This window comes from Bordetella genomosp. 1 (assembly GCF_002261335.1).
In the GTDB taxonomy this organism is placed as follows: domain Bacteria; phylum Pseudomonadota; class Gammaproteobacteria; order Burkholderiales; family Burkholderiaceae_B; genus Bordetella.
Window position 1 is genome coordinate 837,861 of record NZ_NEVL01000001.1, and the last position, 56,932, is coordinate 894,792.

Annotated in this window: 48 protein-coding genes, 1 tRNA gene and 1 other RNA gene; 36 read left to right on the forward strand and 14 right to left on the reverse strand. The window is 68.1% G+C overall.

Annotated elements, in window-relative coordinates:
- Positions 1-262: 262 nt before the first annotated feature.
- The gene (locus CEG14_RS03865) at positions 263-745 is read right to left on the reverse strand and encodes an SMI1/KNR4 family protein (protein WP_179280528.1); all 483 of its coding nucleotides are present in this window, start codon (positions 743-745) and stop codon (positions 263-265) included.
- A gap of 336 nt (positions 746-1,081) precedes the next feature.
- Between CEG14_RS03865 and CEG14_RS03870 the strand changes: the two genes are divergently transcribed.
- Positions 1,082-1,486, forward strand: coding sequence for a DUF4870 family protein (locus CEG14_RS03870; protein ID WP_094825013.1), 405 nt, complete (start codon positions 1,082-1,084; stop codon positions 1,484-1,486).
- A 963-nt stretch (positions 1,487-2,449) separates the two neighbouring features.
- On the opposite strand, the gene CEG14_RS03875 is transcribed toward CEG14_RS03870, so the two are convergent.
- Positions 2,450-2,728 (reverse strand): SWIB/MDM2 domain-containing protein, encoded by a 279-nt coding sequence (locus CEG14_RS03875; RefSeq protein WP_094825014.1) that lies wholly within the window; start codon positions 2,726-2,728, stop codon positions 2,450-2,452.
- 150 nt (positions 2,729-2,878) lie between these two features.
- On the opposite strand from CEG14_RS03875, the gene CEG14_RS03880 reads away from it, so the two are divergent.
- Positions 2,879-4,072, forward strand: a complete 1,194-nt coding sequence (locus tag CEG14_RS03880) for a M20 aminoacylase family protein (RefSeq protein ID WP_094825015.1) — start codon at positions 2,879-2,881, stop codon at positions 4,070-4,072.
- 14 nt (positions 4,073-4,086) lie between these two features.
- On the forward strand, positions 4,087-5,151 hold the full coding sequence (gene pyrC / locus CEG14_RS03885; RefSeq protein ID WP_094825016.1) for a dihydroorotase: 1,065 nt from the start codon (positions 4,087-4,089) through the stop codon (positions 5,149-5,151).
- A 94-nt stretch (positions 5,152-5,245) separates the two neighbouring features.
- Here pyrC and CEG14_RS03890 read toward each other — a convergent pair whose 3' ends face one another.
- Positions 5,246-7,054 carry an ATP-binding cassette domain-containing protein gene (locus tag CEG14_RS03890; protein ID WP_094825275.1) on the reverse strand — a complete coding sequence of 603 codons (1,809 nt, stop codon included), beginning with the start codon at positions 7,052-7,054 and terminating at the stop codon, positions 5,246-5,248.
- A 91-nt stretch (positions 7,055-7,145) separates the two neighbouring features.
- Between CEG14_RS03890 and rnpB the strand changes: the two genes are divergently transcribed.
- The 16 genes from rnpB to lpxC all read left to right on the forward strand — a co-directional run bounded on the left by rnpB (position 7,146) and on the right by lpxC (position 26,150).
- Positions 7,146-7,556, forward strand: an RNA gene (gene rnpB / locus CEG14_RS03895) — RNase P RNA component class A.
- Between the two features lie 306 nt (positions 7,557-7,862).
- The gene (gene mraZ / locus CEG14_RS03900; protein WP_176461362.1) at positions 7,863-8,291 is read left to right on the forward strand and encodes a division/cell wall cluster transcriptional repressor MraZ; all 429 of its coding nucleotides are present in this window, start codon (positions 7,863-7,865) and stop codon (positions 8,289-8,291) included.
- 7 nt (positions 8,292-8,298) lie between these two features.
- Complete coding sequence (gene rsmH / locus CEG14_RS03905) at positions 8,299-9,375, forward strand: 16S rRNA (cytosine(1402)-N(4))-methyltransferase RsmH (RefSeq protein ID WP_094825018.1); 1,077 nt, start codon at positions 8,299-8,301, stop codon at positions 9,373-9,375.
- Positions 9,375-9,662: a cell division protein FtsL gene (gene ftsL, locus CEG14_RS03910; RefSeq protein ID WP_094825019.1), complete on the forward strand. Its 288-nt coding sequence runs from the start codon at positions 9,375-9,377 to the stop codon at positions 9,660-9,662. Before rsmH ends, ftsL begins: the two co-directional genes overlap by 1 nt.
- Positions 9,659-11,392, forward strand: coding sequence for a peptidoglycan D,D-transpeptidase FtsI family protein (locus CEG14_RS03915; protein ID WP_094825020.1), 1,734 nt, complete (start codon positions 9,659-9,661; stop codon positions 11,390-11,392). Before ftsL ends, CEG14_RS03915 begins: the two co-directional genes overlap by 4 nt.
- Positions 11,389-14,235, forward strand: a complete 2,847-nt coding sequence (gene murF / locus CEG14_RS03920) for a bifunctional UDP-N-acetylmuramoyl-L-alanyl-D-glutamate--2,6-diaminopimelate ligase MurE/UDP-N-acetylmuramoyl-tripeptide--D-alanyl-D-alanine ligase MurF (RefSeq protein WP_094825021.1) — start codon at positions 11,389-11,391, stop codon at positions 14,233-14,235. Before CEG14_RS03915 ends, murF begins: the two co-directional genes overlap by 4 nt.
- Positions 14,225-15,394: a phospho-N-acetylmuramoyl-pentapeptide-transferase gene (mraY, locus tag CEG14_RS03925; protein WP_094825022.1), complete on the forward strand. Its 1,170-nt coding sequence runs from the start codon at positions 14,225-14,227 to the stop codon at positions 15,392-15,394. Before murF ends, mraY begins: the two co-directional genes overlap by 11 nt.
- Positions 15,395-15,401: 7 nt before the next feature.
- Positions 15,402-16,934, forward strand: a complete 1,533-nt coding sequence (gene murD / locus CEG14_RS03930; RefSeq protein ID WP_094825023.1) for a UDP-N-acetylmuramoyl-L-alanine--D-glutamate ligase — start codon at positions 15,402-15,404, stop codon at positions 16,932-16,934.
- Complete coding sequence (ftsW, locus tag CEG14_RS03935) at positions 16,931-18,124, forward strand: putative lipid II flippase FtsW (RefSeq protein WP_094825024.1); 1,194 nt, start codon at positions 16,931-16,933, stop codon at positions 18,122-18,124. The genes murD and ftsW overlap by 4 nt, the downstream gene beginning before the upstream one ends.
- The gene (murG, locus tag CEG14_RS03940; protein ID WP_094825025.1) at positions 18,121-19,194 is read left to right on the forward strand and encodes an undecaprenyldiphospho-muramoylpentapeptide beta-N-acetylglucosaminyltransferase; all 1,074 of its coding nucleotides are present in this window, start codon (positions 18,121-18,123) and stop codon (positions 19,192-19,194) included. The genes ftsW and murG overlap by 4 nt, the downstream gene beginning before the upstream one ends.
- Complete coding sequence (gene murC / locus CEG14_RS03945; RefSeq protein ID WP_094825026.1) at positions 19,191-20,597, forward strand: UDP-N-acetylmuramate--L-alanine ligase; 1,407 nt, start codon at positions 19,191-19,193, stop codon at positions 20,595-20,597. The genes murG and murC overlap by 4 nt, the downstream gene beginning before the upstream one ends.
- Positions 20,594-21,544 (forward strand): D-alanine--D-alanine ligase, encoded by a 951-nt coding sequence (locus tag CEG14_RS03950; protein ID WP_094825027.1) that lies wholly within the window; start codon positions 20,594-20,596, stop codon positions 21,542-21,544. Before murC ends, CEG14_RS03950 begins: the two co-directional genes overlap by 4 nt.
- A 12-nt stretch (positions 21,545-21,556) precedes the next feature.
- The gene (locus CEG14_RS03955) at positions 21,557-22,378 is read left to right on the forward strand and encodes a cell division protein FtsQ/DivIB (protein ID WP_094825028.1); all 822 of its coding nucleotides are present in this window, start codon (positions 21,557-21,559) and stop codon (positions 22,376-22,378) included.
- 4 nt (positions 22,379-22,382) lie between these two features.
- Positions 22,383-23,609, forward strand: coding sequence for a cell division protein FtsA (ftsA, locus tag CEG14_RS03960; RefSeq protein WP_094825029.1), 1,227 nt, complete (start codon positions 22,383-22,385; stop codon positions 23,607-23,609).
- A 192-nt stretch (positions 23,610-23,801) separates the two neighbouring features.
- On the forward strand, positions 23,802-24,986 hold the full coding sequence (gene ftsZ, locus CEG14_RS03965) for a cell division protein FtsZ (protein WP_094825030.1): 1,185 nt from the start codon (positions 23,802-23,804) through the stop codon (positions 24,984-24,986).
- A 240-nt stretch (positions 24,987-25,226) separates the two neighbouring features.
- Positions 25,227-26,150, forward strand: a complete 924-nt coding sequence (gene lpxC / locus CEG14_RS03970; RefSeq protein WP_094825031.1) for a UDP-3-O-acyl-N-acetylglucosamine deacetylase — start codon at positions 25,227-25,229, stop codon at positions 26,148-26,150.
- Positions 26,151-26,345: 195 nt separating this feature from the next.
- Here lpxC and CEG14_RS03975 read toward each other — a convergent pair whose 3' ends face one another.
- Positions 26,346-26,753: a DciA family protein gene (locus tag CEG14_RS03975; RefSeq protein ID WP_255032118.1), complete on the reverse strand. Its 408-nt coding sequence runs from the start codon at positions 26,751-26,753 to the stop codon at positions 26,346-26,348.
- Between the two features lie 123 nt (positions 26,754-26,876).
- Here CEG14_RS03975 and CEG14_RS03980 point away from each other — a divergent pair, with 123 nt between their 5' ends.
- The 3 genes from CEG14_RS03980 (at position 26,877) to CEG14_RS03990 (ending at position 31,544) form a co-directional block, all read left to right on the forward strand.
- The gene (locus CEG14_RS03980; protein ID WP_094825032.1) at positions 26,877-27,872 is read left to right on the forward strand and encodes a M23 family metallopeptidase; all 996 of its coding nucleotides are present in this window, start codon (positions 26,877-26,879) and stop codon (positions 27,870-27,872) included.
- 202 nt (positions 27,873-28,074) lie between these two features.
- Positions 28,075-30,810, forward strand: a complete 2,736-nt coding sequence (gene secA, locus CEG14_RS03985; protein WP_094825033.1) for a preprotein translocase subunit SecA — start codon at positions 28,075-28,077, stop codon at positions 30,808-30,810.
- Positions 30,811-30,824: 14 nt separating this feature from the next.
- Positions 30,825-31,544, forward strand: a complete 720-nt coding sequence (locus CEG14_RS03990; RefSeq protein WP_094825034.1) for a VOC family protein — start codon at positions 30,825-30,827, stop codon at positions 31,542-31,544.
- A gap of 66 nt (positions 31,545-31,610) precedes the next feature.
- Here CEG14_RS03990 and CEG14_RS03995 read toward each other — a convergent pair whose 3' ends face one another.
- Positions 31,611-32,129 carry a DUF1993 domain-containing protein gene (locus tag CEG14_RS03995; protein ID WP_094825035.1) on the reverse strand — a complete coding sequence of 173 codons (519 nt, stop codon included), beginning with the start codon at positions 32,127-32,129 and terminating at the stop codon, positions 31,611-31,613.
- Positions 32,130-32,369: 240 nt separating this feature from the next.
- On the opposite strand from CEG14_RS03995, the gene CEG14_RS04000 reads away from it, so the two are divergent.
- Positions 32,370-33,101: a GntR family transcriptional regulator gene (locus CEG14_RS04000; RefSeq protein WP_094825036.1), complete on the forward strand. Its 732-nt coding sequence runs from the start codon at positions 32,370-32,372 to the stop codon at positions 33,099-33,101.
- The gene (locus CEG14_RS04005; RefSeq protein ID WP_179280529.1) at positions 33,098-34,081 is read left to right on the forward strand and encodes a tripartite tricarboxylate transporter substrate binding protein; all 984 of its coding nucleotides are present in this window, start codon (positions 33,098-33,100) and stop codon (positions 34,079-34,081) included. The genes CEG14_RS04000 and CEG14_RS04005 overlap by 4 nt, the downstream gene beginning before the upstream one ends.
- A 67-nt stretch (positions 34,082-34,148) precedes the next feature.
- On the opposite strand, the gene CEG14_RS04010 is transcribed toward CEG14_RS04005, so the two are convergent.
- Entirely contained in the window at positions 34,149-34,685 is a 537-nt protein-coding gene (locus CEG14_RS04010) for a cysteine dioxygenase family protein (RefSeq protein ID WP_094825277.1), read from the reverse strand.
- A 136-nt stretch (positions 34,686-34,821) separates the two neighbouring features.
- On the opposite strand from CEG14_RS04010, the gene CEG14_RS04015 reads away from it, so the two are divergent.
- From CEG14_RS04015 to CEG14_RS04025, 3 genes are all read left to right on the forward strand, one after another.
- Entirely contained in the window at positions 34,822-35,601 is a 780-nt protein-coding gene (locus tag CEG14_RS04015) for an SDR family oxidoreductase (RefSeq protein ID WP_094825038.1), read from the forward strand.
- Between the two features lie 151 nt (positions 35,602-35,752).
- Positions 35,753-36,211: an Lrp/AsnC family transcriptional regulator gene (locus CEG14_RS04020; protein ID WP_094825039.1), complete on the forward strand. Its 459-nt coding sequence runs from the start codon at positions 35,753-35,755 to the stop codon at positions 36,209-36,211.
- A 190-nt stretch (positions 36,212-36,401) separates the two neighbouring features.
- Complete coding sequence (locus CEG14_RS04025; protein ID WP_094825040.1) at positions 36,402-37,061, forward strand: gamma-glutamylcyclotransferase; 660 nt, start codon at positions 36,402-36,404, stop codon at positions 37,059-37,061.
- Between the two features lie 37 nt (positions 37,062-37,098).
- On the opposite strand, the gene pagP (CEG14_RS04030) is transcribed toward CEG14_RS04025, so the two are convergent.
- The 5 genes from pagP (CEG14_RS04030) to CEG14_RS04050 form a co-directional block, all read right to left on the reverse strand.
- On the reverse strand, positions 37,099-37,644 hold the full coding sequence (gene pagP, locus CEG14_RS04030) for a lipid IV(A) palmitoyltransferase PagP (RefSeq protein WP_255032120.1): 546 nt from the start codon (positions 37,642-37,644) through the stop codon (positions 37,099-37,101).
- Positions 37,645-37,934: 290 nt separating this feature from the next.
- Complete coding sequence (gene pagP, locus CEG14_RS04035) at positions 37,935-38,528, reverse strand: lipid IV(A) palmitoyltransferase PagP (protein WP_256985571.1); 594 nt, start codon at positions 38,526-38,528, stop codon at positions 37,935-37,937.
- 565 nt (positions 38,529-39,093) lie between these two features.
- The gene (gene mgtE / locus CEG14_RS04040) at positions 39,094-40,566 is read right to left on the reverse strand and encodes a magnesium transporter (protein WP_094825042.1); all 1,473 of its coding nucleotides are present in this window, start codon (positions 40,564-40,566) and stop codon (positions 39,094-39,096) included.
- 9 nt (positions 40,567-40,575) lie between these two features.
- Complete coding sequence (locus CEG14_RS04045; protein WP_094825043.1) at positions 40,576-40,983, reverse strand: acyl-CoA thioesterase; 408 nt, start codon at positions 40,981-40,983, stop codon at positions 40,576-40,578.
- Positions 40,984-41,067: 84 nt separating this feature from the next.
- Positions 41,068-42,123 carry a YeiH family protein gene (locus CEG14_RS04050; protein WP_094825044.1) on the reverse strand — a complete coding sequence of 352 codons (1,056 nt, stop codon included), beginning with the start codon at positions 42,121-42,123 and terminating at the stop codon, positions 41,068-41,070.
- Between the two features lie 109 nt (positions 42,124-42,232).
- On the opposite strand from CEG14_RS04050, the gene CEG14_RS04055 reads away from it, so the two are divergent.
- Positions 42,233-43,120 carry a LysR family transcriptional regulator gene (locus CEG14_RS04055; protein WP_094825045.1) on the forward strand — a complete coding sequence of 296 codons (888 nt, stop codon included), beginning with the start codon at positions 42,233-42,235 and terminating at the stop codon, positions 43,118-43,120.
- A gap of 40 nt (positions 43,121-43,160) precedes the next feature.
- Here the strand turns inward: CEG14_RS04055 and CEG14_RS04060 are convergent, their stop codons facing one another.
- The gene (locus CEG14_RS04060) at positions 43,161-43,955 is read right to left on the reverse strand and encodes an AraC family transcriptional regulator (protein ID WP_256985572.1); all 795 of its coding nucleotides are present in this window, start codon (positions 43,953-43,955) and stop codon (positions 43,161-43,163) included.
- Positions 43,956-44,058: 103 nt separating this feature from the next.
- Here CEG14_RS04060 and CEG14_RS04065 point away from each other — a divergent pair, with 103 nt between their 5' ends.
- Positions 44,059-45,282, forward strand: coding sequence for an MFS transporter (locus CEG14_RS04065; RefSeq protein ID WP_256985573.1), 1,224 nt, complete (start codon positions 44,059-44,061; stop codon positions 45,280-45,282).
- A gap of 58 nt (positions 45,283-45,340) precedes the next feature.
- Here CEG14_RS04065 and CEG14_RS04070 read toward each other — a convergent pair whose 3' ends face one another.
- Complete coding sequence (locus CEG14_RS04070) at positions 45,341-46,537, reverse strand: M20 aminoacylase family protein (RefSeq protein ID WP_094825046.1); 1,197 nt, start codon at positions 46,535-46,537, stop codon at positions 45,341-45,343.
- Between the two features lie 77 nt (positions 46,538-46,614).
- Between CEG14_RS04070 and CEG14_RS04075 the strand changes: the two genes are divergently transcribed.
- The gene (locus CEG14_RS04075) at positions 46,615-48,333 is read left to right on the forward strand and encodes an AMP-binding protein (RefSeq protein ID WP_094825047.1); all 1,719 of its coding nucleotides are present in this window, start codon (positions 46,615-46,617) and stop codon (positions 48,331-48,333) included.
- 64 nt (positions 48,334-48,397) lie between these two features.
- Here CEG14_RS04075 and CEG14_RS04080 read toward each other — a convergent pair whose 3' ends face one another.
- Positions 48,398-49,261 (reverse strand): inositol monophosphatase family protein, encoded by an 864-nt coding sequence (locus CEG14_RS04080; RefSeq protein ID WP_094825048.1) that lies wholly within the window; start codon positions 49,259-49,261, stop codon positions 48,398-48,400.
- A gap of 169 nt (positions 49,262-49,430) precedes the next feature.
- Here CEG14_RS04080 and mnmC point away from each other — a divergent pair, with 169 nt between their 5' ends.
- From mnmC to CEG14_RS04110, 6 genes are all read left to right on the forward strand, one after another.
- A complete protein-coding gene (gene mnmC / locus CEG14_RS04085; protein WP_094825049.1) occupies positions 49,431-51,287 on the forward strand; it encodes an FAD-dependent 5-carboxymethylaminomethyl-2-thiouridine(34) oxidoreductase MnmC in 1,857 nt (618 codons plus the stop codon).
- Between the two features lie 294 nt (positions 51,288-51,581).
- Positions 51,582-53,807: a glycoside hydrolase family 31 protein gene (locus tag CEG14_RS04090; RefSeq protein ID WP_094825050.1), complete on the forward strand. Its 2,226-nt coding sequence runs from the start codon at positions 51,582-51,584 to the stop codon at positions 53,805-53,807.
- A gap of 200 nt (positions 53,808-54,007) precedes the next feature.
- A complete protein-coding gene (locus CEG14_RS04095) occupies positions 54,008-55,096 on the forward strand; it encodes a methionine ABC transporter ATP-binding protein (protein ID WP_094825051.1) in 1,089 nt (362 codons plus the stop codon).
- Positions 55,053-55,706, forward strand: a complete 654-nt coding sequence (locus CEG14_RS04100; protein WP_094825052.1) for a methionine ABC transporter permease — start codon at positions 55,053-55,055, stop codon at positions 55,704-55,706. Before CEG14_RS04095 ends, CEG14_RS04100 begins: the two co-directional genes overlap by 44 nt.
- Before the next feature lie 63 nt (positions 55,707-55,769).
- Entirely contained in the window at positions 55,770-56,567 is a 798-nt protein-coding gene (locus tag CEG14_RS04105; protein ID WP_094825053.1) for a MetQ/NlpA family ABC transporter substrate-binding protein, read from the forward strand.
- 196 nt (positions 56,568-56,763) lie between these two features.
- Positions 56,764-56,839, forward strand: a tRNA-Lys gene (locus CEG14_RS04110).
- Positions 56,840-56,932: the final 93 nt, after the last annotated feature.

Consider the following 56,932-nt stretch of genomic DNA (forward strand, 5'->3'; position numbering starts at 1 on the left):
GCAAAGCGGCGTGCTGCCAGGCGCTGATGCGCGCAGCCGCGTCGATGTCGATGTCGATGCCCATGCCGATGCCCATCCCCATGCCGATGCCGATGCCGATGCCGATGCCCATCCCGAGACCGCTGGGCTTGGCCGAGGGGCTTCGGCTTCCCGTACGGGCCTGGGCGCAGCACCCTCGTGGACGGCTGTGCTTTGTAGAGCAACAGCGCATGAAAAAACACCCCGCAGGCTGCGCCTGCGGGGTGTTTTGCTTTTCAGGCGCTCAGAGACCCGCGTCGTCGAAGTAGGGCTCGAGGAACGACGCGTAGTAGTCGGCGAAGCCCGGCGCGAGCAGCTCGAGATGGCCGCTGCTGGGATAGAACAACACCACCGGGTTTTCGCCGCGTTCGACACGCGAGGTGTCGAGGCAGACGGGCTCGTTGTCGTCATCGTCGCGCTGGATTACGAGCAGGTGGGCCGGCAGGGCGTGCGTGCACCAGGCCTCCCGGTAGTAGAGCGAGTCGGCGCAGGCGCCCGCAAGCGGATCTTCGGCCTCGATCGACGAGATGCGCAGCGCGTCCAGCCCGCCGCCGCCGCGCAGCAGAACGAAGTCTCGATAGCTGCCGCGGATCTCGATGTTCAGGGCCTTCTCGACGGCGGCGATGGCGGCGTCCGTCGACGGGCCGTCCCATTCGACTTCCAGCGAATCGTCGACGGCCGGCAGCCGGTCGACCTTGGCGAGCAATGCAGTGAGGGATGTGTTCATGATCTCGGCGGGCCCCGCGTTGGCGGGCCTCGGGCGTGTTTGGCGTGTCTGCACTCTAGCAAACGACGACATGGCAGCGTGTCGAGTGCTGGCACACCCGGGATGAACTGACGCCATCGCGCTGCTTTGCGTGCTGGCCGGATCGCCGGCGGCACGACTCGCGGTGCACGCCGGAGCAGCGGACGGTGCGCGTGTGGCACACGCCGGATCGGCGGAGGGAGCAGGAGCCGAAACGCGTGCGGATGCTTCCTGCAAGCCCTCGTACCCAATTAACAACGCCCATCGGTCCGGCATTTCAGGGGCTCGGGCGACGTTGTTATTGTGCGGTAAGATTGGCTGAACTTATTCGATGGAGCAGTTATCGTGAGCGATTCCCAGATCCCCCCGCCGGGTCAGACCGGTTCTACCGGCCCGGACCTGCGTACGCTGACCCATATCGCCTATGGCCTGTTTGCCCTGGGCTTTCTGACCAGTGGTGTCCTGTGGGTTGCAACGCTGGCGTCGGTCGTGCTGATGTATGTGAAGCGCTCGGACACCGCGGGCACGATGTACGCCCAGCATTTCGATTGGCTGCTCCGCACGTTCTGGTGGTCGCTGCTGTGGCTGGCCATCGCGGCCATCGCCACGCTGATTGCGATCGGCTGGCTCGGCGTGGTCATCGCGCTCGCGTGGGTGGCCTATCGCGTCATTCGCGGCTGGCTGGCGCTGTACTCCGGCGCCGCCCCGTCGAGCTACCACTGAGCCGACGGCCCCGCCTGGTGCGTGATGCGTGCAAGAGCCGGCTGCGGGCCGGCTCTTTGCATTTGGCGCGCAGAAAGGAGAGCGGGGCGCGGATCATCCCGCCCGGCTCGCCGTCAGGCGACCTCCGGCACCGATCTCGACGGCGGGCACCCCCTGCCGCCCGCACGCGTCTCTGGTCGCAACGGCGCATGCCGACGTGCCCCGATGATGTAGGTCCGGATCGAGATTCACTGGGGAAACCGTGCTGTTCGTAACGGCGACACTGTCCTGCGAGACGGCGGCGACCTGCAGGTTCCGGCTCGCGGCGGAACAGTTCGAGCGCCAAACGTCTCGAGAAATAATAAAGGGGACGCTAGTCTTTGCGGCTGGCGCGGGCCGCCGCCGCTTGCGCACCAGCGACCTCACTGGACGACGGAACACGCGTGCGCGGCTCCCCGAGCGCCAAACGTCGGTCAGCCGTGCTGGCGAGCGCACAGGGGCGGGACGATGCGCGAGCGCGTGCGACGTTCACTCGGGTACCCAATAGGCACTCAAGACGCGCAGGCGTGCTTGAGAGACGGTCAGCGAAGGGTGGGGCGGGCGTGTGCCTGCTGAGATCGCTCATGCCGCCTGTGCGGCTGTCCTGAACCCGTTGCGGGCGCAACCTGATGCGCGAGCCTGCCGGGCATGAGACGGGCATGAGGCGGGCACCACGGGGGATCGGGTCGTGGAGCAGGTGTTCGGCGCGCGGGAGCGCGCGTCGAACGGTCGCGCAGCGCCATACCGCCACGAGGCATCGTCCGGTCGGGGTACCGGTCGGCCTGGGTGTTGCAGGGGGTGCGGTGGGGAAGCTGCGCGGGACCGGCCTTGATGGCCGTCCGGTGCGAAGACGCGCGGATGAGGCACGCGTTTCGCGCTACGCCGCCAGGACAGGAGCGGCGTGGATGTCGGGAAAGGGACGTACGTTGTACGCCCTATCCTCGATCACTTCAGATGCGCGTTGACCAGCTTGGTCAGTTCGAACATCGTGACCTGATCTTTGCCAAAGATCGGGCGCAGCTTGGCATCAGCGTTGATGTTGCGCTTGTTGCTGGCGTCTTGCAGGTTGTGCGCTTTGATGTAATCCCAGATCTTCTTGGTGACCTCGGTGCGCGGCACGGCTTCCGAACCGATGACAGCCGCCAGCTCGGCGCTGGGGGTCAGGGGCTTCATAAACGCGGCATTCGGTTTACGCGTGGTCGCGGTTTTGGAGGGTGTGGCCATAATGCGGCGCTCCTTCTCTGGCTTGTTGGAAAAATATGTCCTGCGGGCCGCAGCATAACGTGTCTCTACAGTAAAGACAAAGGCATTTATCCTCTGTAGCAACTAAAATCAGCCATCGATCTCCGCCTATTGCACCCAGTGTAACCGCCCATGTACGCACGCTCAGCACTTGAATCCATACGGCTTTTTCATGACGAATTGACGGCATTGCGCCGCGATCTGCACGCCCACCCCGAGTTGGGGTTCGAAGAGGTCCGCACCTCCGGCATCGTCGCGGGCCAGCTCGAGGCGCTCGGCATCGAGGTGCACCGCGGGGTCGGCAAGACCGGCGTCGTGGGCGTGATCCGCGGCCGCGGCACCAGCAGCGGCCGCATGATCGGCCTGCGTGCGGACATGGATGCGCTGCCCATGTCGGAAGACAATGATTTCGGACACAAGTCGACCAAGCCCGGCCTCATGCATGGTTGCGGCCACGACGGCCACACGGCCGTGCTGATCGGCGCGGCGCGCTACCTCGCGCAGACGCGCAACTTCGACGGCACGGCCGTCCTGATCTTCCAGCCCGCGGAAGAGGGGCGGGGCGGCGCCAAGGCCATGCTCGATGACGGCCTGTTCGACACCTATCCCTGCGATGCAGTCTACGCGCTGCACAACTGGCCCGGGCTGCGGCCGGGCACGATCGGCGTGAACCCGGGCCCGATGATGGCGGCCGCGGACCGCTTCGAGATCACCATCCAGGGCCGCGGCGGCCACGGCGCGCATCCGTATCAAACCATCGACCCCGTGACGATCGCCGGGCAGCTCATCACCGCGTTGCAGACCATCGTGTCGCGCAACGTGAACCCGCTCGATTCCGCCGTGGTGTCGATCGGCTCGATGCAGGCCGGCCACCCCGGCGCGATGAGCGTGATCCCGCGCGAGGCCAAGCTGGTGGGCACCGTGCGCACGTTCCGCAAGTCGGTGCAGGAGATGGTCGAGACCCGCATGCGTGAGCTCTCGACCTCGATCGCGCAGGCCTTCGGCGCCACCGCCGAGCTCAATTACGAGCGCATCTACCCTGCCACGCTGAATACGCCGCAGCACGCCATGCTGGTGGCCGACATCGCCACCGAGATGATCGGCAAGGAAAACGTGGTGCGCGACCTGACCCCGTCGATGGGCTCGGAAGATTTCTCGTTCATGCTGCAGCAGCGTCCGGGTGCATACTTCCGTCTCGGGCAGGGCGGCGCCGAATCGGGCTGCGTGCTGCACAATTCCCACTTTGATTTCAACGATGCCGTGATCCCGCTGGGCAGCGCGATGTTCTGCGCCCTGGCCGAACGCGGCATGCCGCTGGCCGAATGACGGGCCGTACATCCATGTCCACTTTGAATATGACTCAACTCACCATTACACGGCCCGACGACTGGCACCTGCACCTGCGCGATGGCGCCGCGCTCGAAGCCGTGGTCGGCGATACCGCGCGGCAGTTCGCGCGCGCCATCATCATGCCCAACCTGAAGCCGCCGGTGACCACCACCGAGCAGGCGCTGGCCTATCGCGCGCGCATCGACGCGGCGCTGGTCAAGGCGGGTGGCGATCCCAAGGCGTTCACGCCGCTCATGACGCTCTACCTCACCGACAACACGCCCGCTGCCGAGATCGAGCGTGCGCACGCGTCGGGCCAGGTCTATGCCGTGAAGCTGTATCCGGCAGGCGCGACGACCAACTCCGATGCCGGCGTGACGGACCTGCTGGGCAAGTGCGCGCCGGCGCTGGCCGCGCTCGAGAAGTGCGGCATGCCGCTGCTGGTGCACGGCGAAGTGACCGATCCCGCCATCGACGTGTTCGACCGCGAGGCCGTGTTCATCGACCGCGTGATGGTGCCGCTGCGCCGCGCCTTCCCGGCGCTCAAGGTGGTGTTCGAACACATCACCACCAAGGACGGCGCGGAGTATGTGCGCGACGCCGAGGGCCCGATCGCCGCGACGATCACGCCGCAGCACGTGCTCTACAACCGCAACGCCATCTTCACCGGCGGCGTGCGTCCGCACTGGTACTGTCTGCCCATTCTCAAGCGCGAGGTGCACCGCGAGGCGCTGGTCGCCGCCGCCACCAGCGGCAGCACGCGCTTCTTCCTCGGCACCGACAGCGCTCCGCACGCGCGCGGCCTGAAAGAACACGCCTGCGGCTGCGCCGGCTGCTACACCGCGCTGCACGCGATGGAGCTCTACGCCACCGCGTTCGACCAGGTCGGCCGCATCGACAAGCTCGAAGGCTTCGCCAGCTTCCACGGTCCCGACTTCTACGGCCTGCCGCGCAACACCGGCACGCTCACGCTGGTGCGCGAGACGTTCCAGATCCCGGAAGAGCTGCCCTTCGGCAACACCACGCTGGTGCCGCTGGCCGCCGGTGAGTCGCTGTCCTGGCGCGTGGCGGCCTGAGCGCTGCCTCGATCCGGAGCCGGTCGCGAGCCTGCTCCGGCCGCAAAAAAAGCCGGCGCGCTGCGCCGGCTTTTGTTTTTCCGCAGACAGGCGCTCAGGCGCCGCCGGCCTGCTTGGCTTCGAGGGCCTCCCAGCGCGCGAACTTCTCCTCCAGTTCGCCTTCGATGCGTTTGAGCTCGGCGTTGACCCGGTCGACTTCCTGCGGCGCTTCGCGATACAGGCTGCCATCGGCAAGCTTGCCCGCCAGCGTGGCCTGCTCGGCCTCGAGCGCGGCGATGGCGTCGGGCAGGGCCTCGAGTTCGCGCAGCTCCCAGCTGTTGATCTTGGTGGCGCGGGCCGGCTTGGCGCGAGCCGGCGCGGCCGCCTTGGCGGGCGCGGCGGCGGCGGGCTTGGCCGCTTCGACCGGCTGCGGACGCTGCGCGAGCCACTCGTCGTAGCCGCCCACGTAGTCGCGCCAGCGGCCCTCGCCTTCGGCGGCGATGGTCTGGGTGACGACGTTGTTGAGGAAGGCGCGATCGTGGCTCACCAGGAGCACGGTGCCGCTGTATTCCTGCAGCAGCTCTTCGAGCAGCTCCAGCGTTTCGATGTCCAGGTCGTTGGTGGGCTCGTCGAGCACCAGCACGTTGGCGGGCCGGGCGAACAGGCGCGCCAGCAGCAGACGCGCGCGTTCGCCGCCGGACAGGCTCTTGACCGGCGAGCCGGCGCGCGCGGGCGAGAACAGGAAGTCGCCGAGATAGGTCATCACGTGCTTGCGCGTGCCGCCGATCTCGATCCATTCGCTGCCCGGATTGATGATATCGACCAGCGAGGCCTCTTCATCCAGTTGCGCGCGCATCTGATCGAAGTAGGCCACCTCGATGTTGGTGCCCATGCGCACGCTGCCGGTGTCGGGCTCGAGCTGACCGAGGATCAGCTTGAGCAGGGTGGTCTTGCCGGCGCCGTTGGGGCCGATGATGCCGATGCGGTCGCCGCGCAGGATGGTGGTGGAGTAGTCGCGCACCACGGTACGGTCGCCGAAGGTCTTGCTCACGTCCTTGAGCTCGGCCACCATCTTGCCCGAGCGCTGGCCTTCGGCCAGGGCCAGGTTCACGTCGCCGACGCGTTCGCGGCGGTCGGCGCGTTCCACGCGCAGGCGCTCGAGCCGGCGCACCCGACCTTCGTTGCGGGTGCGGCGCGCTTCCACACCCTTGCGGATCCAGACCTCTTCCTGCGCCAGCAGCTTGTCGAAGCGCGCCTGCTCGAGCCGTTCGGACTCGAGCCATTGGGCCTTGCGCTCCTGCCATTGGCTGAAATTGCCGGGGAAGCTCAACAGGCGGCCGCGGTCGAGTTCGACGATGCGGGTCGCGATCGCGTCGAGGAAGCGCCGGTCGTGGGTGATGATGATGGCCGCGCCCTTCCAGTTGCGCAGCAGCGCTTCGAGCCAGGCGATGCCTTCGAAGTCGAGGTGGTTGGTGGGCTCGTCGAGCAGCAGCAGGTCGGGCTCGTTGACCAGTGCGCGCGCCAGCGCCACGCGCTTGCGCGTGCCGCCCGACAGGCCGGCGATCAACGCATCGCCCGGCAGCCCGAGCTTTTCGAGCGCGGCGCGTACCCGCGACGGACGCTGCCAGTCTTCGGGATGGGCGTCGGGTTCGCAGACCGTGTCATAGACCGTGAGCGTGTCGTCGAGCACCGGTTCCTGTTCCACCGTGACCACGCGCAGGCCCGACATGCGCGCGATGTCGCCGTCGTCGGGTTGCGTGCGGCCATCGAGCAGGCGCAGCAGCGAGGACTTGCCCGCGCCGTTGCGGCCGATGAGGCCGATGCGTTCGCCTTCCTGGATCGCGAAATCGGCATGATCCAGCAGCGGGTGATGGCCGAAGGCCAGTTGGACGTCGGTCAGGGAGATCAGAGTGTTGAGGGCCATGTAGCGCAAAGCTCGAAGAATCGACCCGTATTGTCGCAGGAACCGGGGGGCGGGGCGGGCCTGGCCCGGTTTGGTCTAAAATGCGCCTCGCGAGGTGGGTCGGGCAATCGCGGTGGCGTCATGTCATCGAGGAAGGTCTGGACTCCACAGGGCAGGATAGCGGCTAACGGCCGTCCGGCGAGCGGGTGACTCGTACACCCGGGAAGCCGAGGAACAGGGCCACAGAGACGAGTCTGCGGCGCGGGCGCGCAAGCGCACTTGTACGGCCATCTCCGTACTGAGCCGTCCGGCAACGGGCGGCGGCGCAGCAGGGTGAAACGCGGCAACCTCTATCCGGAGCAACATCAAATAGGCATGCGCACGGCCCTCGGGCCGGAAAGGGCGGCTCGCTCGAGCATGCGGGTAGGTGGCTACAGCACGTCAGCAATGGCGCGCGCAGAGGAATGATTGCCCGCCGGGGCGACCCGGCGTACAAAATCCGGCCTATAGACCCGCCTCGCACTCCCCCCGGCCGGGGGATTTTCTTGCCCCACCCCGGGGCACCCTCCCCACGCCTCCCGGATTTCCATACATTGCCGCCCGCGCCTCCCTGTAAGCGCTCGCAGGTGGCGCACATTCTTCAAGCGGGACATTTAGATATGGCTGCAAGCTCCTGATTTAACAGGATGTTTTGTTCAGTCCCATTTTTACAAATTGGCCTAAGTCCTTGTTGTGATTGAAAAAATTGCAACCATGCGCTTGACCCGTCTATGTCGTTCCCGTAGAGTGGGAAAAAGTAGGAAATTGTGCAATTAAGTGGGGCAAACAGGTGTTCCAAGGAAGCAGTGCGCTCACGTTGGATGCGAAGGGACGGATCTCGATTCCGACCCGGCATCGTGACGCCCTGGTTTCGCAGGCGGAAGGTCGCCTGACGCTCACCCGCCACCCCGACGGCTGCCTGTTGGTTTACCCGCGCAACGAATGGGAAAAGAAACGCGAGCAGATCGCCGCTTTCCCGATGACCGCGCGGGCGCTTCAGCGACTGTTGCTGGGCAATGCTCAGGACGTGGAGATCGACGGCTCCGGCCGAGTCCTGATCGCACCCGAACTGCGCAACGCTTCCGGTATGACGCGCGATGTGATGCTGCTCGGTATGGGCGCGCACTTCGAGCTCTGGGATGCCGCTTCCCTGGCCCGCCGCGAGGCAGAGGACCTGGCTCAGGGAATGCCGGATGTGTTGAATCAGTTTTCGTTCTGAAACCACTATGGAATTCGAGCATCGGCCCGTTCTGCTGGAGCCGACGGTGGACGCCTTGTTGCAGCCGGACTTTGGCGGCAAGGGGGCCAGCCGTTCGCGGGGTCCCGCGGACAATGCCGCGTCGGCGCGCGCCGAACGCGGCATTTTCGTGGATGGCACGTTCGGCCGTGGCGGTCACAGCCGCGAGCTGCTGAGCCGCCTCGGGCCGCAGGCGCGCCTGATCGTGTTCGACAAGGATCCTCAGGCGATCGCGGTGGCGCAGGCGCTGGCCGCCGCGGACGCCCGGGTGACGGTGGTGCATGGCGGCTTTGCCACCATGACCGAGGAATTGACGGCGCTTGGCATCGATCTGATCGATGGCGTGATGCTGGATCTGGGCGTGTCTTCGCCCCAGATTGATGATGCCGGGCGCGGCTTCTCGTTCATGCGAGATGGCCCGCTCGACATGCGTATGGATACGAGCCGCGGCCCCACGGTCGCGGAATGGCTGGCCGAGGCCAGTGTGGACGAGTTGCGGGAGGTCATCGCAGATTATGGCGAAGAACGGTTTGCTTTTCAGGTTGCAAAGGCGATTGCTGCTCGCCGCGCAACACGGCCGCTGCGCACCACGCTCGAACTTGCCGAGTGCGTCGCCAGCGCCGTCCGCACGCGCGAAAAGGGGCAGCATCCGGCCACACGCACCTTTCAAGCTCTACGGATTTACATCAATCGGGAACTCGAAGAGCTCGCACGCGCCCTCGCGTCAGCTCTAGAGCTGCTTGCCCCTGGGGGGAGGTTGGCGGTGATCAGCTTTCATTCGCTGGAAGACCGCATGGTCAAGCAATGCATCGCGGCGGCCGCCAGGCCGGCCGCGGCGCACGCACGCCTGCCCCTGCGCGAAAGCGAGTTGCCCAAGCCGGTCGTGCGCTCGCTGGGCAAGGTCGTCGCCACCGATGAGGAAGTGGCGGGCAATGCCCGTTCCCGTTCGGCCATTCTGCGTGCCGCCGAACGCACCGACACGCCGCTCTCCAACGAGGGCGGTGATGCGTTTGTCCAAGCAATTCGCGTACCCGGCGAAGCGCCTCCCAAGGGGAGACGCCGCTGATGGGTCGCGCCAGCCTGATCGTCGCCGCGCTGCTGATGCTGTCCGCCATTTCCCTGGTGACCAGCCGCTATCAGTCGCGCCAGCTCTTCATCGAGCTGGGGCGCGGCCAGGCCGAGGCGCGCGATCTCGACACCAACTGGCGCCGGCTGCAACTCGAGCGCGCCGAGCTGGCACGCAATGCGCGCGTGGATCATGCCGCGCGCGAAGAATTGAAGATGATCCCGATCGTGCCTGACCGCACGATCTATATGAATCAGCCGCAGGTCGCGGGCGGAGGGGCGCAATGAAGCGCGTGCCGTTCTTCGACAATCCCGTGCTGCGCGGACAGCTGCCGACCTGGCGCGCGCGCCTGGTCCTGATCCTGCTGTTCTGCGGTTTCGTGGTGCTGGCCGGCCGCGCGCTGTTCCTGCAGGGCCTGTCCACCGAGTTCCTGCAGCAGCAGGGCGAGCGCCGCTACGAGCGCACGCTGACGCTGTCGGCCACGCGCGGCAAGATCCTCGACCGCAACGGCGTGGTGCTGGCCTCCAGCGTGCCGGCCCGCGCGATCTGGGCGATCCCCGAAGACACGCGCCAGTCCACGCCCGAGCAGCTCAACGTGCTGTCCAAGCTGCTCGACACGCCGATCGCCGAGCTGCGCCGCCGCCTGGCCGACGAAGACCGCAACTTCGTCTACCTCAAGCGCCAGGTGCCGATGGACGTGGCGGACAAGATCAAGCAGCTGGCCATGCCGGGCGTGCACCAGCAGCCCGAGTCGCGCCGCTACTACCCGGAAGGCGAGGTCACGGCCCACATCGTCGGCTTCAACAACGTCGAAGACCAGGGCCAGGAAGGCGTCGAACTGACGTTCAACCAGCAATTGCAGGGCCGCCCGGGCTCGCGCCGCGTCATCAAGGACCGCCTTGGCCGCGTGATCGAAGACGTGCAGGCGGTGACGCTGCCGGTGGATGGCCGCGACCTGCGCCTGTCGATCGACACGCGCCTGCAGTATCTGGTGTTCAAGGAGCTGCAGGCCGCGCGCGAGAAGCACCAGGCCCGCGCCGCCACGGCCGTGGTGCTGGACGTGCACACCGGCGAGATCCTGGCGCTGGCCAGCCTGCCGTCGTTCGACCCGAACCATCGCGAGACCTTCCAGATGGCCTCGCTGCGCAACCAGGCCATCACCGATACCTTCGAGCCCGGCTCCATCATGAAGCCGTTCACCGCCGCGCTGGCGCTCGACCTCGGCCGCATCACGACCAACACGCTGTTCGAGACCGGCAACGGCCGCTTCCAGTACCAGGGCTCGACGATCAGCGACGTGAGCCGCAACGGCACGCTCGACGTGGCCGGCGTGCTGCGTAAGTCGAGCAACATCGGCATGACCATGATCTCCGAGAAGCTGCAGTCCAAGGAGATGTGGGATCGCTTCACCGAACTGGGCCTGGGCCAGGCGCCGCAGCTGGGCTTCCCGGGCGCCGCGCCCGGCCGCCTGCGTCCCTGGGACCGCTGGCGCTTGATCGAGAAGGCGACCATGGCCTACGGCTATGGCCTGTCGGTGTCGCTGCTGCAGGTGGCGCGCGCCTACACGGTGTTCGCCCGCGACGGCGACATGGTGTCGCTGACCCTGGTCAAGCGCGACAGCGACCCGACCAGCGTCAAGATCTACAGCCCCAAGACCTCCGGCATGGTGCGGGCGATGCTCGAGGCCGCGGCCGGTCCGGATGGCGCCAAGGCGGCGCAGGTCCAGGGCTACCGCGTTGCCGGCAAGAGCGGCACCGCGCGCAAGATCGTCGACGGCAAGTACAGCACGCAGCGCTATCGCAGCTCGTTCGTGGGCTTTGCCCCGGTTTCCAACCCCAAGATTGTCGTGGCAGTTTCGATCGATGAGCCGCAAGTCGGCGGCTATTACGGCGGCGCGATCGCGGCCCCCGTGTTTTCCAGCATCACCGGCGGCAGCCTGCGCCTGATGGGCGTGCAGCCCGACGCGCCGTTCGAGTCCACCATCGTGGCCGGCGTGCCCGAAGGAGGCCAGCGATGAGCCAGCTGACGCTGCTTTCGCGCGTGCTCGCGCCGGCCGGCGCGGCCGCCCCGCATATCGACTGGCTGCGCGAACGCGTGCCCGCCGACGCGGACCTGCGCCTGGATTCGCGCGAGCTCGCGCCCGGCGACGTGTTCGTCGCCTGCGCCGGGCTGGCCAGCGATGGCCGTCTATATATAGAGAAGGCGCTGGCCGCCGGTGCCGGCGCGGTGCTGTACGAGGCCGAGGGCGCGCAGGTCGCGGGCAACGATGCGCGCGTGCGCGCCGTGCCCAATCTGCGCGGCATGCTCGGCGAGCTGGGCGACCTCTGGTACGGCGAGCCCTCGTCCAAACTGACCGTGGTGGCCGTGACCGGCACCAACGGCAAGACCTCGTGCGTGCACTGGGTGGCCCAGGCCCTGACCCGCATGGGCCGGCCCTGCGGCACCATCGGCACGCTGGGCGGCCTGCTGCCCGACGGCCAGTCGCTGGGCGGTCACCTGACCACGCCCGACGTGCTGACCCTGCACCGCCTGCTGGCCGCCATGCTGCGCGAAGGCGCCCAGGCCGTGGCCATGGAAGCGTCGTCGATCGGTATCGAACAGGGCCGCATGGACAACGTGCGGCTGGCCGCCGCCGGCTTCACCAACCTGACGCGGGATCATCTCGATTACCACGGCACGATGGAGCGCTACGAGCAGGCCAAGGCCGAGCTGTTCCGCTGGCCCGGGCTGCGCGCGGCCGTGGTGAACGCCGACGACGCCGCCGGCGCGCGCCTGCTCGCGAGCCTGCCGGCCGCGCTGCGCGTGAGCTATTCCGTGCAGGACCAGCCCGCCGATCTGCTGGCGCGCGACCTGCAGGCCACCTCGCACGGCCAGGTCTTTTCGCTGGTGACGCCCGAGGGCGAGGCGCAGATCGTCACGCGCCTGCTGGGCCGCCACAATATTTCGAACCTGCTGCTGGTGGCGGGCATGCTGCTCAAGCTCGGCTGGCCGCTGTCGCAGGTGGCGCGCGAGCTCGCCGCCGCCACGCCGGTGGACGGCCGCCTGCAGGCGGTGCCCGCGCCGGCGCTGCCGCAGCTCTCGCAAGCCGCCTCCGGCGCGCTGGTGGTGGTGGACTATGCCCACACGCCCGACGCGCTGTCGCGCGCGCTGACCGCGCTGCGCCCGTTGGCGCAGGCCCGCGGCGGCGCGCTGATCTGCCTGTTTGGCTGCGGCGGCGACCGCGACGCCGGCAAGCGGCCCGAGATGGGCCGGATCGCCGCCGAGCTCGCCGATCGCATCGTGGTGACCAGCGACAATCCGCGCAGCGAGTCGCCGCAGGCCATCATCGACCAGGTGCTGGCCGGTGTGCCGCGCTCGACCCGTGCCGTGGTGCTGGTGGACCGCGCCCGCGCCATTCTCCAGACCGTCTGGGCCGCGCAGGCCGACGACGTCGTGCTGCTGGCCGGCAAGGGCCACGAGACCTACCAGGAAATCGCCGGCCAGAAGCTGCCGTTCGATGACCGGGAGTGGGCCCGCGCCGCACTGCTGCTGCCGCACGTGGCCTCGGTGAGCACGGACTCGCGTTCGCTCGCCGCCAACGATCTGTTCGTGGCCCTGAGCGGCGAGAACTTCGACGGCCACGACTATCTCGCCCAGGCACAGGCCGGGGGCGCATGCGCTGCCGTGGTCGCGCACCCGGTGGCCGGCAGCGCGCTGACGCAACTGGTGCTGGGCGATACCAAGGTCGCGCTGGGCCGCCTCGGCGCCGCCTGGCGCGCCCGCTTCAAGCTGCCGGTCATCGCCGTGACGGGCAGCAACGGCAAGACCACCACCAAGGAAATGATTTCCGGCATGCTGGCCGACTGGCAGGGCGAAGACGCCCGCCTCGCGACCGCCGGCAATTTCAACAACGATATCGGCGTGCCGCTGATGCTGCTGCGCCTGCGGGCGCGCCATCGCGCCGCCGTGTTCGAGCTCGGCATGAACCATCCGGGCGAGATCGCGTACCTGGCCGACATGACGGCGGCGTCCGTGGCGCTCGTTACCAATGCCCAGCGCGAGCACCAGGAATTCATGCACACCGTGGAAGCGGTGGCGCGCGAGAATGGCGCCGTCATCAGCGCGCTGCCCGCCGATGGCGTGGCGGTGTTCCCGGGCGACGAGCCGTACACCGGCATCTGGGAGGCCCTCGCCGGGCCGCGCCGCATGCTGCGTTTCGGCCTGCAGCCGGGCCTGGACGTGTATGCCGAAGCGATCGAAGCCGATCCCGAATTCACGCGCTGCCAGGTGGTGACGCCGGTCGGCCGCGCCGAACTCGTGCTGCCGCTGCCCGGCCTGCACAACCTGCGCAATGCGCTCGCGGCCATCGCCTGCGCGCTTGCCGCGGGCGCGCCGCTGACCAGCGCACTGCGCGCGCTGGAGGGATTCCAGGCGGTGAAGGGACGGATGCAGCGCAAGAGATTGAGTGACGGAACGCTGCTGATCGACGACACCTACAATGCCAATCCCGATTCGGTTCGTGCCGCCATCGACGTGCTGGCGCGACTGCCCGGTCCGCGCGCGCTCGTGCTCGGCGATATGGGTGAAGTCGGAGACAACGGGCCCGCCATGCATCGCGAGGTGGGCGGGTATGCGCGCGATCATGGGATCGACGCGTTGATCACGCTGGGTGAAGCGTGCCGGGCGGCTGCGGCCGAGTTCGGCGCGTCGGCACGCGCGTGCGCATCGGTAGACGAAGTCGTAGCCGCTCTGCGCGGCGCGCGCCCGTCCAGCGTATTGGTAAAAGGTTCGCGCTTTATGCGCATGGAGCGGGTAGTGACGGTTTTGAGCAATAACGGCGGCGACCAGCCGCAAGGCCAGGGGGACAAGCATGCTGCTTGAGATCGCCCGCTGGCTATCCGACGATGTGCGCGCCATTGGCGTGTTCGAGTACATCACCTTGCGCGCGGTGCTTGCGTGCGCAACCGCTTTGCTGATCGGCCTGGTCGCCGGTCCCAAGGTGATCCGCAAGCTCACCGAAATGAAGATCGGCCAGGCCGTGCGTGCCTATGGCCCGGAATCGCACCTGGTCAAGAACGGCACCCCCACGATGGGCGGCGCGCTGATCCTGATCTCCATCGCCATCAGCACGCTGCTGTGGGCCGACTGGACCAACCGCTTCGTGTGGGTGGTGCTGCTGGTCACCTTCGGCTTCGGCTGGATCGGCTGGATGGACGACTACCGCAAGGTGGTGCATCGCGATCCCGAAGGGATGCCCGCGCGGCAGAAATTCTTCTGGCAAGCCACCATCGGTCTGGTGGCCGCGGTGTATCTGGCGTTCGCCGTGTCGGCGCCCGCCAACACCGAGCTGTGGCCGCTGTTCAAGGCCTGGGTGGTGAGCGGTTTCACCATGCCGCTGCCCACGCGCGCGGACCTGATCGTGCCGTTCTTCAAGTCGGTCAGCTATCCGCTCGGCGTGCTCGGTTTCGTGGCGCTGACCTGGGCCGTGATCGTGGGCACCAGCAACGCCGTGAACCTGACCGACGGCCTGGACGGCCTCGCCATCATGCCCACCGTGATGGTGGGCAGCGCGCTGGGCATCTTCGCCTACGTGGTGGGCCGGGTCGACTACTCCAAATACCTGCTGTTCCCGTACATCCCGGGGGCGGCCGAGCTCATGGTGCTGTGCGCGGCGATCGGGGGCGCGGGGCTCGCGTTCCTCTGGTTCAACGCCTATCCCGCCCAGGTCTTCATGGGTGACGTCGGCGCGCTCGCGCTGGGCGGCGCGCTGGGAACCATCGCGGTGATCGTGCGTCAGGAGATCGTGCTGTTCATCATGGGCGGCGTGTTCGTCGTCGAGACGCTGTCCGTGATGATGCAGGTGACATGGTTCAAGTACACGAAGCGCCGATACGGCCAGGGAAGGCGGATCTTCCGCATGGCGCCGCTGCACCACCACTTCGAGGTGGGCGGCTGGAAGGAAACCCAGGTCGTCGTGCGTTTCTGGATCATCAGCATGATGCTCGTGCTGATCGGTCTGTCCACCTTGAAGTTGCGTTGAACCCGACATGAATATGGAAGTGATGCCGCCCGCTGAAGCGCCGCTCATCCTGATCCTCGGATTGGGAGAGACCGGTGCGGCCAGCGCCCGCTGGTGCGCCCGCAAGGGTGCGCGGCTGCGCGTGGCCGACACGCGCGCCGAACCCGGCGGATTGGCGGCGCTGCGCGAGGCCCTGGCCGACGCGCAGGTGGAATACCACCTGGGTTGCGCCGAGGCGTTTCCCGCCGACCTGCTCGACGGCGTGAGCCAGCTCGTGCTGAGCCCCGGCCTGGTGCCGGGCGCCGAGCCCACCGCCAGCCTGCTTGCGCAGGCCGAGGCGCGCGGCGTCGAAGTGGTCGGCGAGATCGAACTGTTTGCCCGTGCCCTGGCCGAACTGGCCGAGACGCAGCAGTACCAGCCGAAAGTGCTGGCGGTGACCGGCACCAACGGCAAGACCACCGTCACCGCGCTCACGCGCGAGCTGATCGATGCGTCGGGCCTGAGCGTGCGCGCCGCCGGCAACATCAGCCCGGCCGCGCTCACCGCGCTGGCCGACGCGATCGACGCCGACGACCTGCCGCAGGTGTGGGTGCTGGAGCTCTCGAGCTTCCAGCTCGAGACCACCCGCTCGCTGCGCGCCGACGCCGCGGTCGTGCTCAACGTCACGCAGGATCATCTGGACTGGCACGGCGGCATGCAAGCCTATGCCGCGGCCAAGGCCAGGCTGTTGACGATGGCGCGGGTCGCCATCGTCAATCGCGACGACCCGCTCACCGTCGCCATGGTGCCCTCGCTCGACGCGCTCGACGTGCGCAGCTTCGGCCGCGCGCTGCCGACCCTGACCGGCGACATGGGCCTGGAGCCCGGCGACGGCATGGCCTGGCTGGTCGCCTGCGAACCCACCGAATTCGACGAGCCGGCGCCGCCGGTGCGGCGCAAGAAGGACGCGCCGCCGCCGACCCGCAAGGCCGGCCGCGCCAGCCGCCTGATGCCGGCCGACGCGCTGCGCATCCGCGGCGTGCACAACGCCCTCAATGCGCTGGCCGCGTTGCAGCTGGCCCGCGCGCTGGACCTGGGCTGGGGCCCGATGCTGCGCGCGCTGCGCGACTACGCGGGCGAACCCGGCCGCGTGTCGTTCGTGCGCAGCGTGGGCGGCGTCGACTACATCAATGACACCAAGGGCACCAACGTCGGCGCCACCGTGGCCGCGCTCGAGGGCCTGGGCCAGACCGTGGTGCTGATCGCTGGCGGCCAGGGCAAGGGCCAGGATTTCTCGCCGCTGGTGCCGATGGTGCAGCGCCATGCGCGCGCCGTGGTGCTGATCGGCGTGGATGGCCCGGCCATCGGCGCGGTGCTCGCGCCCACCGGCGTGGCCTGCATCAACGCCGCCGACATGGCCGAGGCCGTGCGCCGCGCCGCCGAGCTCGCGCAGGAAGGCGACGCCGTGCTGCTGTCGCCGGCCTGCGCCAGCCTCGACATGTTCCGCAACTATCCGCACCGCGGGCAGGTCTTCGTCGAAGAAGTCGAAGAACTCGCGCGCGATCGGGGCGAGGTGCTATGAGCCTCTTCGCCGAACTCACCGCCAGCGTCAATGCCGTGCGCCCCGGGCGTACGCGCATGCGCAACTTCGACCTGCCGCTCGTGGTGGCCGCTGCCACGCTGCTGCTGCTCGGCTTGTTGATGGTGTATTCGGCGTCGATCGCTCTGGCCGACGGGCCTCGCTACGCGTCCTATGGACGCTATTACTTTATCGTGCGCCACGGCCTGTTCATCTCGACCGGGCTGGTGGCGGCCGCGTGCGCGCTGGCCCTGCCGCTGCGCGTGTGGCAGCGCCTGGCCGTGCCGCTCTTCATGCTGTCGCTGTTCCTGCTGCTGGCCGTGCTGGTGCCCGGCATCGGCCGCGAGGTCAACGGCGCGCACCGCTGGATCCCGCTCGGCCCGATCAACTTCCAGCCCTCGGAGCTGATGAAGCTGGCCGCCGTGCTGTACGCCGCCGACTACACGGTGCGCAAGCAGGAATACATGCAGGCTTTCGCCCGCGGCTTCCTGCCGATGGCGTGCGCGCTCGGCGCGGTAGGCATGCTGCTGCTGCTCGAGCCCGACCTGGGCGCGTTCATGGTGATCGTGGCGATCGCCATTGGCATCCTGTTTCTGGGCGGCATCAACGGCAAATACTTCAGCAGCCTGCTCGGCGTGCTGATCGGGACCTTCCTGATGCTGATCTGGCTGTCGCCGTGGCGCCGTGCGCGCCTGTTCGCGTATCTGGATCCCTGGAACGAAGACAATGCCTACGGCAGCGCCTATCAGCTGTCGCATTCGCTGATCGCGCTCGGCCGCGGGGAATGGTTCGGCGTGGGCCTGGGCGCCAGCGTCGAGAAGCTGCACTACCTGCCGGAAGCGCATACCGACTTCCTGATGGCGGTGGTGGGCGAAGAGCTCGGCTTTGCCGGCGTGATGCTGGTGATCGTGCTGTTCGGCATCATCGTGCAGCGCGGCTTCGACATCGGCCGCCAGGCGATCGCCATGGAACGCACCTTCGCCGGCCTCGTCGCGCATGGCGTGGTCATGTGGTTCGGCGTGCAGGCCTTCATCAACATGGGCGTGTGCCTCGGCCTGCTGCCCACCAAGGGCCTGACGCTGCCGCTGATGAGCTACGGCGGTTCCGGCATCGTGATGAATCTGTGCGCGCTGGCCATCCTGGTGCGGGTCGACATCGAGAACCGCATCATGATGCGGGGAGGGCGGGTATGACCGCGCCCACCATTCTCATCATGGCCGGCGGCACCGGCGGCCACATCATGCCGGGCCTGGCCGTGGCCGAAGTGCTGCGTGCGCGCGGCTGGCGCGTCATGTGGCTTGGCAATCCCGACAAGATGGAAGGCCGGCTGGTGCCGGCGCGCGGCATCGACCTGGTGCCGCTGCGCTTCCAGGGCGTGCGCGGCAAGGGCGCCGGCACGCTGCTCAAGCTGCCGCTCACGCTCATGCGCGCGCTCGGCGAGGCCTGGAGCCGCCTGTCGGCCGTGCGTCCCGACGTGGTGCTGGGCATGGGCGGCTACGTCGCCTTCCCCGGTGGCGCGGTCGCCGCGCTGCGCCGGATCCCGGTCGTGGTGCACGAACAGAATGCGGTGGCCGGCACGGCCAACCGCTGGCTCGCGCGCATGGCGCGCCGCGTGCTCACCGGCTTCCCCGACGTGTTGCCCGCGGGCGAGTGCGTGGGCAATCCGGTGCGCGCCGACCTGGCCGCCTTGCCCGATCCCGCCGAACGCTACGCCGGCCGCAGCGGTCCGCTGCGGCTGCTGGTGGTGGGCGGCAGCCTGGGCGCCCAGGCGCTCAACACGGTGGTGCCGCAAGCCCTGGCCCGCCTGCCGGCCGGGCAGCGCCCGCTGGTGGTGCACCAGGCCGGCGAGCAGCACTTCCAGGCCTTGCAGGCCGCCTATGAACAGGCGGGCGTGCAGGCCGAATGCGTTCCGTTCATCGAAGACATGGCGGGCGCCATGGCCTCGGCCGACCTGCTGGTCTGCCGCGCCGGCGCCATGACGGTGGCCGAAGTGGCCGCGGCCGGTGTGGCCGCGCTGTTCGTGCCGTTCCCCCACGCGATCGATGATCACCAGACCGCGAACGCGCGCTTCCTCAGCGACGACCAGGCCGCCTGGCTGCAACCGCAGCCGGCCCTGAACGCCGAGTGGCTGGCCGAGTGGCTGGCCGCGCGCACGCGCACCGAACTACAAACCGTGGCCGGCCGGGCCCGCGCGCATGCGCAGATCCGGGCGGCCCAGGACATCGCCGACGCATGCGTTGCAGCAGCGGGGCGGACATCATGAAACACCGTATTCAACACATTCATTTCGTCGGCGTGGGCGGCTCGGGCATGAGCGGCATCGCCGAGGTGCTGCTCAACCTGGGTTACACGGTGAGCGGCTCCGATCTCAGCGAGTCGGCCGTCACGCGCCGCCTGGCCGACCTCGGCCTGCGCGTGGCCATCGGCCATGCCGCCGAAAACGTGGCCGGCGCCGATGCCATCGTCACCTCCACCGCCGTGGCCGGCGACAACCCCGAAGTGATCGCGGCGCGCGCCGCGCGCATTCCGGTGGTGCCGCGCGCCGTGATGCTGGCCGAGCTGATGCGCCTGAAGCGCGGCATCGCCGTGGCGGGCACGCACGGCAAGACCACCACCACCAGCCTGGTGGCGAGCGTGCTGGCCGCGGGCGGCCTGGACCCCACCTTCGTGATCGGCGGCCGCCTGAACTCGGCCGGCGCCAACGCGCAGCTGGGCCAGGGCGAGTTCATCGTGGTCGAGGCCGACGAGTCGGACGCCTCGTTCCTCAACCTGCTGCCGGTGATGGCGGTGGTGACCAACATCGACGCCGACCACATGGACACCTATGGCCATGACGTCGCGCGGCTCAAGAGCGCCTTCATCGAATTCACCCAGCGCCTGCCGTTCTACGGCAGCGCCGTGCTGTGCGTGGACGACGCCAACGTGCGCGAGATCATGCCCTTCGTGTCGCGCCCGATCACGACCTACGGCCTGTCGGCCGAGGCCCAGGTGCGCGGCGAAAACGTCGTCGCCGACGGCACGCGCATGCGCTTCACCGTGCGCCGCCGCGACCGCGACATCGAGCTGCCGACGCTGGACGTCGAGCTCAACCTGCCCGGCCTGCACAACGTGCGCAACGCGCTGGCCGCGATCGCCGTGGCGACCGAGCTGGGCGTGGCCGACGACGCGATCCGCGAGGCGCTGGCCGCCTTCAAGGGCGTGGGCCGCCGCTTCACGCAATGGGGCGATCTGCCGGTGGCCGCAGCCCAGGGCGGCGGCACCTATACGCTGATCGACGACTACGGTCATCACCCGGTCGAGATGGCCGCCACGCTGGCCGCGGCCCGTGGCGCCTGGCCCGAGCGCCGCATCGTGCTGGCGTTCCAGCCGCACCGCTACACCCGCACGCGCGACTGCTTCGAAGACTTCGTGCGAGTGCTCGGCACCGCCGACGCGGTGCTGCTCACCGAGGTCTATTCGGCCGGCGAGCCGCCGCTGGTGGCCGCCGACGGCCGAGCCCTGTCGCGCGCCCTGCGCGTGGCCGGCAAGGTCGAGCCCGTGTTCGTCGAAGACGTCGCCGACCTGCCGCAGGCGGTGCGCGACTTCGTGCGCGACGGCGACGTGGTGGTGATGATGGGCGCCGGTTCGATCAGCCGCGTCCCGGCCCAATTGGGAGAGCAGGCATGAGCGCGCAATTCGGCAAGGTAGGGGTTCTGTACGGCGGACGCTCGGCCGAGCGCGAGGTCTCGATCATGTCGGGCACCGGCGTGCACGAGGCGCTGCGCAGCAAGGGCGTGGACGCCCATCTGTTCGATACCGGCGTGCGCTCGCTGGCGGAGCTGGCCGATGAAAAATTCGACCGCGTGTTCATCGCGCTGCACGGCCGCTACGGCGAGGACGGCACGCTGCAGGGTGCGCTCGAGCTGCTGAACATCCCTTATACCGGCAGCGGCCCGATGGCCTGCGCGCTGGCGATGGACAAGATCATGACCAAGCGGGTGTGGCTGCAGCACGGCCTGCCCACGCCGCAGTTCGAGGCGCTCAACGCCGACACCGAGCTGCGCCTGGTGCCCGATCGCATCGGCCTGCCGCTGATCCTCAAGCCGCCGCACGAGGGTTCGACCGTGGGCATCACCAAGGTCAAGGGCTACTCCGACATGAAAGAAGCCTACGAGACCGCGGCGCGCTTCGACGAAGTGGTGCTGGCCGAGCAGTTCATCACCGGCCGCGAGCTGACCATCGCGCTGATGGGCAAGGGCCGCGGCGCGCGTGCGCTGCCCATCATCGAAATCGTGGCGCCCCAGGGCAACTATGACTACGAGCACAAATACTTCTCCGACGAGACCCAGTATTTCTGCCCGGCCGACCTGCCGCAGTCGCTCGCCGACGAAATCGCCCACATCTCGGTGGCGGCGTATCGCGCGCTCGACTGCGAGGGCTGGGCCCGCGCGGACGTAATCATCGATCGCGAAAACCGCCCCTGGCTGATCGAAATGAATACCTCGCCCGGCATGACCGGGCACTCGCTGGTGCCCATGGCGGCACGTGCGGTCGGCATGAGCTATCCCGACCTGTGTCTCGCTATCCTGGCCGAGGCGTCCTGCAAACTGCAGGCGCCCGCCCGCAATGCCTAACCGGAACGACTTGTGTGGAACGACGCTCGCACCATCAACCTGATCGCCAACACGCTCGCCGTGCTGGCGGTAGCCGCCATGGTCGCGGCCGGGGTGGTGTGGGTGGCGCAAAGGCCCTATTTCAAGCTGCAGGCGATCGAGCTGGAGTCGATGCCGGACACGGAGCTGCACTATGTGTCGACCGGCGCGGTGCGCTCGGCGATCGCGGGCCGCTTCACGGGCAACTTCTTCACGGTCGACCTGGACGACGCCCGCGAGGTGTTCGAGTCGGTGCCCTGGGTGCGACACGCCACGGTGCGCCGCATCTGGCCCAACACGCTGCGCGTGCGCATCGAGGAGCAGCAGCCGCTGGCGCTGTGGAACGAGAACCAGATGATCAACACCTGGGGCGAGGCGTTCACGGCCAACACGGGCGAGCTGGACGACGACACCGCGCTGCCGCAGTTCAATGGCCCGGACGGGGCCGAGGGCCTGGTGGTGCAACGCTACGCCGAGCTGGCGCGCTGGTTCGCGCCGCTCGACCTGCACGTGCGCGAGCTGGAGCTCAGCCCGCGCTATGCCTGGCGCGCCATCCTGTCCAACGGCATGACGCTGGACCTGGGCCGCGATCCGGGCGCCGACGCGCCCGATCCGCATGGCCTGCCCGGCGCGCTGCCGTTCGCCGCACGCATTCAACGCTTTGTGCAGAGCTGGCCCGCCGTGGCCAGCCGGCTGGAAGGCCGCACGGTCACCCAGGCCGATCTGCGTTACCCCAATGGTTTTGCCCTGGCGCTGGCTCCGCTGCCGCCAGAGACCAAATCGAATTCCAAAACGAAACCTGTCAAGAAACACTAACGCCATGACCCGTGACATCAAGGACCTTATCGTCGCCCTCGATATCGGCACCAGCAAGGTGGTGGCTGTGGTGGCCGAAATCCTGCCCGAGGGACGCTTCGAAGTGCTCGGGCTGGGGCAACACGAGTCGCGCGGCATGCGCAAGGGCGTGGTCGTCAACATCGAGACCACCGTCAACTCCATCCAGCGCGCGCTCGAAGAAGCCGAGCTGATGGCCGATTGCAAGATCCGCGACGTCTACACCGGCATCGCGGGAAGCCACATCCGCAGCTTCAACTCGAGCGGCATGGTGGCCGTGAAAGACAAGGAAGTGACCGCCACCGACGTGGCCCGCGTGATCGAAACCGCCAAGGCGGTGAACATCCCCACCGATCAGCAGGTGCTGCACGTGCTGACGCAGGAGTTCATCGTCGACGGCCAGGAAGACATCCGCGAGCCGATCGGCATGAGCGGCCTGCGCCTGGAAGTGCGCGTGCACATCGTGACCGGCGCCGTCAGCGCGGCCCAGAACATCGTCAAGTGCGTGCGCCGCTGCGGCCTGGAAGTGCAGGACCTGATCCTGCAACCGCTGGCCTCCAGCCTGGCCTGCCTGACGGCCGACGAGAAGGAGCTGGGCGTGGTGCTGGTCGACATCGGCGGCGGCACCACCGACGTCGCGATCTTTACCGGCGGCGCGATCCGCCACACCGCCGTGATCCCGATCGCCGGCGACCAGATCACCAACGACATCGCGGCGATGCTGCGCACGCCCACGCCCGATGCCGAAGAAATCAAGCTGCGCTACGGCGTGGCCAAGCAGGTCATCGCGCGTCCGGACGAGGCCGTCGAAGTGCCCGGCCTGGGCGACCGCGGTCCGCGCCAGGTCAAGCGCCAGGCGCTGGGCGCCGTGATCGAGCCGCGCGTCGAAGAGCTGTTCACGCTGGTGCAGCAAGTGGTGCGCGACTCGGGCTACGAAGACCTGCTGGCGTCCGGCGTGGTCCTGACCGGCGGCTCGGCGCAGTTGCCCGGCATGGTCGAGCTGGCCGAGGACGTGTTCCTCAAGCCGGTGCGCGTGGCCGTGCCCGAATACGAGGGCAGCCTGGCCGACGTGATGCGCAATCCGCGCTTCTCGACCGTGATGGGCCTGCTCCAGGAAGCCCGGATGCAGCGCGTGCGCGGCCGCAAGGTCGCCGCGCAGTCCGGCAACCTGAAGAGTGTGCTGACCCGCATGAAGGAATGGTTCATGAATTGAATGAGGGGCGGGAGCCGCGGGGGCTCCTGGTCCTCGGTGGCCGCCGGCAGGTTACGGCGGGCGCCGAAAGCGAGGGGAGGAGACGTTTCAAAACCGGAGCGGGCAGCCGTCGGCCCCGTCTTTGAAGCGACTCACAATAGATAGGCTGTAGGGGAATTTTGTTTTGCAAATCCGACTTGTGAGGGAGTCATCATGATGAACTTTGAGATGCTTGAGACGAACGCCAAAGGGACCATAATCAAGGTCGTTGGCGTCGGGGGCGCGGGCGGCAACGCCGTGGCCCACATGATTCGCAGCGGAGTGAGCGGCGTCGATTTCATTTGCGCCAACACCGATGCACAAGCCCTGGCCGCGACCAACGCGCCGGTGCAGATCCGTCTGGGCCGTACCGGCCTGGGCGCGGGTGCCAAGCCCGAGCAAGGCCGTGCCTCGGCCGAAACCGCGCGTGAAGAGATCCGTGCCGCCCTCAACGGCGCGCACATGGTCTTCATCACCGCCGGCATGGGCGGCGGTACCGGCACGGGCGCCGGTCCTGTCGTGGCCGAAGTCGCCAAGGAACTGGGCATCCTGACCGTTGGCGTGGTGACCAAGCCCTTCACCTTCGAAGGCAACAAGCGCCTGAAGATGGCCGAAGAGGGCATCGCCGAGCTGGGCAAGCACGTCCACTCGCTGATCGTCGTGCTCAACGAAAATCTGTACGAGCTGATGGACGAGGATGCCACCCAGGAAGACTGCTTCAAGTCTGCCGACGACATCCTGCACAACGCTTGCGCCGGTATCGCCGAGATCATCAACGTCGAAGGCAACGTGAACGTCGACTTCGAGGACGTGAAGACGATCATGGGCGAGCAGGGCCAGGCCATGATGGGCACCGCGGCGGCTTCGGGCGCCGACCGTGCCCGCGTGGCGGCCGAAAAGGCCATCGCGTGCCCGCTGCTCGAAGGCGTGGACCTGAACGGCGCTCGCGGCGTGCTGGTCAACATCACGTCGAGCCGCTCGCTGAAGATGCGCGAAACGCGCGAAATCATGGAAACGATCCGCAGCTACGCTTCGGACGACGCGACCGTGATCTTCGGTACGGCGTACGATGAAGCAATGGGTGAAAGCCTGCGCGTGACCGTGGTGGCGACCGGCCTGGGCCGTGCCGTCTCCCGTCCGCAGCTGGTGCAGACGCCTGCGGAAGAACTGCGCACCGGCACCGACAACCTGCCCCTGGGCGGGATGGTGGCTGGCCAGCAGGGCGACTACCGCAACCTGGACATGCCCTCGGTGATGCGTAACCCGCGCACCCAGGCTTCGGCCCAGGTGCGTGCGCTGGAAAGCTCGGGTATGGATCACTTCGATATTCCGGCCTTCCTGCGCAAGCAGGCTGACTGACGCAAGGCCGCGGGGCCGGAAGGCTCCGTTACTCCCTCAGCGTCCATCCTCTGCTTCCCCGGTGGAGGATGGACGTGCGAGAGGTATGCAGGATCTCGTCGTGCCAAAGAATTTCGGGGACACCTATCGCGGCTATAGGTAATGCCGCATGGCGTCATTGTGCCAGCAAGGTTACAATGGCTTCGTTCTGCCGGCTTGCGCAGTCAAGTTGCCGGCTTCATGTCCAGAAAAAACAACATCATGTTTCGACAACGCAGCATTCAGAATCTCGTCCGCACGACCGGCGTCGGCGTCCACTCCGGACGGCGGGTCGAGCTCACGCTGCGTCCGGCCGAAGCCAACACGGGCATCGTGTTCCACCGTGTCGACCTGCCCGAGGTCGTCGACCTGCCGGCGCAGGCCACCGGCGTGGGCGACACCCGCATGGCGTCGGTGCTCCAGCAAGGCAACGTGCGCGTTTCCACTGTCGAGCATCTGATGTCGGCGCTGGCCGGCCTGGGCATCGACAACCTCCACGTCGACCTCACCGCTGAAGAAGTGCCCATCATGGATGGCAGCGCGGCCACGTTCGTCTACCTGCTGCGCTCCGCCGGCATCGTCGAACAGAACGCGCCCAAGCACTTCATCCGCGTGTTGAAGCCCATCGAGGTCCGTGAAGGCGAAGGCCGCAACGAAAAGTGGGCCCGCCTGGAGCCGCATGAAGGCTTCGCGCTGGCGTTCTCGATCGACTTCCGTCATCCCGCCATCGACTCCACCGCAAACTTCGCGGAGATCGATTTCGCCACCCATTCCTACGTGCGCGAAATCGCGCGCGCCCGCACCTTTGGCTTCGTCAATGAAGTCGAGGCCCTGCGCTCGATGGGCCTGGCGCGGGGCGGCAGCCTCGACAACGCCATCGTGATGGACGAGTACCGCGTGCTCAACAGCGATGGCCTGCGCTACGACGACGAGTTCGTGAAGCACAAGATCCTCGACGCCATCGGCGACCTGTATCTGCTCGGCAAGCCGCTGGTGGCGCGCTACGTGGCCTACAAGTCGGGGCACGCGCTCAACAATCATCTCGCCCGCGCGCTGCTCGAGCAGCAGGAGTCGTGGGAGCTGGTCACCTACGAATCGCAGGCCGCGGCGCCCCAGGCGTTCCGCCACGAATGGAAGCTGGCGTAAGGCCGCTGCTTTCGCGATCCGCCGCGTGACCCCGCCGGGGCCTTCCAAGCGAAGGCCTCGCTGCATTTTGCGCGGCGGGTCCGCCGCTGGAAGACTTGCACGGCGTCCGCCACCCGGCGGGTCGGGCGGGGCAGGGTCGGGGGGGAATCCTGCGATCGCGTCCTACAGCGTCGGACGAAATCGTCTGAAACGCCTTCAGCCTTTGCCGTGATGACGCAGCAGACGCGCCACCGCATCGGCCAGCGGACCAGGGCGCAGATCGCCGTGCAGCTCGGAGAATGCCTTCAGCGCGGTGTCGCCGAGCGGCTGGGATTCCTTCGGGGGACGGGGCGCTTTCTGCCCCGGTCGCGGCATGCCGGCTTGAATCCGAACGCTAATTTCAGTAAGGTTCCAGCCTTGCGAGGACAGGGTCTGGGCAATCCGCGGCGCCAACTGGCGCAACTTGGCGGCATGCACCGGCCCTGGCACGGCCAGCATCATGCGCTGGCTTTCCACCTTGGCAACCACGCACACCGCAGCCAACGCCGGCGGCAGCACTGCCGCAATGGCGTGTTGGATCTGCAGATGCGCCCGCGCCGTGGCGAGCACGCCCGCGCCGCGCATGTCATGACCCAGCCAACCGAGGGCCGTCTTTTCTCTCGATTTGCCGGTCGAGGAACGAGTTCGGTATGAAGCAGGTCTATTCATGCCGCTCAACAATAGGATGCAACCTTGAAGATAGTGATTATGCATGCCCGCGCCGGGCAAGACAGGCATCTCACCCTCAGCGGTGCGCGCCTGGCCTTGTTCGCGGGCGTCGCCCTGATGGCGGCGGCGGCGCTCGGCGCGCTCATGCAGCGGGTGTTTCTGCCCGGCTTCGCGGGCGCGGCACCGTACTCGGTGGACTGGCCCAGCTATGCACGCTCGGTGGGCACCGACCGCGACGCCGACTTCATGCGCGAGAACGTCAATATGCTGGCCTCGAAGGTCGGCATGCTGCAGGCCAAGCTGGTGAGCATCGACGGCCTGGGCCGCCGGGTCGCGCAGATCGCCGGTATCGACTATACCGACGTGGCGCCGGGCGGTCATCTCGATGCGATGCCGGCCGAGGCCACCCACGTGATGGACGACCTCTTCACCGACCGCCAGCCGCCCTCGCCGGAGTCGGCGGAGGCGCTCGGCCGCCAGCTCGATGACATCCAGCTGCGCATGGCCCGCCAGGCCGACAATTTCAAGCTGCTCGACGCCGCCCTGACGCGCCGCTCGGCCGACCAGGCCCGCGTGCCGACGGCCATGCCCATCACCGATTATCCCTACCTCAGCTCGTCGTACGGCTGGCGCCGCAACCCGGTCACGGGCCGCTACGCCATGCACGAAGGCCTGGATTTCGCCGCGCCGCCGGGCACCGCCATCCTGGCCGCCTCGGGCGGGGTGGTGCTGTCGGCCAAGCGCGAGACCGGCTACGGCAACATGGTCGAGGTCGACCACGGCAACGGCCTCATCACCCGCTACGCCCACGCGTCGCGGCTGCTGGTGAAGGCGGGCGACCTGGTCGAGCGCGGCCAGGAGATCGCCCAGGTCGGCTCTTCCGGGCGCTCTACCGGCCCGCACCTGCATTTCGAGGTCCGCCTGGCGGGCCAGCCGCTCGACCCGCGTCTGTTCCTGGGCCCGCAGCAGAATGCCGCGCCGGTGATCGCCCAGGCCCAGGCCGGCAAGCCCGTTTCCGAGCCCCGCGCTCCCTGATTTTCCTCACGCGTGCGTCCCGCCCGGCCTGGCCGGGTCCCGCCTTGCGCACGCTCCGTCCCCCCCGCCTCATTGTTGTGGTCCAGGTGCGTTAAACTGGATCGTTTCCCAGCGGAACCAACCGCTCAACCCGTCATACAACAAACGTACGGGGCTGTGTCGCCGCGTCATGCGCCGCATTGTCCCGTCGCCCAAGACACGCATGGTTTCTCTGCTCAAAAAACTCATTGGCAGCCGTAACGACCGGTTGCTCAAGCAGTATCGCAAGTTGGTCATCCAGATCAACGCGCTCGAATCGCAGACCGCGGCGCTCTCCGACGAGCAGTTGTCGGCCAAGACCCAGGAATTCCGTGACCGTCACGCCAAGGGCGAATCGCTCGACGCGCTGCTGCCCGAGGCCTTTGCCGTCGTGCGCGAGGCGGGCAAGCGGGTGTTCGGGATGCGCCACTTCGACGTGCAGATGCTGGGCGGCATCGCCCTGCACAACGGCAAGATCGCCGAAATGCGCACGGGCGAAGGCAAGACGCTGATGGCCACGCTGCCGGTCTATCTCAACGCGATCCCCGGCCGTGGCGTGCACGTGGTGACGGTGAACGACTACCTCGCCCGCCGCGACGCCGACTGGATGGGCCGTCTCTACCGCTTCCTGGGCATGAGCACGGGCGTGGTGGTGCCGCAGCAGCCCAACGACGAGAAGATCGCCGCCTATGCGGCCGACATCACGTACGGCACCAACAACGAATTCGGCTTCGACTATCTCCGTGACAACATGGAGTACCGCGTCGAGGACCGCCGCCAGCGCGCGCTCAGCTACGCCATCGTCGACGAAGTGGACTCGATCCTGATCGACGAGGCGCGCACGCCGCTGATCATCTCGGGCCAGGCCGAAGACCACACCGAGCTGTACGTGCGCATGAACGCCGTGCCGCCGCTGCTCACGCGCATGGCTTCCGAGCCCAAGCCGCAGGAGCCGGAACCCGAGGGCGATTACTGGGTCGACGAAAAGAGCCAGCAGGTCTACCTGTCGGAAGCCGGCCACGAGCACGCCGAACAGATCCTGTCGCGCCTGGGCATCCTGCCGGAAGGCGAGTCGCTCTACGATCCGCGCCACATCGCGCTGATGCACCACATGATGGTGGCGCTGCGCGCCAACACGCTGTTCTTCCGCGACCAGCAGTACGTCGTCCAGGACGGCGAAGTGGTGATCGTCGACGAGTTCACCGGCCGCCTGATGGTGGGCCGCCGCTGGTCGGATGGCCTGCACCAGGCCGTCGAGGCCAAGGAAGGCGTGAAGATCCAGCACGAGAACCAGACGCTGGCGTCGATCACCTTCCAGAACTACTTCCGCATGTACGACAAGCTGTCGGGCATGACCGGCACGGCCGACACGGAAGCGTACGAATTCCAGGAAATCTACGGGCTCGAAACGGTCATCATCCCGACCAACAAGCCCATGCAGCGCAAAGACCAGAACGACCAGGTCTTCAAGACGAACGAGGAAAAGTACAACGCCATCCTCAACGACATCCGCGACTGCCACGAACGTGGCCAGCCGGTGCTCGTGGGCACGACCAGCATCGAAAACTCGGAGCTGCTCGCCGGGCTGATGCGCCAGGCCAAGCTGCCGCACGAAGTGCTCAACGCCAAGCAGCACGCGCGTGAAGCCGAGATCGTGGCCGAGGCCGGCAAGCCGGGCCACGTCACCATCGCCACCAACATGGCCGGCCGCGGTACCGACATCGTGCTGGGCGGCAGCGTCGACAAGCAGGTCGACCTGATCCGTGCCGACGAATCGATCTCGCAGGCCGAGCGCGAGGCCCGCATCGAGAAGGTGCGCGCCGACTGGAAGCCGCTCAACGAGCAGGTCAAGGCCGCCGGCGGCCTGCGCATCATCGGCACCGAGCGCCACGAATCGCGCCGTATCGACAACCAGTTGCGTGGCCGTGCCGGCCGCCAGGGCGATCCGGGCTCGTCGCGCTTCTACCTGTCGCTCGAGGATCCGCTGATGCGCATCTTCGCGGGCGACCGCGTGCGCGCCATCATGGAACGCCTGAAGCTGCCCGAGGGCGAGCCCATCGAGGCAGGCATGGTGACCCGCTCGATCGAAACCGCGCAGCGCAAGGTCGAAGGCCGCAACTTCGACATCCGCAAGCAGCTGCTCGAATACGACGACGTCGCCAACGACCAGCGCAAGGTGCTCTACGCCCAGCGCAACGAAGTGCTCGAGGCCGCCAACATCGGCGCGTCCGTCGAGGCGCTGCGCGATGCCGCCGTCACCGAAGCGTTCCGCAATTACGTGCCGGTCGAGTCGGTCGAAGAGCAATGGGACCTGCCGGGCCTGCAGCAGGCGCTGCTGGGCGACTGGCAGCTCTCGCTGCCGCTCGTCGAGATGGCCGAGAAAGAACCCAACCTCACCGACGACGAGCTGCTCGAGCGTGTGGTCGGCGCCGCGCGCGACGCCTATCACGCCAAGATCGCGCTGGTCGGCGCGGACCAGTGGGCCCAGTTCGAACGCTCGATCATGCTGCAATCGATCGACACGCACTGGCGCGAACACCTGTCGGCGCTCGACTACCTGCGCCAGGGCATCCACCTGCGCGGCTACGCCCAGAAGAACCCCAAGCAGGAATACAAGCGCGAAGCCTTCGAGCTGTTCTCGGGCATGCTCGACCGCATCCGCGACGACGTGGTGCGCGTGCTCCTGACGGTGCGCGTGCAGTCGCCCGAGCAGGTCGAACAGGCCGAGGCCGAAGCCGCCCAGTCGCATGTGCAGAATGTGCAGTATCACCATTCCGACTACGACGAGGCGCTGGCGCAGGACGAGTCGAACGCGGGTCAGCAGCCCGAGCGCAACGCGCTGCCCAAGGTGGGCCGCAACGATCCGTGCCCGTGCGGCAGTGGCAAGAAGTACAAGCAGTGCCACGGCAAGCTGAGCTGAGCGGAGACCTGACCATGTTGCATGCGGTGGGACGTACCGAATTCGACCACGCGGTCGTCATGGTTCGCGACCGGCTCGACGAGCTGGCGCCGCATTACGAGCGGCAGGGCTTCACCCTCACCGAGCGGGCGGTGCACAACCTCGGTTCGTGCAATCGCCTGATCGTGCTCGAAGGCACTTATGTCGAGCTGCTGGGCTGGCCCCCGGGCGCGCCGCCGGCGCGCAAGGAAATCGCCGACTCGCCGTTCGGCCTCGAGGCGCTGGTGTTCCGCACCTACGACGCGCAGGCCACCTACGAACGGTTGCAGGCGGCGGGATTCGCGGTCAATCCGGTGCAGGACCTCAGCCGGCCGGCGCTGGTGCAGGGCCGCGAGGTCGAAGCGCGCTTTCATACGGTGCGCTTCGCCGAGCAGCCGATTCCCGGCATCCGCATGTACTTCTGCCGCCATCTCACGCCCGAATGCGTGTGGTCGCCCGAGGTGATGCAGCATGCCAACGGCGCGAGCCGCATCGTGCAGATCAGCGCCCGCGCGGCGCAGGCGCAAGCGGTGGCCGAACGGCTGGCGCTGGTCGCCGATGTGCCGGTCGAGGAAGTGGCCGGCGGCTGGGATCTGCCGCTGGGCAATCTGCGCCTGCACATCGCGCAGGATGCCGCTGCGTCGACGCCGCGGCTCGATGCGATGGTGCTCGAGAATCGCGACGGCGCACGCTACACGCTCGATACCGGAATCTGAGCTTCGTCTCGCGTCCATGAAAACGCGGCCCCTGCGGGCCGCGTTTTCGTTTTGTGGGCGCGGGCCTCAGTTGGCGGCCTGATAGGGCCCGAGATAGTCGAGCTTGCCCACCGGCACGCCCTGGTTGCGCAGGATGTCGTAGGCCGTGGTGACGTGGAAATAGAAGTTCGGCAACGCGAAGGTCAGCACGTACGAGATCGCGGTGAAGGTGGGTTTGAAGTCCTTGAAGCCCAGCGTCACGGTGCGCGATTCGGCTGCCGCCAGCGCGTCCGAGGGCACGCTCTCCAGCCACGCGATGGTCTTGGCGATGCGCGCCTGCAGCTGCTCCAGCGTGGTCTCGTCGTCGGCGTAGCGCGGTGCCTCGACTGCGCTCAGGCGCTGCACGCCGAGCTTGGCGGTGTCGCTGGCGCGCTGGACCTGGCCGGCGAGCGAGAACATGTCGGGCGCGAGCCGCGCATCGACGAGCGTGGCCGCGTCCAGGCCTTGCGACCGGGCATGGTCGGCGCCTTTCTGCAGCAGGGTGGACAGCACTTTCAGGCCCCGGATGAAAACCGGGACGGTGGCTTGTTCGATCGTGATCGGCATGGAAACTCCGTCTGGCCGAGGGCGGTCCGCGGGCTTGCGAACGGCCGGAACACCCATGGTAGGGGCAAGACGGCAGGGCGCGCACGACAACCCTGATGACATATCGATCGGCAGGCGTACCGCCTGATGGAAGCTGTTACGATTCGTATAAACCCGGGTTGTCGAGACAATTGCATGCACTTTAGTATGCACTTTGATGACAGCACGGCCTGCCTCACCTTTGCCCCTGACAGTGCCTTTATGCCCCTGACCCGCCCCGCCGCCCGCACCACCGCCGGAATGAACGAGTTGTACGACACCGTCAAGGCGATGGCCGTGCGTTTCGACTTCAAGCCGGGCGAGCGGCTGAACGAACTCGATCTCGCGCGCCGGCTCAATGTGAGCCGCACGCCCCTGCGCGAGGTGCTCAACCAGCTGATGGTCGAAGGCTTCCTGACCCGTGCCGTCAATCGGGGCTTCATTGCCCGCCCGCTCGACGCGCAGCAGGTGCATGCGCTCTACGAATACCGGGCGGTGCTGGAGGCCGGCATCGTGCGGATCGCCTGCGAGCGCGCCACCGACGAGGAGCTGCTGGCCCTGCGCGACTTCGTCGAACGCTCGCGCGACGTACCCGAAGACAGTGACGCCGCGCGCCTGCTGGCGCTCGACGAGGATTTCCACCTGCGGGTGGCCCGCCTCACGCGCAACGAGGAGTTCGTGCGCAGCGTGCAGAGCGTGAACGCGCGCATCCATTTCGTGCGCTGGATCGACATGCAGCAGGGGCGCCGCGAACACACCCAGGGAGAACACTTGCGCCTGGTCGACGCGCTGCAGCGCCGCGACCAGGACGCCTTGGCCGAATTGATGAGACAACATATCGGGCGCAGACTCGACCAGATCGTAGACGTCATACGAACCGGCTTTTCCACCATTTACATGCGCGATCAGCTCGCCTGTACGCATGAACCCGTCAATCTGAAGGAACCCGCATGAAATCCCGGATGTTCAAACACGTTCTTGGTAGTGTGCTGACCGTGGCCGCGCTGGCCGGCGGCATGGTCGCGACGGCGCAGGCCGCGGACCGCCCGCTGGTGCTGGTGGTGCCCTATCCCCCGGGCGGCAGCACCGACATCCTGGCGCGCATCATGCAACCCAAGCTGTCGGCCGAGCTCGGCGGCCGTCCCGTCGTGGTCGAGAACCGCGCCGGCGCCGCGAGCCAGATCGCCACGGCCTTCGTGGCCCGTGCCGAACCCGACGGCAATACGCTGCTGGTGAGCTTCGACAACCACGCCATCAACCCGGCGGTGAAGCCCAAGCTGCCCTACGACACCTTCAAGGACTTCGTCTCGGTCGGCCAGACCGTGCGCTTCCCGCTGGTGATCGGCGCCAACCCCAAGGTGCCGGGCAACAACCTCGCCGAGTTCCTCGCCGCCGCCGGCAAGGAGCCCGCCAACAAGTTCAACTACGCCTCCACCGGCGTGGGTTCGCTGAATCACCTGGCGCCCGAGGAACTGAAGCAGCGTTCCAAGGTGCAGCTGCTGCACGTGCCCTACGGCGGCGGCGGCCCGGCCATCCAGGCCGTGGTGGGTGGCCAGGCCGACATGACCTGGCTGAGCTATGCCGCGCTGCGCGGCCAGATCCAGGCCGGCAAGATCAAGCCGCTGGCGGTGGCCGGCGAAAAGCGCCTGCCCGACATGCCCAACGTGCCGACTCTGGCCGAATCGGGCTTCCCTGGGCTCGAGGCCTATTCCTGGAGCGGCATGTTCGCGCCGGCCGGCACGCCTACCGACGTGGTCAAGACGCTGACGGCCGCCTTCCAGGCCACGCTGAAGGATCCGGAAGTGGCGCGCAAGCTGACCGAGGCCGGCTTCGAGATCGTGGCCTCCGACGGCCCGGCGCTCGACGCCTACGTGCAGAAGGAATACAAGCGCTGGGACACCTTCATCAAGCAAAACAACATTCCGCTGGAATGATGTTTTCGGGTGTCGCCCATTGAAAAGCCGCGGCCTGGGCCGCGGCTTTTTTCATGGGGCCGGCAGCTCAGTCGTGCAGTGGATGCGTCGGCACCAGCAGGTTCACGCCGGTGGCGATGTCGGCCTGCGTGACGCCGTAGACGTGCAGCGAAATCGCGGTGTCGGGGCCGGCGTTGCCCAGGCGGTGGATCTGGCCCAGGCCGGGCGTGGCCGTGATGATGTCGCCGGCGCGGCGCTGCGCGCCGCCGTGCACCTGCGCGATCTCGCTCCCGGCGTCCCAGCGATAGTGGGTTTCGGTGAGCTCGCCCTGCAGCACGCGGTAGGCGCACCAGGTCTTGTGGCCGTGCACCGGGCTGAACTGGCCCGGCCGCCACACCAGGTACACCACCGTGTAGCGGCCCGCCGGATCGGCGTAGGCCACGTGGCGCGTGTAGCGCTCGGCGCTGCCGGCGCGCGCGGCCTCGGGCAGGTCGGCCAGCGGGTCGTGCGCCAGCGCGACGCCGGCCGCGAGCTCGCGCAACAGGCCATGCAGCGCGTCGTGCTGGGCGCGATCGACGGCGTGGCAGAGGCGTTGCAGGCGGGGACTGGGGAGCTGCGTGTGCATGGGCATGGACGGAGAGGACAAGTCTCCCTATCCTAGGGAACCGCCGCCGGAATGACTTTGCCAATTCGCGCGGGCGTACGGCACGATTTAGAAAAATATTCCGTCCCCTCGGGGACCGCATCCGGGGAGTCGTTGCATGGATCTGGGTATCGAAGGCAAGTCCGCGCTGGTGTTCGGCGGCAGCCGCGGCATGGGCCGCGCCTGCGCGCGCCAACTGGCGCTCGAGGGCGTCAAGGTGACGCTGGCGGCGCGCACGCCTGCCACGCTGGAGCAGGCCGCCGACGAGATCGCCCGCGAGGCGGGCATCGGCGTGGGCTGGGTCGCGGCCGACCTGACCCGCGAGGCCGGGCGCGACGCCGCGCTGGCCGCGTGTCCCGCGCCGGACATCCTGATCAACAACGCCGATGGCCCCTTGCCCGGCGATTTCCACGACTGGAGCCGCCAGGACTGGATCGACGCCCTCGACGCGATGATGCTCGGTCCCATAGACATGATCCGCCGCACCATCGACGGCATGATCGAGCGCCGTTTCGGCCGCATCGTCAACATCGTGTCGCGCAGCGTGAAGGCGCCGCATGCCGAGCTGGGCCTGTCCAACGGCGCGCGCGCCGGGCTGGTCGGCTTCGTCGCGGGCCTGGCGCGGCAGTCGGTGCGCCACAACGTGACCATCAACAACCTGCTGCCCGGCGCCTTCGCCACCGATGCGCAGGTGCGGCACATCCGCGGCATGGTCGAGAAGAGCGGCGAGGCGTTCGACACGCTGTGGGAAAAGCGCGGCAGCGCCAATCCGGCCGGCCGCTACGGCCAGCCGGAAGAGCTGGGCGCGCTGTGCGCCTATGTGTGTTCGGCCCACGCGGGCTACATGACCGGCCAGAGCCTGCTGCTCGACGGCGGCGGCTATCCCGGCACCTTCTGACCCCGCCGCGGGCATGGACGGCGGGCGGTCAAACGGGCAAGATGTGGGCCGTCGCGCGTGCCCGGGGGCGCCGCGCCGCATGCGAACGACACACCGCACCGGACGGTGGCTGACACGGGCCCGCGTGCCCGATGCCTTGGGGGGCTAACGCTTGGACCAGACCGATCTCAAGATCCTGAGCCTGTTGCAGCAGGACGCGACCCGCTCCGTGGCCGACATCGCCGAGCAGGTGAATCTCTCGGTCACGCCCTGTTGGCGCCGCATCCAGAAGCTCAAGGACGACGGCGTGATCGCGCGCAACACCGTGCTGCTCGATCCCAAGGCGCTCGGGCTCAACCTCACCGTGTTCGTCACCATCAAGACCAGCCAGCACAACGCCAAATGGACCCAGGCGCTGATCGGCGCCGTGACGGCACTGCCCAACGTGGTGGAGTTCCATCGCATGGCGGGCGACATCGACTACCTGCTCAAGGTGGTGGTCGAGGACATGGCCGCCTATGACCGCTTCTACCGCCGCCTGATCGATGCCGTCGACCTGCTCGACGTGAGCGCCAGCTTCTCGATGGAAGTGATCAAGAGCACCACCGAGCTGCCGCTCAACGGGCTCTGACGGGCCCGTTCGCAGGCCTGCGCGGCCGCGCGCTTGGCGGCGGAGAAAATTTTTTCAGGCAGTGCGCGGCGCGGAGTCGCGATTTGCCCACAGTGCCTGTGCGCGGGCCCCAACGCGCAATGCTTTTGCTTGGACTGCGGCGTAGCATAGGCACACTTCAATTCTGCGTCGGCGCACAGGCCGGACTCCCATGACGTTGTGTGTAGGTGGCGCCGCCTCGGATGGCGGGCCGAAAACTTGCCTGCCCCTCTCGGTCGACGACCTGCTGCTGGGCTGGAATGGTACCGACGACCTCTGGGTGTTCGCCTATGGTTCGCTGATCTGGCGGCCCGATTTCCCCTGGCAGGAGCGCCGTCTCGCGACGGTGCGGGGGTACCACCGCTCGCTCTGCCTGTGGTCGCGCGACCATCGCGGTTCGCCCGACGCGCCCGGCCTCGTCTTCGGCCTCGACCGCGGCGGCTGCTGCCGCGGCGTCGCCTACCGCGTCGCGAGCCGCGACGTGCGCGACACCTTCCACACCTTGTGGCAGCGCGAAATGACGCGCGCGGCCTACACGCCGCGCTGGCTGTCCTGCCATACCGAATCCGATGACTGTGCCGTCGCGCCGCGCGGCGCGCCGGTGCGCAGCCTGGTCTTCCTGCTCAATCGCACCTGCGGCGACTATGCCGGCGCGCTGGCCGAAGAGCGGCTGCTCGCCACCGTGCGGGCGGCGCGCGGCCACTCCGGGCCCTGCCTGGATTATGTAGTCGAGACCGAACGGGCGCTGCGCGCCTACGGCATCCACGACTGGCGCCTGGCCTCGCTCGTGCGGCGCCTGTGCGAATCCGAGCCGCAGACCCGCGCGGCCTGAAGGGGCGCAGCCCGGCGCGTCTGCGCCGGCGGCCCGCTCAGAACTGCCAGCGGCCGAACATGAACAGCACGTTGCCGTTGCCGCGTCCGCCGGGGATGTAGGTGGCGTACAGCATCGCGTCTTTGTAGCCGGCGCCGACCAGCGGCAGGATGCCGGGGAACGGCACGTAGCTCATGATGTCGTGGCGCGCGGTCATGAAGACCGTGTAGCCCGCGCCCAGCTTGAAATTCTGGCCGACGTTGCCGATCTTGAGGAAGCCGTAGCCGGCGATGGGCTCGACCTTGCGGTGCGAGTCGAGAAACGCCATGGCGTACAGGCCCTGCCAGTCGCCGTCTTCGTCGTAGATGCTCTTGCCCAGGCCGCCACCCCAGGCCAGCTCGTTGAAGCTGCGGATCTTGCTGGCGCTGTACATCGAGCGGTTGTGCCAGGCGTAGCCCGAGACGTAGAGATCGGTGTTGCCCTCGGTCCAGATCTGGTCGAGACGCTGGCAGGCCGACTGGGCCCACGAGGGCATGTTGTCGCAGGCCTGGGCCGCGAGCGGGGCGGCCGCCAGGACGGCGGTGCAGACGGCGCGGCGCACCAGGCGCGCAGGCTTGCCGTGCGAGACGGCGGTGCGTGGAAACGGGCGGAAACGGGACACGGCATTGCGGGCGGGGCAGGGCCCCGCGCCACGCATGGGGCGAGGCCGTGCCGACGCCGATTCGATCAGAGACAGACGGACCGTCCAGCTTAGCGGCCGACCCTGTCAAAGACTTGTCAGTGAAACCCCATGGAACGAAAACCGTACGGTTCCGAGGGCGAATGCGGTGCGCTGACAACAGCGCGACCGCGACCGCTGCCGCGGCCCGGCCTGGGGGGCCGGGCGGGGCACGTTCAGAACTGCAGGCGGCCGAACACGAACAGCACGTTGCCGTTGTCGCGGATGCGCGGGATGTAGGTCGCGTACAGCATCGAGTTGCGGTAGCCGGCGCCCACCAGCGGCAGGATGCCGGGGAAGGGCATGTAGTTGCGGAATTCGCTGCGGGCCGTGACGAACACGGTGTAGCCCGCGCCCAGCTTGAAGTTCTCGCTGAGGTTGCCGATCTTCATGAAGGCATAGCCCGCCACCGGTTCGACCTTGCGGTAGGAGTCGCGAAAGGCCATCGCGTAGAGGCCGTGCCAGTCGCCGTCTTCATCGTAGAAGCTGCGGCCCAGGCCGCCGCCCCAGGTCTTTTCGTTGAAGCTGCGGATGCGGCTGGCGGGATATTTGGAGCGGTTGTGCCAGGCCCAGCCGGACACGTAGAGGTCGTTGTTGCCCTCGGTCCAGATCTGGTCGAGGCGGTGGCAGGCGGTTTCGAGGATGCCTACGCAGGCCTGGGCGGAAAACGAGGATGCGGCGAGAAGGGCGGCGAGCAGGAAACGACGGACGAACGAGGACCACGCATGGCCGGGACGGGCATGCAGAACAGTAGCGAGAAAGTGCGGCACGGGACGTGAGGCGAACCGCTGCAACCGGGAACCCACTTCCACGGCGCTGGCGGCGGGGGTGAACAGCCGATCAAGAAGTTATGAGGAGGCCGAACTGTACCCTGCGAAGTTGGCTATGTTGTGTCATACATTCGCAAACTTGCAGTCAACTTCTTTGATCTTCGAGAATATCGGCAAGTTTATTTGGTAACAGCCGTGCGTCCGACGGGTGTCAGACTACGTTTTTGGCGGATCGGGGGCGCGGACAGGGGGCGCAGCTTCGGCGCAGGCGAAGGTCCAGGAAAAGGTGTCAGACTGCATTTTCCGAGGCGATCGGAGGTCCCGGAACGGGTGTAGAAAAGGTGTCAGACTGCATTTTTCGCGAACACGGCCGGGGTGCTTGCGGCGATCTCCCGCGCGAAAATGCAGTCTGACACCTTTTCCTCGCGGTGCGCGGTGCAGCCTGCCAACTCCCAAACCTCGGGAAATTGCAGTCTGACACCTTTTCAAAAATGCAGTCTGACACCTTTTCGACGGCAGTCCGACGCCGCTGCGGGGCCGGCTCTTCCCGAACGCCGCTCCCGCCTCAGAGCAGGAACAGCGTGGCCAGGCCGAGGAAGATGAAGAAGCCGAGCGAGTCGGTGGCGAAGGTGAGCAGCACCGACGAGCCGATGGCGGGGTCCTTGCCGAAGCGGGCGCGCACCATGGGCACGAGCACGCCGACCGAGGCGCCGACGAGCATGTTGCAGATCATCGCCGCCATCATCACGACCGCGATCGCGATCGAGCCGGAGATGCCCCAGGCAAACAGCGCGGCGACGACGCTGCCGCACAGCCCCACCAGCAGCGTGACCAGCATCTCGCGCTTGACCAGCTGCCAGAGATTGCGACCGGTGATGCGGCCCATCGCCAGCGCGCGGATGATCATCGTCATCGTCTGGTTGCCGGAGTTGCCGCCGATGCCGGCCACGATGGACATCAGGAAGGCGAGGATCACGATGTGGCTCACCGTGTCTTCGAAGCGTGAGGCGACGAACGAGGCGGTGGCCGCGGTACAGAGGTTGAACAGCAGCCAGGGCGCGCGGTTGCGCAGCGCGGCCGCCACCGGCGCGAAGATGTCTTCCTCCTGCATACCGGCACGCGACAGCGCCTGCTCCTGCGAGTCTTCGCGCATCACGTCCACCACGTCGGCGATCGTGACGCGGCCGATCAGCCGGCCCTGGTCGTCGATCACCGGTGCGGACACGAGGTCGTAGCGTTCGAAGGCGCCGGCCGCGTCGGCGTCGGAGTCGAGCGGGTTCAGCGCGAGGTAGTCGGTGTTCATGACCGGCCGCACCTCGGTGTCGGGCTCGCTCACCAGCAGGGTCGAGATCGGCAGCACGCCCTGCAGCTTGTCCTGGCGGTCGACCACGAAGATCTGGTCGGTGTGGTCGGGCAGCTCGTGCAGGCGGCGAAGATAGCGCAGCACCACCTCCAGCGTCACGTCTTCGCGCACCCGGACCATTTCGAAGTCCATGATGGCGCCGACGCTGTCTTCGGGATAGCCCATGGCCTCGAGCAGCTGGGCGCGTTCCTCGTCGGTGAGGCCCTTCTGCACTTCGGCCACCACGTCGGGCGGCAGGTCGGGCGCGAGATCCGCGATCTCGTCGGCATCCATGTTGCCGGTGGCCGCGACCAGGTCCTGGCGGTCCATCGCCTCGATCAGCGACTCGCGCACCCAGTCTTCGACCTCGAGCAGCACGTCGGCGTCGTGCGACGACTCGACCAGGCGCCAGACGGTCTGGCGCTGGTCCTTGGGCAGCGACTCCAGGATGAAGGCGATGTCGGCCGGATGCAGGTTGTTGACCAGTGCGGTCAGCTCGGCCTCGTGCTGGCGATGCACCAGGTCCTCGACCAGGTGCGCCTTGTTGTCACCCTGCTCCTGGCGATGCACCAGGTCTTCGACGAGCTGCTGCCGGCGCAAGCATTCCTGCACCTCTTCGAGCGCATGCTGGGCGTCTTCGGGATCGAGCCGGCGCGGCGTCGGCGGCGCTTTTTGCTGTGCGGCGGACTGCGTCATGCGGGCGGCTCAGAGAACGGGGAGCGGGCGGCTGCGGCGGGCTTCGTCGGTGGCGACGTAGGTGAGCGTGGCCTCGGTCACCTTGACCACTTCGGCGTCCAGGCGCTGGCGTTCGGCGTACACCTCCACGTCGACCGTGACCGACGTGGAGCCGGTCTTGACGATGCGGGCGTAGAGGCTGAGCAGGTCGCCCACGAACACGGGCTGCTTGAACTGGAACGCATTGACGGCCACCGTGGCCACGCGGCCCGCGGCGCGGCGCGCGGCCGGGATCGAGCCGGCGATGTCGACCTGCGACATGATCCAGCCGCCGAAGACGTCGCCGTGGATGTTGGCGTCGGCCGGCATGGGCATGACGCGCAGTACGGGTTCGCGGCCGGCGGGCAATTGGGTATAGGTATTCTTGGGCGCTGTCATGGCCGGCTCCTGGTATGCAACCGACCGATTATGCAGGAAAAATGCGACACCGGCGCGCGCGTGCGCCGGTGGGCCCGCAAGGCCTCAGGCCACCAGTTTGACGAGGCCGTAACCGCCCAGGATCAGCCAGGCATACAGCACCAGCCCGAGCACCAGCACGCGCGCGCCGGCCTTGCGGATCTGCGCGAAGCGGGTTTCGATGCCGAGCGCGGTCATGGCCATCGTGAGCGCAAACACATCGAGGCGGCGGATCGCGTTGACCACGTCGGGCGGCAGCACCTGCAGCGAGTTGACGATGGCCAGCGCCAGGAAACCGATGGCGAACCACGGCACCGGCAGCTTGCCGGCGCCAGCCTGGGCGCCGCCCTCGCGGCGCGCGGCGGCGCGCAGCCACAGGCCCAGCACCAGCAGCACCGGCACCAGCAGCGCCACGCGGGTCATCTTGACGATGGTCGCGACCTCGGTGGTGGCGGGATCGATGTTGCTGGCCGCGCCCACCACCTGCGCCACTTCGTGGATGGTGCCGCCGATGTAGATGCCCAGCGCCTGGGTGTCGAACGTGAGCCAGCCCGCGTGATAGGCGATGGGGTAGAGGAACATCGACAGCGTGCCGAACAGCACCACGGTCGCCACGGCGACGGCGCTCTTGTGGGGCGCCGCGCGCAAGGTCGGTTCGAAGGCCAGCACGGCGGCCGCGCCGCAGATCGCGCTGCCCGCGGAGGTGAGCAGCGCGGTGTCGCGGTCGAGCCCGAGCAGGCGCTGGCCCACCACGGCGCCGAGCACCAGCGTTCCCACCACCACCGCGACCGACACGGCGAGGCCGGGCAGGCCCACGGCCGCGATCTGCTGGATGCTGATGTTCAGGCCGTAGAACGCGACCGCGATGCGCAGCAGGCGGCGGGCGGTGAAGTTGACGCCCGCGCTCCAGTCGGCCGGCATGGTGCCGCGCAGGAAGTTGCCATAAAGCATGCCGCAGACGATGCCGACCACGAGCGGCGAGAAGCCCATGCCGCGGATGAAGGGCAGGTCGGCCAGCTGCACCACGGCGCCGGCCATCAGGGCGACGAACAGCACCCCATTGAGTTTGTCGCGCCAGGGCGTGGCGGCGGGAAGCGGGGCGGCGGCGGAGGCGGTGCTCATGATTAAAAAAGATATTTAAATAACTGGAAGAAATATTAGGTCGCCCGGCGTTATTTGAAAAATCTTTTATTAAAATATTTAATATCGGGTTTTTGGATATCGAGCTCCTATGACGCCCGATCAGCTGCTCAGCTTTGCCGCCGTGGCCGACGCGGGCAACATCAGCCGCGCCGCGGCCGCCCTGCATCTGTCGCAACCCGCGCTGTCCGGCCAGCTGCGCGCCCTGCAGGACTGGTTTGGCGAGCCCCTGTACCGCCGCAGCGGCCACGGCGTCGTCCTCACGGAGGCCGGCGAGCGGCTGGCCGTGCAGGCGCGCGCGCTGCGCCAGGTCTACGGCCAGGCCCGCGCGGTGCGCGACGCCTGGCGCGGCCTCGAAACGGGCTCCCTGCGCCTGGGCGCGAGCACCACGCCCGCGAGCTATCTGCTGCCGGGCCTGGTGGCCGACTTTCGCGCCCGCCATCCGGCGGTGGGGCTGCACCTGTCCGATGGCAACACGCGCGAGATCGTCGAGCGGCTGTCAGTGCTGGACCTGGCCTTCATCGAGGGCGAGGTGCCCACCGGCCTGCCCGCCGACACCGAGGTGCACGCCTGGCGCCAGGATGAGGTCGTGGCCATCGTGCGCGCCGACCATGCGCTGGCGGGCAAAAGCGGCGCGACCCTGCGCGATCTTTCGCGCTCGCCACTGGTGATGCGCGAGCCCGGCTCGGGCGTGCGGCGGCTGGTCGAACGCGCCTACGCGCTGGCGGGCCTGGAGCCCGCGATCGGGCTGGAGCTGGCGGGCGTGGAGGGCGTGAAACAAGCCGTGCGCGCCGGGCTGGGCGTGGGCTTCGTGTCCATCATGTCGATGCAGCACGAAGACGGCAGCCTGGCCGTGCTGCGCCTGCTGCCCCGGCCCCTCACGCGCACGCTCAGCATCCTGGTGCCGCACGCCGGCGCGAGCGCGCGTGCCGCGCAGCGCTTCCTGGCCACCTGCCTGGCCTTGCCCGCGCCCGCCTGACGGCCCCGATCCTCTGCGCGCGCAACCGATACGCGCGCAATCAACGCCACTGGCGCGGCGCGCTGCCCAACTGGCGATGGAACATCGCGGTGAAGGCGCTCGGGCTCTGGTAGCCGAGGTCCAGCGCCACGGTGGTCACGGCGGCACCCTCGGCCAGGCGGCGCACCGCCTCCAGCAGGCGCGCCTGCTGCACCCAGCGCGGATAGGTGAGGCCGGTCTCGTCGAGAAAGCGCCGGTACAGCGTGCGCGTGCTCACCGCCAGGCGCGCGGCCGCCTCGCGTGGCGCCAGGGGCTGGCTCAGGTCCGCCAGCAGCGCCTCGCACAGGGATCGCAGCGCGGGGCTGGCCGGCAGCGGCAGATCGAAGGCGCGCGGCTCGAGCCGGCCCAGCTCGGCCAGCAGCAAGGTGCTGAGCGCGTCGTGATCGGCGGGGGCGGTGCGATGGCTTGCCGACACGCCCGCCTCCGTGATGCGCACCACCAGCTCGCGCATCAGCGGCGTCACTTCCAGCACCGCGCAATCCTCGGGCAGCGTCGTCACCAGCCCGGCGTCGATATAGAGGCTCCGCATGTCCACCGTGCTGGTCATGCGGATCGCATGCACGGTGCCGGCCGGGATCCAGAGCGCCCGCGTGGGCGGCACGATCCAGAGCCGGCGCGGCGTGGAGACCCGCATCACCCCTTGCGAGGCATAGAGCAGCTGTGCGCGCTCGTGCCAGTGCGGCTCGATGTCGTAGTCGGCGGCCAGCTGCCGGCGGCGCGTCGTGATGCCGGGCGCGTCGGGGTAGGACACGCTGATGATGGTGGCGCCGGAGTTGGCGCCGTGCGGTTTGTCCATATCGCGATAGTTTCAGTCGAAACCGAGAAAGACAGAATAACCGCTCCTGGGCACACTGGCGCCGTCCGGCCTGCACCCTGGCCGCCACCTTCGGATTCTCCTCATGTCCGCCATCGATTCCCCCGCCCGGCCGTTCGCCCGCCCGGTCACGCTGCTGCTCAACATCGCGCACGCGATCGACCATATGTTCCTGCTCATCTTCGCGGCCGCGGTCGGCACCATTGCCGCCGACTTCGGCTTCGCGCAATGGGAAGACCTGATGCCCTACGGCGTGGCCGCGTTCTTCCTGTTCGGCATCGGCTCCTGGCCCGCCGGCCGGCTCGGCGACCTGTGGGGGCGGCGCCGCATGATGCTGCTGTTCTTCTTCGGCATCGGCGGCGCGGCCCTGCTGTGTGCCTTCACGCAGAATGCCTGGCAACTGGCGGGGGCGCTGGCGCTGGTGGGCCTGTTCGCCGCGATCTACCACCCGGTCGGGATTCCGATGATCGTGCAGCACGCGCCCAACCCCGGTGCGGTGATCGGCGTGAACGGCCTGGCCGGCAACCTGGGCGTGGCAGTGGCCGCGCTGGTCACCGGCCTGCTGGTGCAGGCCTTCGGCTGGCGCGCGGCGTTCGCCGTGCCGGGCCTGTTCTCCATCGTGTGCGGCCTGGTGTTCATGCGGGTCTGCCCCGACGAGACCGAGCCGCCGTCCCGCCGCAAGAGCCGCGCGGCCGTCACGCTGCCGCCGCAGGCGCTGGCGCGCGCGTTCGCGGTCATGACGGCGGCGGCCGTGACCGGCAGCCTGCTCTTCAACTTCACCACCAACGGCAACGCGCAGCTGCTGGACGAGCGCCTGCGCGGCGTGGTCGAGGATCCGGTGTGGCTGGGGGCGCTGCTGGCCGGCATCTATGTGGCCGCCTCGCTGACCCAGATCGTGGTGGGCCGGCTGATCGACCGCGTCTCGCTCAAGCCGCTGTATCTGAGCATCGCGCTCGCGCAGATCCCGCTGCTGCTGTGGGCGGCCTGGGCGCAGGGCTGGGCGCTCTATCTGGCGCTGCTGGGCGCCATGGTGTTCATCTTCGGCGCGATCCCGTTCACCGACGCGATGATCGTGCGCTATGTCGACGACCGCAGCCGCTCGCGCGTGGCCGGCATGCGGCTGACCGTGTCGTTCGGCGTGAGCTCGCTGGCGGTGTGGCTGCTCGGACCGGTGGTCAAGCAGGCCGGCTTCAACACCTTGCTGCTCGTGATGGCGGTGATCGCGGCCTGCACGGCGGCGATGGTGACGCTGCTGCCCGACGAGCGCACGGCGGCGGCCGCACCCGCGCTCGAGCCCGACGCACGCTGAGCGCGCGCCAGGAAAAAAGCCCGGGCATCGCCCGGGCTGATTCGTTGCGGCGTGCGGATCAGGGCCGCGCCAGCCACTTGGTGGCCAGTTGCACCCAGTACGTGGCGCCCAGCGGCAGCAGCTCGTCGTTGAAGTCGTAGCTGCCGTTGTGCAGCATGCAGGGGCCGGCGCCGTGGCCGATGTCGCGATGGTCGCCCGTGCCGTTGCCGATCCAGACATACGCGCCCGGCTTCTCCAGCAGCATGAACGCGAAGTCTTCGGCGCCCATCGTGGGCTGCACGTTGTCGTTCACGTCGTCGGCGCCCACGATATCGCGCATCACATCGGCCGCGAAGGCGGCTTCGGCGGGATGGTTGATGGTGGGCGGATAGTTGCGCTGGAACACGAACTCGACCTTGCAATCGAGCGCGGCGCAGGTGTGCTCGGCGATTTCCTTCATGCGGCGCTCGATCAGATCGAGCGTCTCGATGGTGAAGGTGCGCACAGTGCCGCGCATCACGGCCTCGTTGGGCACGACGTTGTCGGCGCTGCCGGTGTGGATCTGCGTGATGCTGAGCACGGCGGCATCGAGCGGATTGCGGTTGCGCGTGATGATGGTCTGCAGGCTCTGCGCCAGCTGCACCGCCGTCATCACCGGGTCGACGCCGAGGTGCGGCATGCCGGCATGCGAGCCCTTGCCGCGAATCGTGATGCAGAACTCGTTCGACGAGGCCATGATCGGGCCGGACGTGAGGCCGAACTGGCCGACCTTCATGCCGGGCCAGTTGTGCATGCCGAACACGGCTTCCATCGGGAAGCGCTCGAACAGGCCGTCGTCGATCATGCGCTTGGCGCCGCCGCCGCCTTCTTCGGCCGGCTGGAAAATCACGTAGACGATGCCGGCGAAGTCGCGATGCTGCGACAGATAGCGCGCCGCGCCCAGCAGCATGGCGGTGTGGCCGTCATGGCCACAGGCGTGCATCTTGCCCTGGTGCTTGCTGGCGTGCTCGAAGGTGTTGACCTCCTGCATCGGCAGCGCGTCGAGATCGGCGCGCAGGCCGACCGCGCGGGTGCCTTGCTGCGTGCCGCGGATGATGCCGACCACGCCGGTGCCGCCGAGGCCGCGATCGATCTCGATGCCCCAATCCTGCAGCTGCTTTGCGACGAGATCGGCGGTGCGGAATTCTTCGAAGGCCAGCTCAGGATGCGCGTGGATGTCGCGGCGCAGTGCTGCGATTTCCTGGCGCCAGGTCACGATGGGTTCGAGGAGATTCATACGAGGTTTGAAGTGCGTTGGGAACGATAGTTAAAGGGTATCATCAAACAAAATACGAAATAAGGGAGACAAACACCATGCTTCGTCCCTGGCTCGCGAGTTATCCCGAGGGTGTGCCGGCCGAGATATCGACCGAAGGCTATACCTCCCTCACCGACCTGCTCGATCAGGCGGTCGAGCGCTACGCCGACCGCATCGCCTGCACCTCGCTGGGCGCCAACCTCACTTACGCCGATCTCGATGCCCATGGCCGCGCGTTTGCCGCCTGGCTGCAGGGCACCGGCCTGCCGCAGGGCGCGCGGGTCGCGCTGATGATGCCCAACGTGCCGGCCTATCTGGTGGCCCTGCTCGGCACGTTCCGCGCCGGCATGGTGGTGGTCAACGTCAACCCGCTCTACAAGAGCGAGGAGCTCGAGCGCCAGCTGCACGACAGCGGCGCCGAGGTCATCGTGATCCTGGAGAATTTCGCCAAGACGCTGCAGGATGTGCGCGACAAGGGCGACCTGCGCCACGTCGTGATCGTGGCGCCCGGCGATCTGCTCGGCGGACTCAAGGCGCCGCTGGTGAATTTCGTCGCGCGACACGTCAAGAAGCTGGTGCCGCCCTGGCACATCGACGGTGCGCTGCGGCTGCCCGAGGTGCTCAAGCGCGGCAGCGGCGCGCCCTTCGCGCCGCCGCGCCTCGGGATGAACGATCTCGCGGTGCTGCAATACACCGGCGGCACCACCGGCACGCCCAAGGGCGCGATGCTGTCGCACGGCAATCTGGTGGCCAACGTGCTGCAGACCGAGGCCGTGGCGCAGCCCGCCGTGCGCGGCCACTCGGGTCCGCTCACCATCATCAGCGCCTTGCCGCTCTATCACGTGTTCGCGCTCACCACCTGCGGCCTCTATGGCATGCACGCGGGCATGCGCAACCTGCTCATCATCAATCCGCGCGACCAGGCCGCGCTGATCGGCGCCTGGAAGAAAACGCCCGTGAACCTGTTCCCGGGCGTCAACACGCTGTTCAATGCGCTGGCCAACAATCCCGAATTCGCCAAGCTCGACTTCGAGCCGCTGCGGCTCACGCTGGGCGGCGGCATGGCGGTGCAGGAGGTGGTGGCGCAACGCTGGCTCAAGCTCACCGGCAAGCCGCTGATCGAGGGCTACGGCCTGTCCGAGACCTCGCCCGTGGCCACCGTGAATCCCACCAACGCCACCGAGTACTCCGGTTCGATCGGCCTGCCGCTGCCGTCCACCGACGTGGCGATCCTGGACGACGCCGGCCACGAGCTGCCGTATGGCGAACGCGGCGAGGTCTGCATCCGGGGGCCGCAGGTGATGCTGGGCTACTGGAACAAGCCTGACGAGACCCGCAACGTGATGACCCAGGACGGTTTTTTCCGTACCGGCGACATCGGCATCATGGACGAGCGCGGCTACGTGCGCATCGTCGACCGCAAGAAAGACATGATCGCGGTGTCGGGCTTCAAGGTCTATCCCAACGAGGTGGAGGCCGTGATCGCCGCCCATCCCAAGATCCTGGAGTGCGCCGTGGTGGGCGTCACCGATCCGCATTCGGGCGAGGCCGTGCGCGCTTACGTGGTGCCCAAGGATCCCAGCCTCACCGTCGCCGAGGTCGAGGCCTGGTGCCGCGAAAAACTCACCGGCTACAAGCGGCCGCGCCAGATCGAGCTGCGCCAGGAGCTGCCCAAGAGCAACGTCGGCAAGATCCTGCGGCGCGAGCTGCGCGACGAGGCGCAGGCCGAAGTGGACGGGCAGGGCGGCGGCGCCACCCAGGCCACCGGCACCTGATGCGCGGCCTCGCGCAAACGAAAAACCCCGCGCCGCGGGGTTTTTCATGGATGCGCGATGCGTATCAGGCGCGCGGCTTGAGGTGCGGCGCGATCATGCGGGCCAGGGCCTCGGCCACCTTGGGATTGCCCGACACCACCCGGCCGCCCTGCGGCCACGGCTCCTCGCCATGCATGTCGTGGCACACGCCGCCCGCTTCGCGCAGGATCAGCGTGCCGGCGGCGACGTCCCAGGGCGCCAGGCCCATCTCCCAATAGCCGTCGTAGCGGCCGGCGGCCGTCCAGGCCAGGTCGAGCGCCGCGGCGCCCATGCGGCGCACGCCGCGCGCGGTGCAGATCGCGTCGCGCAGCATCGGCATGTATTGGTCGGCGAACGAAAAATCGCGGAACGGGAAGCCCGTGGCCAAGACCGACTCTTCGAGCGTGGCCGTGCGCGAGCAGGCGATGCGGCGGCCGTTGAGCCACGCGCCCACGCCGTGCACGCCGGTGAAGAGCTCTTCGCGGTTGGGGTCGTAGACCACGCCGATCACCGGCGTGTCGATCTCGATCGGCGCGCCCGGGCCGATCTGCGTGCCGGCATGCGCGACCAGCGCGATCGAGACCGCGTAGTGCGGGATGCCATGCAGGAAGTTGGTGGTGCCATCGAGCGGATCGATGTACCAGGTGGCCACGCCTTGCTCCCGGCCGCCGGTTTCCTCGGCCACGATGCCGTAGGCCGGTGTGCGCTCGCGCAGCACCTCCAGCACGGCGGCCTCGGCTTCGCGATCGGCCTGCGAGACCAGATCGTTGTGCGCCTTGTGGTCGATGACCAGATCGGCGCGCCGGTGGGCATAGGATTGCAGGATCGCCGCGCCCGCATGCGCGGCCGAGACGGCGGTGTCGATGGCGGCGCCGAGATCCAGCGCGGCCTTGGAGGAGGGCGTGTTCATGCATCAAGTGTAAGCCTGCAAGTGAGACGTTTTGACGAAATGGTCCGGCGCGCGCTTGATGCGGGTCATATCGGCGCCGCCGCCGTGGCTTGCGGCCAACGGCCACGAGCCTGCGCGCGCGCCCGAGGCGGTAGACTTGCGGGCGCAACCGTCTCCGCCCCGATCCGCCATGTCTTCGTCTTTTCTTCCCCTCACGCCGGCCGCGATCGCGCTCGACGCGCAGGGCCGCCTGATGAGCCCGCAATACGACGACGTCTACAACGCGCCGTCGGATGCCTACGGCCAGACGCAGACCGTGTTTCTGCAGGGCAATGAACTGCCGCAGCGCTGGCGCGGCCGCGCCGCCTTCACGGTGTGCGAGACCGGCTTCGGCCTGGGCACCAACTTTCTCGCGCTGTGGCAGGCGTGGCGCGCCGATCCCGCGCGCAGCGCGCGGCTGCACATGGTGTCGATCGAGGGGCATCCCTTCGATCGCGAGACCCTGCTCGCGCTGCGCGACACGCACGTGCCGGAGCCGCTGCGCACGCTGGCCGACGCGCTGTATGCGCAGTGGCCCGCGCGCCTGCCGGGCCTGCACCGACTCGAGTTCGAGGGCGGCGCGGTCACGCTGACGCTGGCCTTCGGCACGGCCGCGCGCATCGCGCCTCAATTGCGGGCGCGTGTCGATGCGTATTTCTTCGATGGCTTCGTGCCGCGCCACAATCCGGAGATGTGGGAGCCCGCGCTGCTGCGCCGGCTGGCGCGGCTGGCCGCGCCCGACGCCACCTTCGCCACCTGGTGCGTGGCCGGCCCGGTGCGCGCCGCCCTGCGCGAGGCCGGCTTCGAGGTCGAGCGGCGCGAGGGCGCCGCCGGCAAATGGAACATCGCGGTGGGCCGCCGTGCCCCCTGGACCGCCCAGCACAGACCCGTCGCGCCGCCGCCTGCCGCGCCCCACGCCACGCTGCTGGTGGTGGGCGCGGGCCTGGCCGGCGCGGGCGTGGCGCACGCGCTGGCGCGGCGCGGTCGCGCGGTCACCGTGCTGGCACCCGCGGCGCCGGCCCATCACGATCATCTGGCCGCCGCCCTCACGCCCGTGATCGCGCGCGACGACAATCCGCGCGCCCGGCTGGCACGCGCCGGCAGTCTGGCGGCGCGGCGCTGCTGGGCGCATCTGCCCGACAGCATCGTGCGCCGCTGCGGCACGCTGCAACTCGAACGCGACGACGCGCAGCCCCTGCTGGCGCAGGCGCTGCAAAGCCTGCAGTTTCCCGAATCCTGGGCGCGCGCGGTCACGGCCGCGGAGGCCGGGGCGCTCGCGGGCCTGCCGCTGGCGCGCGGCGGCGTGTGGTTCGCCGACGGCATGCTGGTGCGGCCGCAGGCGTTGATCGATGCCTTGCTCGATCACCCCTTGATCACGCGGCGCGAGGGCGAGGTCGCCCGCGTGGACGGGCGCGGCGCCGGCTGGGCCGCCGAAGACGCGGCCGGCGCCACGCTGGCGCACGCCGATCACGTGATCCTGGCCAATGCCGGCGCGGCCCATGGCGTGCTGGCGCGCAGCGGCCTGCTCGCGCCCTTGCCGCGCCTGGCGCAGATGCATGCGCTGGCCGGCGAGGTCACGCAGCTCCCTGCCGACGCGCTGGCGGGCGGACCGCGCTGCGTGGTGGCGGGGGAAGGCTATCTGCTGCCGCAGGTCGAGGGCTGGTGCGTGGCCGGTGGCACCTATGTGCATGGAGCGACGAGCTCGCAGGTGTCGGCCGCCGGGCAGCTCACCAATATCGGCAAGGCCGGCGGCCTGTTGGCCGCGCCGCCCGACCTGGCCGGCATGGCCGGCGCGTTGCCGGGCTGGGCGGGCTGGCGCGCGGTGCTGCCGGGCCGGCTGCCCGCCGTGGGGCCGCTGGCCCATGCCGAAGGGATGTGGCTGGCGACCGGCTACGCGTCGCGCGGCCTGAGCTGGTCGGCGTTGATGGGGGAGGTGATTGCGGCTGCCTTGGAAGGCGAGCCGGCCCCGCTCGAGGCCGATTTGCTCGCCGGCATCGCCCCGCGCTGAGGGCGCTTGGGCTTCGACCCCGGTGGTGGACCCGGCCGACGCTTTATTGAGCGCCTCCGACGCAATACAGGTGCGATGTTGCCGATTTGCTGCCAGAATGAGCGAAATTCGGACTCTTTACTCTGTCTAGGCGGCCCCGCTGCGCGGTCCGCCGACCCTGCCCGGACGGCATGTTTCGTGCCGTCCCGGGGAGGGCTGACGGCACGAAATGAGGGACCGAGTTTATTTCAAGGGCCAAATCCGTCAAAATAACGACTTTTATTGGTTTTTTTGGCTAAAGCCGGGGGATGCTCTGTGCCGCCGAAGTACGACTTTGATCATACTAACCAGCTCGAATCCGTCGAGCTGCTGACATCCCGTCCCAGCCGCAATGATTTCGATGCGGGCGATGGCCTGCGGCTGGTCGTCGAAGCGCACGCACCCGGCGTATTTCGCCTGCGGTGTGCGTTTGCCTCGCATTTCAACGAAGACAAACCCAGTTCGCGCGTCCGCGCGATCACCGAGATGCTGCTGGCGCGCGAAGAAGCCGTCGGCGAAGCCACGCTCGCGCCGCGCGATGACGGCAACGGCTGGCGCATCACGCAGGGCGACGTGTCGCTCGAGATCCTGAACGATCCCGTGCGCGTGGTGCTCTGGCGCGGCGAGACCCAGGTGCTCACCTCCGAGGTGTCGGCGCAGACGCCCGCCTTCGGGCACAACGCGCTCGACGAAGACGCGCACGCCGTCTGGAATGCCGCATTCACGCTCGGCAGCGGCGAGCGGGTGTATGGCCTGGGCGAAACCCCGGGCGATCTCAACCGCCGCGACGAATCCGTGGTCTCGGATGATCCCGAGCATCGCGCGTTGCCGCTCGCCTGGAGCCCGACGGGCTGGGGCGTGTACGCCAACACCCTGCGCCGCGTCGAACACGCGGTGGGTGTGGCGCCCGCCGACACCGCCTACACGCTCACGATCGACGATCCGGTGCTCGACCTGTTCCTGTTCGCAGGCGAGCCGGGCGAGATCCTGAACCAGTACAGCGCCCTGACCGGCCGCGCCGGCCAGCCCGTGCTGTGGGCCCTGGGCGCCTGGCTGGCCCAGGCCAAGGGCGAGATGCCCACGCAGACCGTGGCGCTGGTCGAGCAGTTCCGCTCGCACCAGATCCCGCTCGACGTGGTGTCGCTGGCCACGCCGGCCGCCTGGCACTTCGCCGCCGACAAGTCGGTGTTCGAGTGGGACGCGCAGCGTTTCCCCGATGCGCGCCAGGTGCTGGCCCTGTTCCACAAGCACAACGTGCACGTGTCGGGCACGGGCTTTCCGGGCGTGCTCAAGCAGAGCCCGCTGTTCGAGGAGCTCGAAGACCGCGGCTGGCTGCTCACCAAGGACGACGGCAGCGCCCAGGTGTTCGACGGCAATGCCGCCACCGACGGGCAGCCCTATGGCCTGCTCGACCTGACGTACCGCGACGCCTACGCGCTGTGGGTCGAACGCCATCGCCAGCTGGTCGATGACGGCCTCGACGCGCCGGCCTGCGACGCCCAGATCGCCATCCCCGATGGCGTGTCGGCGCGCAACGGCGAGTCCGGTCCGGCGCTGCGCACCATGTATCCGCTGCTGGCCCGTCGCGCGCTGTTCGATGCGGTGGCCGGACACAAGGTCCCGCCCGAAGGCGTGGTGCCCAGCACCGACCTGTTCCCGGCCGGCCAGCGCCTGCCGTGGCAGGCAGGCCCCAAGGTCAGCAACGATTGGGACGGCCTGCAGCACACGCTGCGCACCGCGCTCTCGATCGGCGCGAGCGGCCTGCCTGTGCAGGTGCACGCGATCGGCTCGGCCGAGTCCGGCCTCGAAGGCATGAGCGCCGAGCTCTACCTGCGCTGGCTGCAGGCCTCGGTGTTTTCGGCCAATTTCAGCTTCCAGGGCGTCGAGGGCCTGTTGCCCTGGGCCTTTGGCGAAGAGACGCTGGCGCACGCCCGCACGTGGCTGCAATGGCGCTACCGCCTGATTCCGTATGTGCTGGGCGCGATCGAAGACGCCGGCCGCACCGGCCTGCCGGTGCAGCGCTCGATGGCGATGTCGTTCCCCAACGATCCCGATGCCCACGACTGGGACCTGCAATACCTGCTGGGCCCGGCCCTGCTGGTGGCGCCGGTGACCGCGCCGGGCAAGGCGGTGCGGGTGTACCTGCCGCGCGGCGAGGCCTGGTGGGACCTGAACACCGGCCATCGCTACGAAGGCGGCACCACCTGGACCATCGAGTGCGGCCCGGAGCAGTTCCCGGTGTTCGGCCGCGAGGGCCACATGCTCTGTCTCGGACCCGCCGCGCAGCACACCGGCGAGTTCAATTCGGCGCGCATTCTCGACGAAGTCTGGATGTTCGGCATGCCGGTCCACAACCCGGTGGTCATGCGGAATAAAATCCGCGTGATGCAGATGCAGGGCTCCAGCTACATCAAGGGCCTGGAAGGCCTGCGCATTCTTCCCTCCGAAGGCCTGGAGGTGAAGCGCCGCGGCGCCGAAGTCCGCATCTCGCGGGCCCGCTGACGCCACGCCGCCCGGCGCGCAAGCGCCTGGCAGACCGGGCCGGCCCCCCACGGGCCGGCCCGATTCTCTCCTGCTGACCCGTTCGCGCGAGCCCGCCGGCCCGCGTGCCGGGTCGCAGCCGTTTTATATAACTCCTAGTTATTAAAAGAGGATAAATCAGTCGTTCTCTTTAGAAAGCTGGCAATACAAAATTACATGCCATGATCCATATTCAACACCTATCCAAGACGTACGCCACGCCGCATGGCCGCTTCGAGGCCCTGCGCGACATCAACCTGCACATCGAGCAGGGCGAGGTGTTCGGCATCATCGGTCCCAGCGGGGCCGGTAAAAGTACGCTGGTTCAGTGCATCAACCTGCTCGAGCGCCCCGACCAGGGCTCGATCACCATCGGCGATCAGGTCCTGACCGGCCTGTCCGAGGCGCAGCTGCGCAGCCAGCGCCGCCGCATCGGCATGGTGTTTCAGGGCTTCAATCTGCTGGCGCGCCGCACGGTCTATGGCAACGTGGCGCTGCCGCTCGAGATCGCCGGCGTGGCACGCGCCGAAATCCCGGCCAAGGTGGAGCGCCTGCTGGCGCTCGTGGGCCTGGAGCACCTGCGCGATCGCTATCCCAGCCAGATCAGCGGCGGCCAGAAGCAGCGCGTGGGCATCGCGCGCGCGCTCGCCAACGACCCCGACGTGCTGCTGAGCGACGAGGCCACCTCGGCGCTCGATCCCGAGACCACGCACAACATTCTCGCGTTGCTGCGCGACATCAATCGCAAGACCGGCGTCACCGTCGTGATGATCACGCACCAGATGGAAGTGGTGCGCGAGATCTGCGATCGCGTGGCGGTGCTGTCGCAGGGCGAAGTGATCGAGCTGGGCCGCACGCAGGACGTGTTCGCGTCGCCGCGCCACGAGGTCACGCGGGGCATGGTCTCGGCCGCCACCGCCTCCGACCTGACCGACGGCACGCTCACCGCGCTGCAGGCGCGCATCGCCGCCACCGCAGCCGCGAACCCGGGCCAGGCCGTGCGCCTGTGGCGCCTGGCGCTGGCCGGCAACGACGCCACCGGCGCCGTGCTGTCCGATCTGTCGCGTCAGTTTGCGCTCGACATCAGTCTCGTCCAGGCCCGCGTCGAAGACATCAAGGGCGTTGCCGTCGGCACGCTGTTCGTATTGGCGCAAGGCGCGCCGCAGGCGGTCGAGGCGGCGCGCGCCGCCCTCATCGCCCGTGAAATCACCGTAGAAGAAATTGCTCATGAGTCCGCAACTGATCGACCTGCTTATCACGTCGCTGCTTGAAACCCTGCTGATGGTCGGCGTGGCCGGCGGGATCGCGGTGCTGGTGGGCATTCCGCTCGGCGTGATCCTGATCGTGACCGCCCGCGGCGCGCTGCTCGAAAACCTGGCCGTCAATGGCGTGCTGGGCCTGATCGTGAACGCCACCCGCTCGGTGCCGTTCGTGATCCTGATGGTCGCCATCATCCCGTTCACCCGCTGGGTGGCGCAGACCTCGATCGGCACCACCGCGGCAATCGTGCCGCTGGCCGTGGCCGCGATCCCGTTCATGGCGCGCATCGCCGAGAACGCGATGCGCGAGATCGATCCCGGCCTGATCACCGCCGCGCGCGCCATGGGCGCCTCGCCCATGCAGATCATCGCCAAGGTGCTGCTGCCCGAAGCCCTGCCGGGCCTGGTGGCCGCCACCATCGTCACCATCGTCAGCCTGATCGGCTACTCGGCCATGGCCGGCGCGATCGGCGGCGGCGGCCTGGGCGACCTGGGCATCCGCTACGGCTACCAGCGCTTCCTGCCCGAAGTGATGCTGGCCGTCGTGGTGGTGCTGATCGTGCTGGTGCAGGCCGTCCAGAGCTTCGGCGACTGGCTGGTGCGCCGCATGTCGCATCGCTGAACCCGTTTCGATTTTCCGTTTTTCACCCCACACCCGATCCCTCCTCCTGGACTACACCGCATCATGAGCATCAAGTTTCTGAAGTCGCTGGCCGCGTTCGCCGTGGGCGCCGCCGTTATCGCCCAGCCGGCCCTGGCGCAGGACAAGCCGCTGAAGATCGGCGTGACCGCCGGCCCGCACGCCCAGATTTTCGAAGTGGTGAAGCAGGAAGCCGCCAAGCAGGGCCTGAACCTGCAGGTCATCGAATTCAGCGACTACGTGCAGCCCAACGTCGCGCTGGCCGCCGGTGACCTGGATCTGAACAGCTACCAGCACCAGCCCTACCTCGACAACGCCAATGCCGACCGCAAGTACAACCTGGTCAGCGTCGGCAAGACCGTGATCTTCCCGATCGGCATCTACAGCAAGAAGATCAAGAGCCTCGACGAGCTCAAGGACGGCGCGCGCATCGGCATCCCGAACGACCCGACCAACGGCGGCCGCGCGCTGCTGCTGCTGCAAGACAAGGGCCTGATCAAGCTGCGTCCGGAAGCCGGTCTGAAGGCCACGCCGATCGACGTCGTCGAAAACAAGAAGAAGCTGCGCTTCATCGAACTCGACGCCGCCCAGCTGCCGCGCTCGCTCGACGACACCGACGCCTCCGCCGTGAACACCAACTTCGCGCTGGAAGCCGGCCTGGATCCCAAGAAGGACGCCATCGCCCAGGAATCGCCCGACTCGCCGTACGCCAACGTGCTGGTCGTGCGCGCCAAGGACAAGGATCGCGCCGACATCCAGAAGCTGGTGTCGATCTATCACAGCGCCCCGGTGAAGGAATTCATCAACACCAAGTACAAGGGCGCCGTCATCGCCGCCTGGTAAATCACCAGCCGCGCTGCCGCGTGTCAGCGAAGCCGCCCGAGAGGGCGGCTTTTTCGTGCGGTGGCGACGCGCAACGACGCGCGCGTGCGCCCGTCAGCCGCGCCGCAGCGGGCCCTTTCCCGGGCCGAATGCGCCGCGCCGGGCCGCCCTGGCTTGACCCACTTCGGCAAATCAGCCATAATGTTTGGCTTAGGTTGGGTTGTTAGCTCAGTCGGTAGAGCAGCGGACTTTTAATCCGTTGGTCGCGAGTTCGAGTCTCGCACAACCCACCAACAATATCAGAGGGTTGCGTGCTATCACGCAGCCCTCTTTCTCTTTGTGCCGGGGAAACGTGCCAATCTTCCCCAGCGCGTCCCGTAGATCGT

Excerpts from the sequence above, each read along its gene's own strand:
- CEG14_RS03880 (WP_094825015.1), top strand. The coding sequence starts at position 2,879 with ATGTACGCACGCTCAGCACTTGAATCCATACGGCTTTTTCATGACGAA.
- CEG14_RS04105 (WP_094825053.1), top strand. The coding sequence starts at position 55,770 with ATGAGCATCAAGTTTCTGAAGTCGCTGGCCGCGTTCGCCGTGGGCGCC.
- mnmC (WP_094825049.1), top strand. The coding sequence starts at position 49,431 with ATGTCTTCGTCTTTTCTTCCCCTCACGCCGGCCGCGATCGCGCTCGAC.
- CEG14_RS03980 (WP_094825032.1), top strand. The coding sequence starts at position 26,877 with ATGCATGCCCGCGCCGGGCAAGACAGGCATCTCACCCTCAGCGGTGCG.
- CEG14_RS03990 (WP_094825034.1), top strand. The coding sequence starts at position 30,825 with ATGTTGCATGCGGTGGGACGTACCGAATTCGACCACGCGGTCGTCATG.
- murG (WP_094825025.1), top strand. The coding sequence starts at position 18,121 with ATGACCGCGCCCACCATTCTCATCATGGCCGGCGGCACCGGCGGCCAC.
- CEG14_RS04050 (WP_094825044.1), bottom strand. The coding sequence starts at position 42,123 with ATGAGCACCGCCTCCGCCGCCGCCCCGCTTCCCGCCGCCACGCCCTGG.
- ftsL (WP_094825019.1), top strand. The coding sequence starts at position 9,375 with ATGGGTCGCGCCAGCCTGATCGTCGCCGCGCTGCTGATGCTGTCCGCC.
- CEG14_RS03875 (WP_094825014.1), bottom strand. The coding sequence starts at position 2,728 with ATGGCCACACCCTCCAAAACCGCGACCACGCGTAAACCGAATGCCGCG.
- ftsA (WP_094825029.1), top strand. The coding sequence starts at position 22,383 with ATGACCCGTGACATCAAGGACCTTATCGTCGCCCTCGATATCGGCACC.
- CEG14_RS04100 (WP_094825052.1), top strand. The coding sequence starts at position 55,053 with ATGAGTCCGCAACTGATCGACCTGCTTATCACGTCGCTGCTTGAAACC.
- CEG14_RS03890 (WP_094825275.1), bottom strand. The coding sequence starts at position 7,054 with ATGGCCCTCAACACTCTGATCTCCCTGACCGACGTCCAACTGGCCTTC.
- CEG14_RS04005 (WP_179280529.1), top strand. The coding sequence starts at position 33,098 with ATGAAATCCCGGATGTTCAAACACGTTCTTGGTAGTGTGCTGACCGTG.
- mraY (WP_094825022.1), top strand. The coding sequence starts at position 14,225 with ATGCTGCTTGAGATCGCCCGCTGGCTATCCGACGATGTGCGCGCCATT.
- CEG14_RS03915 (WP_094825020.1), top strand. The coding sequence starts at position 9,659 with ATGAAGCGCGTGCCGTTCTTCGACAATCCCGTGCTGCGCGGACAGCTG.
- CEG14_RS04010 (WP_094825277.1), bottom strand. The coding sequence starts at position 34,685 with ATGCACACGCAGCTCCCCAGTCCCCGCCTGCAACGCCTCTGCCACGCC.
- murF (WP_094825021.1), top strand. The coding sequence starts at position 11,389 with ATGAGCCAGCTGACGCTGCTTTCGCGCGTGCTCGCGCCGGCCGGCGCG.
- CEG14_RS03865 (WP_179280528.1), bottom strand. The coding sequence starts at position 745 with ATGAACACATCCCTCACTGCATTGCTCGCCAAGGTCGACCGGCTGCCG.
- murD (WP_094825023.1), top strand. The coding sequence starts at position 15,402 with ATGAATATGGAAGTGATGCCGCCCGCTGAAGCGCCGCTCATCCTGATC.
- pyrC (WP_094825016.1), top strand. The coding sequence starts at position 4,087 with ATGTCCACTTTGAATATGACTCAACTCACCATTACACGGCCCGACGAC.
- CEG14_RS04060 (WP_256985572.1), bottom strand. The coding sequence starts at position 43,955 with ATGGACAAACCGCACGGCGCCAACTCCGGCGCCACCATCATCAGCGTG.
- mgtE (WP_094825042.1), bottom strand. The coding sequence starts at position 40,566 with ATGACGCAGTCCGCCGCACAGCAAAAAGCGCCGCCGACGCCGCGCCGG.
- rsmH (WP_094825018.1), top strand. The coding sequence starts at position 8,299 with ATGGAATTCGAGCATCGGCCCGTTCTGCTGGAGCCGACGGTGGACGCC.
- secA (WP_094825033.1), top strand. The coding sequence starts at position 28,075 with ATGGTTTCTCTGCTCAAAAAACTCATTGGCAGCCGTAACGACCGGTTG.
- CEG14_RS04095 (WP_094825051.1), top strand. The coding sequence starts at position 54,008 with ATGATCCATATTCAACACCTATCCAAGACGTACGCCACGCCGCATGGC.
- murC (WP_094825026.1), top strand. The coding sequence starts at position 19,191 with ATGAAACACCGTATTCAACACATTCATTTCGTCGGCGTGGGCGGCTCG.
- CEG14_RS04015 (WP_094825038.1), top strand. The coding sequence starts at position 34,822 with ATGGATCTGGGTATCGAAGGCAAGTCCGCGCTGGTGTTCGGCGGCAGC.
- CEG14_RS03995 (WP_094825035.1), bottom strand. The coding sequence starts at position 32,129 with ATGCCGATCACGATCGAACAAGCCACCGTCCCGGTTTTCATCCGGGGC.
- CEG14_RS04080 (WP_094825048.1), bottom strand. The coding sequence starts at position 49,261 with ATGAACACGCCCTCCTCCAAGGCCGCGCTGGATCTCGGCGCCGCCATC.
- ftsW (WP_094825024.1), top strand. The coding sequence starts at position 16,931 with ATGAGCCTCTTCGCCGAACTCACCGCCAGCGTCAATGCCGTGCGCCCC.
- CEG14_RS03950 (WP_094825027.1), top strand. The coding sequence starts at position 20,594 with ATGAGCGCGCAATTCGGCAAGGTAGGGGTTCTGTACGGCGGACGCTCG.
- ftsZ (WP_094825030.1), top strand. The coding sequence starts at position 23,802 with ATGATGAACTTTGAGATGCTTGAGACGAACGCCAAAGGGACCATAATC.
- CEG14_RS04025 (WP_094825040.1), top strand. The coding sequence starts at position 36,402 with ATGACGTTGTGTGTAGGTGGCGCCGCCTCGGATGGCGGGCCGAAAACT.
- CEG14_RS04000 (WP_094825036.1), top strand. The coding sequence starts at position 32,370 with ATGCCCCTGACCCGCCCCGCCGCCCGCACCACCGCCGGAATGAACGAG.
- lpxC (WP_094825031.1), top strand. The coding sequence starts at position 25,227 with ATGTTTCGACAACGCAGCATTCAGAATCTCGTCCGCACGACCGGCGTC.
- CEG14_RS04045 (WP_094825043.1), bottom strand. The coding sequence starts at position 40,983 with ATGACAGCGCCCAAGAATACCTATACCCAATTGCCCGCCGGCCGCGAA.
- CEG14_RS04070 (WP_094825046.1), bottom strand. The coding sequence starts at position 46,537 with ATGAATCTCCTCGAACCCATCGTGACCTGGCGCCAGGAAATCGCAGCA.
- CEG14_RS04075 (WP_094825047.1), top strand. The coding sequence starts at position 46,615 with ATGCTTCGTCCCTGGCTCGCGAGTTATCCCGAGGGTGTGCCGGCCGAG.
- CEG14_RS03975 (WP_255032118.1), bottom strand. The coding sequence starts at position 26,753 with ATGCGCGGCGCGGGCGTGCTCGCCACGGCGCGGGCGCATCTGCAGATC.
- CEG14_RS04065 (WP_256985573.1), top strand. The coding sequence starts at position 44,059 with ATGTCCGCCATCGATTCCCCCGCCCGGCCGTTCGCCCGCCCGGTCACG.
- CEG14_RS04055 (WP_094825045.1), top strand. The coding sequence starts at position 42,233 with ATGACGCCCGATCAGCTGCTCAGCTTTGCCGCCGTGGCCGACGCGGGC.